The 57671-nt window shown below is 71.6% G+C and carries 46 protein-coding genes and 1 tRNA gene (2 of these 47 running past the window's edge); 30 read left to right on the top strand and 17 right to left on the bottom strand.

Annotated features, from left to right (window positions below):
* The 3 genes in view from OHA30_RS06515 to OHA30_RS06505 are tightly spaced (at most 8 nt apart) and all read left to right on the top strand, a layout consistent with a single transcriptional unit that may run on beyond the window.
* A protein-coding gene (locus OHA30_RS06515) for a branched-chain amino acid ABC transporter permease (protein ID WP_328912834.1) crosses the window boundary here: on the top strand, nt 1–1460 show its 3' portion. 421 nt of this gene lie to the left of the window's left edge; 1460 of the gene's 1881 nt are visible here — the last part of the coding sequence; the start codon falls outside the window, past its left edge; it ends in the stop codon at nt 1458–1460.
* Nucleotides 1461–1468: 8 nt separating this feature from the next.
* Entirely contained in the window at nt 1469–2407 is a 939-nt protein-coding gene (locus tag OHA30_RS06510) for an ABC transporter ATP-binding protein (protein ID WP_328912833.1), read from the top strand.
* Nucleotides 2404–3120: an ABC transporter ATP-binding protein gene (locus tag OHA30_RS06505; RefSeq protein ID WP_328912832.1), complete on the top strand. Its 717-nt coding sequence runs from the start codon at nt 2404–2406 to the stop codon at nt 3118–3120. Before OHA30_RS06510 ends, OHA30_RS06505 begins: the two co-directional genes overlap by 4 nt.
* 109 nt (nt 3121–3229) lie before the next feature.
* On the opposite strand, the gene OHA30_RS06500 is transcribed toward OHA30_RS06505, so the two are convergent.
* Nucleotides 3230–3859: an ANTAR domain-containing response regulator gene (locus tag OHA30_RS06500; protein WP_328912831.1), complete on the bottom strand. Its 630-nt coding sequence runs from the start codon at nt 3857–3859 to the stop codon at nt 3230–3232.
* 100 nt (nt 3860–3959) lie between these two features.
* Between OHA30_RS06500 and OHA30_RS06495 the strand changes: the two genes are divergently transcribed.
* Nucleotides 3960–4032 (top strand) — tRNA-Leu (locus tag OHA30_RS06495).
* Nucleotides 4033–4117: 85 nt separating this feature from the next.
* On the opposite strand, the gene OHA30_RS06490 is transcribed toward OHA30_RS06495, so the two are convergent.
* Nucleotides 4118–4594 (bottom strand): PaaI family thioesterase, encoded by a 477-nt coding sequence (locus tag OHA30_RS06490; RefSeq protein ID WP_328912830.1) that lies wholly within the window; start codon nt 4592–4594, stop codon nt 4118–4120.
* Between the two features lie 52 nt (nt 4595–4646).
* The gene (locus OHA30_RS06485; protein WP_328912829.1) at nt 4647–6932 is read right to left on the bottom strand and encodes an FdhF/YdeP family oxidoreductase; all 2286 of its coding nucleotides are present in this window, start codon (nt 6930–6932) and stop codon (nt 4647–4649) included.
* A 327-nt stretch (nt 6933–7259) separates the two neighbouring features.
* Between OHA30_RS06485 and polA the strand changes: the two genes are divergently transcribed.
* A complete protein-coding gene (gene polA, locus OHA30_RS06480; RefSeq protein ID WP_328912828.1) occupies nt 7260–9971 on the top strand; it encodes a DNA polymerase I in 2712 nt (903 codons plus the stop codon).
* 312 nt (nt 9972–10283) lie between these two features.
* Nucleotides 10284–11567, top strand: coding sequence for a lytic transglycosylase domain-containing protein (locus OHA30_RS06475; protein ID WP_328912827.1), 1284 nt, complete (start codon nt 10284–10286; stop codon nt 11565–11567).
* Nucleotides 11568–12102: 535 nt separating this feature from the next.
* Here the strand turns inward: OHA30_RS06475 and OHA30_RS06470 are convergent.
* Complete coding sequence (locus OHA30_RS06470) at nt 12103–14685, bottom strand: ATP-dependent RNA helicase (RefSeq protein ID WP_328917761.1); 2583 nt, start codon at nt 14683–14685, stop codon at nt 12103–12105.
* 613 nt (nt 14686–15298) lie between these two features.
* Nucleotides 15299–16117, bottom strand: a complete 819-nt coding sequence (locus OHA30_RS06465) for a class I SAM-dependent methyltransferase (RefSeq protein WP_328912826.1) — start codon at nt 16115–16117, stop codon at nt 15299–15301.
* Nucleotides 16118–16399: 282 nt separating this feature from the next.
* On the opposite strand from OHA30_RS06465, the gene rpsA reads away from it, so the two are divergent.
* Nucleotides 16400–17902, top strand: a complete 1503-nt coding sequence (rpsA, locus tag OHA30_RS06460) for a 30S ribosomal protein S1 (protein ID WP_328912825.1) — start codon at nt 16400–16402, stop codon at nt 17900–17902.
* 159 nt (nt 17903–18061) lie between these two features.
* Here the strand turns inward: rpsA and OHA30_RS06455 are convergent, their stop codons facing one another.
* Nucleotides 18062–19036 (bottom strand): right-handed parallel beta-helix repeat-containing protein, encoded by a 975-nt coding sequence (locus tag OHA30_RS06455; protein ID WP_328912824.1) that lies wholly within the window; start codon nt 19034–19036, stop codon nt 18062–18064.
* 182 nt (nt 19037–19218) lie between these two features.
* Here OHA30_RS06455 and OHA30_RS06450 point away from each other — a divergent pair, with 182 nt between their 5' ends.
* Nucleotides 19219–20154 carry a proteasome assembly chaperone family protein gene (locus OHA30_RS06450; protein WP_328912823.1) on the top strand — a complete coding sequence of 312 codons (936 nt, stop codon included), beginning with the start codon at nt 19219–19221 and terminating at the stop codon, nt 20152–20154.
* Nucleotides 20155–20764: 610 nt separating this feature from the next.
* On the opposite strand, the gene coaE is transcribed toward OHA30_RS06450, so the two are convergent.
* Nucleotides 20765–21358 (bottom strand): dephospho-CoA kinase, encoded by a 594-nt coding sequence (gene coaE / locus OHA30_RS06445; RefSeq protein ID WP_328912822.1) that lies wholly within the window; start codon nt 21356–21358, stop codon nt 20765–20767.
* Nucleotides 21359–21514: 156 nt separating this feature from the next.
* On the opposite strand from coaE, the gene OHA30_RS06440 reads away from it, so the two are divergent.
* A complete protein-coding gene (locus tag OHA30_RS06440) occupies nt 21515–21880 on the top strand; it encodes a tetratricopeptide repeat protein (protein ID WP_328912821.1) in 366 nt (121 codons plus the stop codon).
* Nucleotides 21881–21995: 115 nt separating this feature from the next.
* Complete coding sequence (locus tag OHA30_RS06435; protein ID WP_328912820.1) at nt 21996–22919, top strand: slipin family protein; 924 nt, start codon at nt 21996–21998, stop codon at nt 22917–22919.
* A gap of 103 nt (nt 22920–23022) precedes the next feature.
* On the opposite strand, the gene OHA30_RS06430 is transcribed toward OHA30_RS06435, so the two are convergent.
* Nucleotides 23023–23553, bottom strand: coding sequence for a methylated-DNA--[protein]-cysteine S-methyltransferase (locus OHA30_RS06430; RefSeq protein ID WP_328912819.1), 531 nt, complete (start codon nt 23551–23553; stop codon nt 23023–23025).
* Between the two features lie 117 nt (nt 23554–23670).
* Between OHA30_RS06430 and uvrB the strand changes: the two genes are divergently transcribed.
* The 6 genes from uvrB to OHA30_RS06400 all read left to right on the top strand — a co-directional run bounded on the left by uvrB (nt 23671) and on the right by OHA30_RS06400 (nt 32196).
* Nucleotides 23671–25767 (top strand): excinuclease ABC subunit UvrB, encoded by a 2097-nt coding sequence (gene uvrB, locus OHA30_RS06425; RefSeq protein WP_328912818.1) that lies wholly within the window; start codon nt 23671–23673, stop codon nt 25765–25767.
* Nucleotides 25768–25919: 152 nt separating this feature from the next.
* Nucleotides 25920–26498 carry a TerD family protein gene (locus OHA30_RS06420; protein WP_328912817.1) on the top strand — a complete coding sequence of 193 codons (579 nt, stop codon included), beginning with the start codon at nt 25920–25922 and terminating at the stop codon, nt 26496–26498.
* 57 nt (nt 26499–26555) lie between these two features.
* Nucleotides 26556–28607, top strand: a complete 2052-nt coding sequence (locus tag OHA30_RS06415) for a TerD family protein (protein ID WP_328912816.1) — start codon at nt 26556–26558, stop codon at nt 28605–28607.
* An 885-nt stretch (nt 28608–29492) separates the two neighbouring features.
* Nucleotides 29493–30473: a TerC family protein gene (locus tag OHA30_RS06410; protein WP_328912815.1), complete on the top strand. Its 981-nt coding sequence runs from the start codon at nt 29493–29495 to the stop codon at nt 30471–30473.
* An 87-nt stretch (nt 30474–30560) separates the two neighbouring features.
* A complete protein-coding gene (locus OHA30_RS06405) occupies nt 30561–31580 on the top strand; it encodes a cytochrome c oxidase assembly protein (protein WP_328912814.1) in 1020 nt (339 codons plus the stop codon).
* Between the two features lie 190 nt (nt 31581–31770).
* The gene (locus OHA30_RS06400; RefSeq protein WP_328912813.1) at nt 31771–32196 is read left to right on the top strand and encodes a PASTA domain-containing protein; all 426 of its coding nucleotides are present in this window, start codon (nt 31771–31773) and stop codon (nt 32194–32196) included.
* Between the two features lie 59 nt (nt 32197–32255).
* Here the strand turns inward: OHA30_RS06400 and OHA30_RS06395 are convergent, their stop codons facing one another.
* The 3 genes from OHA30_RS06395 to OHA30_RS06385 form a co-directional block, all read right to left on the bottom strand.
* Nucleotides 32256–32753 (bottom strand): N-acetyltransferase, encoded by a 498-nt coding sequence (locus OHA30_RS06395; RefSeq protein ID WP_328912812.1) that lies wholly within the window; start codon nt 32751–32753, stop codon nt 32256–32258.
* A gap of 262 nt (nt 32754–33015) precedes the next feature.
* Entirely contained in the window at nt 33016–33672 is a 657-nt protein-coding gene (locus tag OHA30_RS06390; RefSeq protein ID WP_328912811.1) for an MBL fold metallo-hydrolase, read from the bottom strand.
* Between the two features lie 4 nt (nt 33673–33676).
* Nucleotides 33677–34408: a maleylpyruvate isomerase family mycothiol-dependent enzyme gene (locus OHA30_RS06385; RefSeq protein ID WP_328912810.1), complete on the bottom strand. Its 732-nt coding sequence runs from the start codon at nt 34406–34408 to the stop codon at nt 33677–33679.
* Between the two features lie 362 nt (nt 34409–34770).
* Here OHA30_RS06385 and uvrA point away from each other — a divergent pair, with 362 nt between their 5' ends.
* The 11 genes from uvrA to OHA30_RS06330 all read left to right on the top strand — a co-directional run bounded on the left by uvrA (nt 34771) and on the right by OHA30_RS06330 (nt 47882).
* Nucleotides 34771–37728, top strand: coding sequence for an excinuclease ABC subunit UvrA (gene uvrA, locus OHA30_RS06380; protein ID WP_328912809.1), 2958 nt, complete (start codon nt 34771–34773; stop codon nt 37726–37728).
* Nucleotides 37729–37856: 128 nt separating this feature from the next.
* On the top strand, nt 37857–38279 hold the full coding sequence (locus OHA30_RS06375) for a Rieske (2Fe-2S) protein (RefSeq protein ID WP_328912808.1): 423 nt from the start codon (nt 37857–37859) through the stop codon (nt 38277–38279).
* Between the two features lie 151 nt (nt 38280–38430).
* Nucleotides 38431–40536 carry an excinuclease ABC subunit UvrC gene (uvrC, locus tag OHA30_RS06370; RefSeq protein WP_328912807.1) on the top strand — a complete coding sequence of 702 codons (2106 nt, stop codon included), beginning with the start codon at nt 38431–38433 and terminating at the stop codon, nt 40534–40536.
* A complete protein-coding gene (gene rapZ, locus OHA30_RS06365) occupies nt 40533–41459 on the top strand; it encodes an RNase adapter RapZ (RefSeq protein WP_328912806.1) in 927 nt (308 codons plus the stop codon). Before uvrC ends, rapZ begins: the two co-directional genes overlap by 4 nt.
* A complete protein-coding gene (locus OHA30_RS06360) occupies nt 41459–42478 on the top strand; it encodes a gluconeogenesis factor YvcK family protein (RefSeq protein WP_405786142.1) in 1020 nt (339 codons plus the stop codon). The genes rapZ and OHA30_RS06360 overlap by 1 nt, the downstream gene beginning before the upstream one ends.
* A complete protein-coding gene (whiA, locus tag OHA30_RS06355; RefSeq protein WP_327291665.1) occupies nt 42469–43446 on the top strand; it encodes a DNA-binding protein WhiA in 978 nt (325 codons plus the stop codon). The genes OHA30_RS06360 and whiA overlap by 10 nt, the downstream gene beginning before the upstream one ends.
* A gap of 361 nt (nt 43447–43807) precedes the next feature.
* On the top strand, nt 43808–44812 hold the full coding sequence (gap, locus tag OHA30_RS06350) for a type I glyceraldehyde-3-phosphate dehydrogenase (protein ID WP_328912805.1): 1005 nt from the start codon (nt 43808–43810) through the stop codon (nt 44810–44812).
* 194 nt (nt 44813–45006) lie between these two features.
* Nucleotides 45007–46221 carry a phosphoglycerate kinase gene (locus OHA30_RS06345; protein WP_328912804.1) on the top strand — a complete coding sequence of 405 codons (1215 nt, stop codon included), beginning with the start codon at nt 45007–45009 and terminating at the stop codon, nt 46219–46221.
* 5 nt (nt 46222–46226) lie between these two features.
* A complete protein-coding gene (gene tpiA, locus OHA30_RS06340) occupies nt 46227–47012 on the top strand; it encodes a triose-phosphate isomerase (protein ID WP_328912803.1) in 786 nt (261 codons plus the stop codon).
* 120 nt (nt 47013–47132) lie between these two features.
* Nucleotides 47133–47369: a preprotein translocase subunit SecG gene (secG, locus tag OHA30_RS06335; protein WP_328912802.1), complete on the top strand. Its 237-nt coding sequence runs from the start codon at nt 47133–47135 to the stop codon at nt 47367–47369.
* Between the two features lie 177 nt (nt 47370–47546).
* Entirely contained in the window at nt 47547–47882 is a 336-nt protein-coding gene (locus tag OHA30_RS06330) for an RNA polymerase-binding protein RbpA (RefSeq protein WP_073497103.1), read from the top strand.
* On the opposite strand, the gene OHA30_RS06325 is transcribed toward OHA30_RS06330, so the two are convergent.
* Entirely contained in the window at nt 47879–48751 is an 873-nt protein-coding gene (locus OHA30_RS06325; RefSeq protein ID WP_328912801.1) for a MurR/RpiR family transcriptional regulator, read from the bottom strand. The two genes, OHA30_RS06330 and OHA30_RS06325, sit on opposite strands and share 4 nt — an antisense overlap.
* A gap of 60 nt (nt 48752–48811) precedes the next feature.
* On the opposite strand from OHA30_RS06325, the gene OHA30_RS06320 reads away from it, so the two are divergent.
* From OHA30_RS06320 to pgi, 3 genes are all read left to right on the top strand, one after another.
* The gene (locus OHA30_RS06320) at nt 48812–49831 is read left to right on the top strand and encodes an N-acetylglucosamine kinase (RefSeq protein WP_328912800.1); all 1020 of its coding nucleotides are present in this window, start codon (nt 48812–48814) and stop codon (nt 49829–49831) included.
* Nucleotides 49832–49974: 143 nt separating this feature from the next.
* Nucleotides 49975–50739: an SIS domain-containing protein gene (locus OHA30_RS06315; protein WP_328912799.1), complete on the top strand. Its 765-nt coding sequence runs from the start codon at nt 49975–49977 to the stop codon at nt 50737–50739.
* Nucleotides 50740–50820: 81 nt separating this feature from the next.
* A complete protein-coding gene (gene pgi, locus OHA30_RS06310) occupies nt 50821–52479 on the top strand; it encodes a glucose-6-phosphate isomerase (RefSeq protein WP_328912798.1) in 1659 nt (552 codons plus the stop codon).
* Between the two features lie 81 nt (nt 52480–52560).
* Here the strand turns inward: pgi and pgl are convergent, their stop codons facing one another.
* The 5 genes in view from pgl to tkt are tightly spaced (at most 34 nt apart) and all read right to left on the bottom strand, a layout consistent with a single transcriptional unit that may run on beyond the window.
* On the bottom strand, nt 52561–53340 hold the full coding sequence (gene pgl / locus OHA30_RS06305) for a 6-phosphogluconolactonase (protein WP_328912797.1): 780 nt from the start codon (nt 53338–53340) through the stop codon (nt 52561–52563).
* Nucleotides 53337–54410, bottom strand: a complete 1074-nt coding sequence (opcA, locus tag OHA30_RS06300) for a glucose-6-phosphate dehydrogenase assembly protein OpcA (protein WP_328912796.1) — start codon at nt 54408–54410, stop codon at nt 53337–53339. Before opcA ends, pgl begins: the two co-directional genes overlap by 4 nt.
* A complete protein-coding gene (zwf, locus tag OHA30_RS06295; protein ID WP_328912795.1) occupies nt 54407–55954 on the bottom strand; it encodes a glucose-6-phosphate dehydrogenase in 1548 nt (515 codons plus the stop codon). The genes opcA and zwf overlap by 4 nt, the downstream gene beginning before the upstream one ends.
* Nucleotide 55955: 1 nt before the next feature.
* Nucleotides 55956–57074, bottom strand: a complete 1119-nt coding sequence (gene tal, locus OHA30_RS06290) for a transaldolase (protein ID WP_328912794.1) — start codon at nt 57072–57074, stop codon at nt 55956–55958.
* Nucleotides 57075–57108: 34 nt separating this feature from the next.
* Nucleotides 57109–57671, bottom strand: partial view of a transketolase gene (gene tkt / locus OHA30_RS06285; protein WP_328912793.1) — the 3' portion only. It continues 1525 nt past the right edge of the window; 563 of the gene's 2088 nt are visible here — the last part of the coding sequence; its start codon lies beyond the right edge, outside the window — the gene reads right to left on this strand; it ends in the stop codon at nt 57109–57111.

Here is a 57671-nt window from a genome sequence, read left to right as displayed (position 1 = left end):
CCGCCGTCGGCAGCCTCGTCCTGCTCATCGGCGCCCTCGCCCTGCCCATCCACCGGCACCCGGCCGAGGACCCCGACGCCGAGTTCTACGAACTCGGCCGCCTCTCCCAGAACAACGCCGCACGCAGCGCCTACCGGTGGCTCCGCGAAGCCCGCCTCCAGCACAGCGACCTGCCCGTCGCCGACCCCACCCGGCTGCCCGGCTGGATCCAGCGGCTGATCATCACCGTCGTCGCCGCCCTCGGCCTCAAGGTCCTCACCTACGGACTGGCCACCGGCTACACCGAGATCTTCATCGGCTATCTGATCCTGGTCGCCTTCACCCTCTGGGCGCTGAGCGCCACCGGGCTCACCCGCCAGTTCTCCGGCATGACCACCGCCCACCGGCCGTTCGCCATCTCCATGGGACTGCTCGCGGCCATCGCCTACCCGTTCGCCCAGAACAACGAGCACTGGGCCAACCTCGGCGTCAACATCCTCATCTTCGGCACCGTCGCCCTCGGCCTCAACATCGTCGTCGGCCTCACCGGCCTGCTCGACCTCGGCTACGTCGCCTTCCTCGGCGTCGGCGCCTACGCGGCCGCGCTGGTCTCCGGCTCCCAGTACTCGATCTGGTCCGGCGTCCAGTTCCCGTTCTGGGGCGCCGCCCTCACCGGCATGGCCGCCAGCCTCGTCTTCGGCGTCCTCATCGGCGCACCCACCCTCCGGCTGCGCGGCGACTACCTCGCCATCGTCACCCTCGGCTTCGGAGAGATCTTCCGGCTCGCCGTCAACAGCCTCGACGGCGTATCGGGCCCGAAGGTCACCAACGGACCCAACGGCATCGCCCAGATCCCCGACCTGTCCGTCTTCGGCTACAACCTCGGCAACGCCCACCAGATCGGCTCGTTCACGCTCGGCAGGTTCGCCAACTACTACCTGCTGATGCTGCTGATCACCGTCATCGTCGTCCTCATCTTCACCCGCGCCGCCGACTCCCGTATCGGCCGCTCCTGGGTCGCCATCCGCGAGGACGAGACCGCCGCCACCGCCATGGGCATCAACGGCTTCCGCGTCAAGCTCATCGCCTTCGCGCTGGGCGCCTCGCTGGCCGGCCTCGCCGGAACCGTCAGCGCCCACGTCACCTACAACGTCGTGCCCAGCCCCTACCAGTTCTCCGGCGCCGCGCCGCCCAACTCCGCCTTCCTGCTCGCCGCCGTCGTCCTCGGCGGCATGGGTACGGTCAGCGGTCCCATCCTCGGCGCGGCCCTGCTCTACCTCATCCCGGAGAAGCTGGGCTTCCTCCAGCGGTACGAACTCTTCGCCTTCGGCCTCGCCCTCATCCTGATCATGCGCTTCCGCCCCGAGGGCATCATCGCCAACCGGCGCCGCCGACTGGAGTTCCACGACGACGACACCCTGATCCCGGCCCAGCGCCCCATGGGCGACGACACCCTCCCCGTCAACACGGCAGGGGCGTGAAAGACACCATGACCACCACGACCGACACCCAGCCCACCCCCGCGCGGACGCCCGACCGCACCCCTCTGCTCGAAGCCCGCGGCGTCATCATGCGCTTCGGCGGACTCACCGCCGTCCGCGATGTCGACCTCACCGTCAACACCGGCGAGATCGTCGGCCTCATCGGGCCCAACGGCGCCGGCAAGACCACCTTCTTCAACTGTCTGACCGGCCTGTACGTCCCCACCGAGGGCACCGTCAGCTACCGGGGGACCGTACTGCCCCCCAAGCCGCACCTCGTCACCCAGGCCGGAATAGCCCGGACCTTCCAGAACATCCGGCTGTTCGCCAACATGACCGTGCTGGAGAACGTCCTGGTCGGCCGCCACACCCGCACCAAGGAAGGACTTCTGTCCGCGCTCATCCGCGGCCCCCGCTACCACCGGGCCGAAGCGCGGTCGCGTGAACGCGCCATGGAACTCCTCGCGTTCACCGGCCTCGCCGACAAGGCCGACCACCTCTCCCGCAACCTCCCCTACGGCGAGCAGCGCAAGCTGGAGATCGCCCGCGCGCTCGCCAGCGAACCCGGACTCCTCCTCCTCGACGAGCCCACCGCCGGCATGAACCCGCAGGAGACCCGCGCCACCGAGGAACTGGTCTTCGCCATCCGCGACCAGGGCATCGCCGTCCTCGTCATCGAGCACGACATGCGGTTCATCTTCAACCTCTGCGACCGCGTCGCCGTCCTCGTCCAGGGCGAGAAGCTCATCGAGGGCACCTCCGAAGTCGTCCAGAACGACGAACGCGTCATCGCCGCCTACCTCGGCGAGCCCTTCGAGGGAGCGCCCGAGGACGAGGGGGACGGCCCGGAGGCGGGCGCGGGCGCGGGTACGGAGGCGGGTTCCGGCGCCGGAGCCGAGGGCGACCAGGGCGGCAAGGGCACGAGCGAGCAGGAGAACGACCGATGACCGCACTGCTCGAAGTCGAGGACCTCCGCGTCTCCTACGGCAAGATCGAAGCTGTCAAGGGCATCAGCTTCTCCGTCGAGGCCGGCCAGATCGTCACCCTCATCGGCACCAACGGCGCCGGCAAGACCACCACACTCCGCACCCTCAGCGGACTGCTCAAGCCCACCGGCGGCAAGGTCCGCTTCGACGGGAAGAGCCTCACCCGGGTCCCCGCGCACAAGATCGTCGCCCTCGGGCTCGCGCACTCCCCGGAAGGCCGGCACATCTTCCCCCGGCTCACCATCGAACAGAACCTCCAACTCGGCGCGTTCCTCCGCAAGGACGCCCCCGGAATCGCCAAGGACATCCAGCGCGCCTACGACCTCTTCCCCATCCTCGGCGAACGCCGCAAGCAGGCCGCGGGCACCCTCTCCGGCGGCGAACAGCAGATGCTCGCCATGGGCCGCGCCCTGATGTCCCAGCCGAAACTCCTCATGCTCGACGAACCCTCCATGGGCCTGTCGCCGATCATGATGCAGAAGATCATGACGACGATCATCGAGCTGAAGGCACAGGGCACCACGATCCTGCTGGTCGAGCAGAACGCGCAGGCCGCGCTCTCGCTCGCCGACCAGGCCCACGTGATGGAAATCGGCACGATCAAGCTCTCCGGCACCGGCCAGGACCTGCTGCACGACGACGGGGTCCGCAAGACGTACCTCGGCGAGGACTGATCCCCCGGCCGTACGTGCCGTTCACGCCGTACCGGCGAAAGGGCCCGCGCCCGGTGACCACACCCGGCGCGGGCCCTTCCCCATGTCGTACGTCGTGCGGTGCGGACCGCTAGTCCGTGACCTCCTCGATCACGGCCTGCGCCACCGCCTGCATCGACATCCGCCGGTCCATCGACGTCTTCTGGATCCACCGGAAGGCGGCCGGCTCCGACAGCCCGTACTTCGTCTGGAGCGCGCTCTTCGCCCGGTCGACCAGCTTGCGCGTCTCCAGCCGCAGCGACAGGTCCGCGATCTCCGACTCCAGCGCCCGCAGCTCCTGGAACCGGCTCACCGCCATCTCGATCGACGGCACGAGGTCGCTCTTGGTGAACGGCTTCACCAGGTACGCCATCGCGCCCGCGTCCCTGGCCCGCTCCACCAGCTCCCGCTGCGAGAACGCCGTCAGCATCAGCACGGGCGCGATCTTGTTCTCGGCGATCCGCTCGGCGGCGGAGATCCCGTCCAGGACCGGCATCTTGACATCGAGGATCACCAGGTCGGGCCGCAGTTCCTCCGTGAGCTTCACCGCGGTTTCGCCGTCCCCGGCCTCACCGACGACGGAGTAACCCTCCTCCTCCAGCATCTCCTTGAGATCGAGCCGAATCAGCGCCTCGTCCTCCGCGATCACGACGCGAGTCGTCAGCGGCGGCACATGCGATTGCGCATCCTGCGGGGTAGCGGACTCTTCGGGGGCGCTCACGGTGCTCCTCGTTCTGGGCCTGGACCTGCCCCTAGAGCGTACCCAGCTCCTGTATCGTTAGGGCACGGAGGACTCGTCGAGCCCTTTGAATCTTATGCAGGCCCCGGTAGCCCAGCGGCAGAGGCACGGTGCTCAAACCACCGACAGCGTGGGTTCAAATCCCACCCGGGGCACATCACCTTTGATTCCAAGGTATCCGTATATCTCGCCAGGCGTACGTGCCGGACTCTGTCCGGGCGACGGCCCGGTACCGGCGGGTCAGCCCGTGGGCGGGGTCGCCAGCGACGCGGGCCGGAGCATGCAGGTGAGCCGGGCGGTGCAGACGCGGCGGCCCGCCTCGTCCGTGATGACGATCTCGTACGTCGCCGAGGAGCGCCCCCGGTGGACGGGCGTCGCCGTTCCCGTCACCGTGCCGCTGCGCAGACCGCGGTGGTGCGTGGCGTTGAGGTCGACCCCGACGGCGATCTTGCCCGGGCCGCCGTGCAGCATCGCGCCGACGGAGCCGAGGGTTTCGGCGAGTACGGCCGAGGCGCCGCCGTGCAGCAGTCCGTAGGGCTGGGTGTTGCCTTCGACGGGCATGGTGCCGACCACTTCCTCGGGCGCGGCGCGCAGGATCTCGATCCCCATGCGGTCGCCGAGATGCCCCGCGGAGAACAGGGCGTGCAGATCGACGCCGAGGTCGGCGTACTGCTCCAGGATCTCCGGGGGGAAGTGGGTGGTGGTCTGCTCGCCCATGCGGGTCGGCTCCGTTCTGCGTTCCGGGTGCTTCGGTGGGTGGGTTCAGGGTTCAGGACTGTGCGGGGATCGTGGGTTCCAGGCGGATCACGATCGACTTGGACGCCGGGGTGTTGCTGGTGTCGGCGGTGTGGTCGAGGGGGACGAGGACGTTGGTCTCGGGGTAGTAGGCGGCGGCGCAGCCGCGGGGCGTGGCGTAGTGGACGACGCGGAAGCCGTCGGCGCGGCGCTCGGCGCCGTCGGTCCACTCGCCGACGAGATCGGTGAAGTCGCCGTCGCGCAGGCCGTGTTCGGCGGCGTCGTCGGGGTGGAGGAGGACGACGCGGCGGCCGCCCTTGATGCCCCGGTAACGGTCGTCGAGCCCGTAGATGGTGGTGTTGTACTGGTCGTGCGAGCGGATGGTCTGGAGCAGCAGCCGGCCGGCGGGCACCCGGGGGTAAGTGACGGGCGCGGCCGTGAAGTTGGCCTTGCCGGTGGCCGTGGGGAAGGTGCGGGAGTCGCGCGGGCCGTGGGGGAGGGTGAAGCCGCCGGGGCGCCGTACCCGGGTGTTGAAGTCGTCGAAGCCGGGGATGACGCGGGCGATCCGGTCGCGGACGAGGTCGTAGTCGTCGGCGAAGCCGGCCCAGGGGATGGTGCTTCGGGGGCCGAGGACGGCCTGGGCGAGCCGGGCGACGATCGCGGGTTCGGAGAGCAGGTGCGGCGAGGCGGGGGCGAGGGTGCCTCGGGAGGCGTGGACCATGCCCATGGAGTCCTCGACGGTGACGAACTGGTCGCCGCCGGCCTGGTGGTCCCTCTCGGTGCGGCCGAGGGTGGGGAGGATGAGGGCGCGGGCGCCGGTGACCACGTGGGACCGGTTGAGCTTGGTCGACACATGGACGGTGAGCCGGGCCCGGCGCATGGCCGCCTCGGTGACGTCGGTGTCGGGGCTGGCGGAGACGAAGTTGCCGCCCATGGCGAGGAAGACCTTGGCGGCGCCGTCGCGCAGCGCCCTTATGGCGCGGACGACGTCGAGGCCGTGGTGACGCGGGGGTGCGAAGCCGAATTCGCGCCCTAGGGCGTCGAGGAAGGCGGCGGCGGGACGTTCGTAGATGCCCATCGTGCGGTCGCCCTGGACATTGGAGTGGCCGCGTACGGGACAGACGCCCGCGCCGGGCCGGCCGATGTTGCCGCCGAGCAGGAGGAAGTTGACGACTTCGCGGATCGTGGGGACGGAGTGCTTGTGCTGGGTGAGGCCCATGGCCCAGCAGACGACGATGCTCCTGGCGCCGCGGACGAGGGCGTACAGGCGCCGGATGTCGTCGTCGGCGAGCCCGGTGGCGGTGCGGATCTCGTCCCGGTCGGTGGCGAGCGCGGCGGCGCGGTACTCGTCGTATCCGTGGGTGTGGGCGGCGATGAAGTCGTGGTCGAGGGCGCCGTCCTCGATCAGGAGGCGGCCGAGGGCGCGGAAGAGCGCCTGGTCGCCGCCGAGCCGGATCGGCAGGTGGAGATCGGTGAGGCGGGTACCGGGGCCGGCCAGTCCGGCCGCGGTCTGGGGGTTCTTGAAGCGTTCGAGGCCGGCCTCGGGGAGCGGGTTGACGCTGACGATCATGGCGCCGCCGCGCTTGGCCTTTTCGAGGGCGGAGAGCATGCGCGGGTGGTTGGTGCCGGGATTCTGTCCGGCGACGATGATCAGTTCGGCCCGGTGGAGGTCGTCGAGCAGGACGCTGCCCTTGCCGACGCCCAGGGTCTCGGTGAGCGCGGAGCCGGACGACTCGTGGCACATGTTGGAGCAGTCGGGCAGGTTGTTGGTGCCGTAGGCGCGGGCGAAGAGCTGGTAGAGGAACGCGGCTTCGTTGCTGGTTCGGCCCGAGGTGTAGAAGACGGCCTCGTCGGGGGAGTCGAGGTCGCGGAGTTCACCGGCGATGAGGTCGAAGGCGCGGTCCCAGGCGATGGGTTCGTAGTGGGTGGCGCCTTCGGGCAGGTACATCGGCTCGGTGAGGCGGCCCTGCTGGCCGAGCCAGTAGCCGCTGCGGCGGGCGAGTTCGGCGACGGGGTGGGCGGCGAAGAAGTCAGGGGTGACACGGCGGAGGGTGGCCTCTTCGGCGACGGCCTTGGCGCCGTTCTCGCAGAACTCGAAGGTGTGGCGGTGATCGCCCTCGGGCCAGGCGCAGCCGGGGCAGTCGAAGCCCTTCTTCTGGTTGACCCTGAGCAGGGTGAGTGCGGTGCGGCGGGCGCCCATCTGGGCTTCGGCGTTTCTCATGCTGTGGACGACGGCGGGCAGCCCGGCCGCGGCGTGCGGGGGCGCCGTGACGTGCGGGGCGTCCTGTACGGGGTCACCTATGGGCGGCTTCTTTGCCATGTCCCCGATCCTGCCATTTTTCTCCCGCCCTTCGCCTCCGGCCGCTTGAACCCGATGTCGACGGTCCTCTTCGACAGTCGCTCACTCCTCGTTCCTCGTCCTTCGCTCCTTGCTCATCGTCTCTTTCGACACCGGCGCGGCCTTTGGCTCAGCGCTGCACGGGTGAGCGCTGTGGACACCCCAGCGGGGGCGGGCACGCGCGGGTCCGATCCGCGCATGCGGCCGCGCCCGGGGGACCGCACGCCGGGGTCCATGCCCGGGGTCCGCGCCGGAGGCGGACTGCGGCGTGCGGCGGGACTGTCAGTGGTACGTGGGAGGATCGGGAACGTGGCAGAGAAAGCATCGAAGACGACGACCGACCGCCCGCGGCTGATGCTGCTGGACGGGCACTCGCTGGCGTACCGGGCGTTCTACGCGCTGCCCGTGGAGAATTTCAATACGGCCACGGGCCAGCCGACGAACGCCATTTACGGCTTCGCGTCCATGCTGGCGAACACGCTGCGTGACGAGAAGCCGACGCATCTGGCGGTCGCGTTCGACGTGTCCCGCAAGACATGGCGGTTCGACGAGTACCCGGAGTACAAGGCGACGCGTTCCAAGACGCCCGACGAGTTCCGCAGCCAGGTCGAGCTGATCGGCGAGCTGCTGGACGCGATGGCGGTGAGCCGCTTCGCGGTGGAGGGGTACGAGGCGGACGACATCATCGCGACGCTGGCGACCCAGGCCGAGGCGCTGGGGTACGAGGTGCTGATCGTCACCGGCGACCGGGACGCGTTCCAACTGGTCAGCGACCATGTCACGGTGCTGTATCCGACCAAGGGCGTCTCGGAGCTGACCCGGTTCACACCGGAGAAGGTCGAGGAGAAGTATGGGCTGTCGCCGCGCCAGTACCCGGACTTCGCGGCGCTGCGCGGCGACCCGTCGGACAATCTGCCGGGCATCCCGGGGGTGGGGGAGAAGACCGCCGCGAAGTGGATCATCCAGTTCGGGTCGTTCGCGGAGCTGTGCGAGCGCGCGGACGAGGTGAAGGGGAAGGCGGGCGAAAACCTCCGGGCGCATCTGGACGCGGTCAAGCTGAACCGCCGCCTGACGGAGATGGTCCGTGATGTGACGCTGCCGGCGGCCCCCGAGCAGTTGGAGCGGGGAGCGTACGACCGTACGGCGCTGGGCACGGTGCTGGACGCGCTGGAGTTCCGCAACCCGAACTTCCGCGAGCGGCTGTTCGCGGCGGACCCGGGCGCGGAGCAGGAGGAGGCGGCGGTCGCGGAGGGCGTGGCCGTGGACGGCCGGGTGCTGGCGGCGGGGGAGCTGCCGGACTGGCTGGAGGCGCACGCGGGCGAGGCGCTGGGGCTGGCGAGCGTGGACACCTGGGCGCTGGGCAGCGGCGGTGTGACGCAGGTGGCGCTGGCCGCCGCGGAGGACGCGGCGTGGTTCGACCCGGCGGTGCTGGACGGGGCCGACGAGAAGGCGTTCGCCGCGTGGCTGGCGGACCCGGACCGGCCGAAGGTGCTGCACAACGCGAAGAACGCGGCCCGGGTGTTCGCCGAGCACGGCTGGCAGGTGGCGGGCGTCTCGATGGACACGGCGCTGGCGGCGTATCTGATCAAGCCGGGCCGCCGTTCGTTCGCGCTGGACGTGCTGTCGGTGGAGTACCTGGGCCGGGAGCTGGCGCCGGCCGACTCCGGGAGCGGACAGCTGGCCTTCGGCGAGGAGGAGGACGGCGAGGCGGCCGCCGCCGAGGCGCTGATGGTCCAGGCGCGCACGGTGCTGGACCTCGGCACGGTGTTCGGCGAGCGGCTGCCGGAGGTGGGCGCGGTCGATCTGCTGCACGACGTGGAGCTGCCCACGTCGGCGCTGCTGGCGCGGATGGAGCGGGCCGGGATCGCGGCGGACCGGGCCCATCTGGAGGGCCTGGAGCAGCAGTTCGCGGCTGCGGTGCAGCACGCGGTGACGGAGGCGCACGCCTCGGTGGGCCACGAGTTCAATCTGGGCTCGCCCAAGCAGCTGCAGGAAGTGCTCTTCGGTGAGCTGGGTCTGCCGAAGACGAAGAAGACGAAGACGGGTTACACCACGGACGCCGACGCGTTGGCGTGGCTGGCGGCCCAGACCGAGCACGACCTGCCGGTGATCATGCTGCGGCACCGGGAACAGGCCAAGCTGCGGGTGACGGTGGAGGGTCTGGTCAAGACGATCGCGCCGGACGGGCGGATCCACACCTCGTTCAGCCAGACGGTGGCGGCGACGGGCCGGCTGTCGTCCACGGACCCGAACTTGCAGAACGTGCCGGTGCGTACCGACGAGGGCCGGGCGATCCGGCGCGGCTTCGTGGTCGGCGCGGGGTACGAGTCGCTGCTGACGGCGGACTACAGCCAGATCGAGCTACGGGTGATGGCCCACCTGTCGGAGGACGAGGGGCTGATCGCGGCGTTCACCTCGGGCGAGGACCTGCACACCACCGTGGGTTCGCAGGTGTTCTCGGTGCCCCGGGACGCGGTGGACGCGGAGATGCGCCGGAAGATCAAGGCGATGTCGTACGGATTGGCGTACGGGCTGTCGGCGTTCGGGCTGTCCCAGCAGCTGGGGATCGAGGCCGCCGAGGCGCGGGCGCTGATGGAGACGTACTTCGAGCGGTTCGGCGGCGTGCGGGACTATCTGCACCGGGTGGTGGAGGAGGCCCGCGGTACGGGATACACCTCGACGCTGCTCGGCCGGCGCCGTTACCTGCCGGATCTGAACAGCGACAACCGGCAGCGGCGGGAGATGGCCGAGCGGATGGCGCTCAACGCGCCGATCCAGGGCTCGGCCGCGGACATCGTGAAGATCGCGATGCTGCGGGTGGACCGGGCGCTGACCGAGGAGAAGCTGACCTCGCGGATGCTGCTCCAGGTGCACGACGAAATCGTGCTCGAAGTCGCCCCCGGGGAGCGGGAGAAGGTCGAGGAGCTGCTGCGCCGCGAGATGGCGGGGGCGTATCCGCTGCGGGCGCCGCTGGATGTGTCGGTGGGCGTCGGTACGGACTGGGAGTCGGCCGCGCACTGATGGAGGGGAGCGGCCCGCGCTGACAGGAGTGGGCCGAGTGGCGGGTGGGGTGTTCGGGGCGTGCGGCCGTCCCGTGTGAAGGGGAGGCGTCCCCTTGGTGAATGCTTTGCCGAGGGGCGCCGCGCCGTACCGGATTGCGCCGGTTCGAACCCTGTGGATACGAGGAAGACTGTGGTCGCGGCCTTGAAGTTGCCGTAGGGTCATCGGCGTTGTGGCGCCGATTCGGCACGCGACTCGCACCAGGGGAGGGACCGCGATATGGCTGCGCGGCGATATGGCCGGAGGCTACGCAGGGGAGCGGCGGGAACGGCGGTGGCCGCTGCGGCGATGGCCGCGCTGAGCGCGTCGCAGGCACCGGGCTTTCTGCCGGTGGCCCACGCGTCCACGCACGGGTCGCAGTCGGTGGTGACGCCGCCGCCGGGGCCGGAGATCGACGGTGGTTCGCCGCTGTACGTCACCGCGCTGCCCCCGCTGAACACCCCCACCGCGCCCGCTGATCCGACGGCCGGTGCCCCGGGCGGCGACCCGGTGATCTCCGTGCCGGCCGGTGGCGCGAGTCTGCCCGCGACGGTGTTCGACGCCTATCAGCGGGCGCAGCAGGCCGTCGCCGAGACCAATCCCGGCTGCCATCTGCCGTGGGAACTGCTCGCCGCGATCGGCCAGGTCGAGTCGGGCCAGGCCCGCGGCGGCGCGGTCGACGCGAACGGTACGACGTACTCGCCGATCCTGGGCCCGGTGCTCAACGGAAACGGTTTTGCCGACATCAGCGACACCGACAGCGGCGCCTACGACGGGGACCCGGTGCACGACCGGGCGGTCGGGCCCATGCAGTTCATCCCCTCGACCTGGGCGACGTGGGGCGCGGACGGCAACGGTGACGGGGTGCGCAACCCCAACAACATCTACGACGCCGCGCTGGCCGCCGCCCACTACCTGTGCGCCGACGGCCGTGACCTGGCCGTGCCGAGCGACATGGACCGCGCGATCCTCGGCTACAACCACTCGCAGGCGTATCTGGACCTGGTGAAGTCCTGGTACGAGCACTTCCGGCAGGGCGGCGCGGTCGCGGTGCCCGACCGCGCGGGCACACCCGGTCCCGGTGTGTCGGCCTCGCCGTCCGCGCCGAACCCGTCGACCAGCCCGTCGCCGTCGACGAGCCCTTCGCCGTCGACCAGCCCGCGGCCGACGGCCACCGCGACCGGTACGGTCAAGCCGACGCAGGGCTCGACGCCGAAGCCCACGACCAGCCCCACGGGTGTGCCGGTCACCGAGCCCACCACCGGCGCGCCGACGGGCCCGGCCACCACGGACCCGACGACGGGGACGCCCACGGACCCGACGACCACGCCGGGCTGCCCGACGGACCCGACGCCCACGCAGACGCCGACCGACAGCGGCGAGGTCATCCAGCCGCCGACGGTCACCGAGCCGCCGGCCGACGACACGGCGGACGCCGACGCCCAGGACCCGAAGGCGCAGGACCCGACACCGGACCCGTGCGGCACGGACACGGATGCCGCGGACCCGTCCGGGACGCCGAGCCCGACGGACACCGCGGGCGCGGCGGCCGGCCCCGCGATCACCAACGAGCCCTGAGGCCCGGTTCCGCCTGCGGCGCGCCCGGGGGACGGCGCAGTCAGCCGCGGTGCGGCTGCGCCGGGCCGCTCGCCGGGCCGCTCGCGGCGGTTTTCGGCCCACCGGGTGGTGGCGGGTTGCTCGCGCAGTTCCTCCCCCGGGCTTCGCCCGGGGGTACCCCCCAGCGCCCTTGGCGGGGCGCTCCCCGCGTGGGCGCGGAACGCGTTGTGACTGCTCGCGTTTGTTAGAGGGTGTCACGTATGTGAGGGCTGCCGTCCGCGGGCTGGGTGTGGCCCGCTCGCGTTTGTGAGGGGGTCTCACGGACGTGAGAGGCGCCGCTGGTGTGCGCGTTGTGAGCCTTCGCGTTTGTTAGAGGCTGTCACGGACGTAAGGGCCGCCGTCGGCGCCGGGCGTCGCCCATTCACGTTCGTGAGAGGGTCTTACGAACCTGAGCCCCGGACCGGCTCGGTCGGCGGCGGACCGAACCTGAGCCCCGGCCCCGGCCCCGGCCCCGGCCCCGGCCCCGGCCCCGGCCCGGTCCCCGGCCCGGAGGGCGTCAGCGGCCGCGGGCCTTGACGTGGCGGGTCGGGGCCGCCGTCGAGGGGTCCTCGGGCCACGGGTGCCGGGGGTAGCGGCCGCGCAGTTCGGCCCGCACCGCCCGATACCCCTCGCGCCAGAAGGACGCCAGGTCCGCCGTCACGGCCGCGGGCCGCCCCGCGGGCGACAGCAGATGGACGAGCACCGGTACGCCCGCCACCCGCGGGGTCTCCCGAAGCCCGAACAACTCCTGGAGTTTCACGGCCAGTACGGGCTGCTCGCCGCTGTAGTCGACCCGGACCCGCGAGCCGCTGGGCACCTCGATCCGCTCCGGCGCCAACTCCCCGAACCGCCCGGCCGCGCCGCTCGCCCACGGGAGCAGCCGGTTCAACGCGGCCCCGGCGTCGATCCGTTCCAGGTCCGCCCGGCGCCGCGCCGACGCCAGTTCGCCGCCGAGCCACTGTTCGGCCCGCGCGAGCAGTGCCTCCTCCGACACGTCCGGCCACGGATCGCCGAGCACCCGCCGGACGAACTCCATCCGCAGCCGCAGGTCCCGGGCCTCGCGCGACCACCGCAGCCGCCCCGTACCCTCCGCGCGCAGGCCCTCGACCAGGGCGGCCCGTACGAGTTCCGGGTCGGCCCGGCGCAGTGGGGCCGAGGCCAGCTCGATCGCCCCCAGCCGTTCCACCCGGCGGGCCACCACGTCGCCCTGGGCCCACCGCACCTCCTCGTACGACTCCAGCAGGCCGGCGGCGGCCTGCCGCGCGGTCCGCTCGTCGATGACGGCCGCCACCCGTACCCGGGCCGCCGCCTTCCCCACCCCTCGGTCGGCGACCGCCACCGCGATCCACTCGGCGTCCCCGAACCCCGGCCCGACCTCGGCGGCGGTCCCGCCCGCCATCAGATACACCCCGGCCCCGCGCCGCCGCGCCACCCGCTCCGGAAACGCCAACGCCACGACGAGCCCCGCGGCAGCGTCGTCACCGAGCCCCCGGCCGGCGCCCGCGCCGCCCCCGGTCCGTCCGGCCCCTGCCGTGTCGCCGGGCCGCCCCGACCCCGGCCCGCCTTCACCGGGTGAGTCGGATCCCCGCAGGTTCTTGGGGCGCGAGGAGGACTCCAGGCGGCGGGTCTCGGCGCGCCAGCGCGTCGCGTAGGGGTCGTCGGCGCGGCGGGCCGTACGCCACGCGGCGGTCAGATCGGGGCCGTACGACGCGGGCAGCTCCTCGCTGAGCAGCGCGGTCAGCTCGGCGGCGCGGGTCGGGCCGACCGCGTCGGCCGCGTCCAGCAGCGCCCGGGCCAGCCGCGGGTGCACCCCGATCCGGGCCAGCCGCCGCCCCCGGTCCAGCGCGCGGCCGGACGCGTCGACCGCGCCGAGGCCGAGCAGCGTGGCGCGGGCGGCGGCCATCGCACCGGGCGGCGGCGGGTCGAGCAGGCCCAGGCCCGAGGCGTCCGGGTCGCCCCAGCACGCGGCCTGCAACGCGAAGGAGGTCAGATCGGCGAGCGCGATCTCGGGCGCGGGCCTGCGCGGCAGCCGGGCCTGCTCGGCCTCGGTCCAGCAGCGGTAGACCGTACCGGGCGCCTCCCGCCCGGCCCGTCCGGCGCGCTGATCGGCGGCGGCCCGCGAGACCCGTACGGTGGTCAGCGCGCCCAGGCCGCGCGCGTGGTCGGTACGCGGCTCCCGGGCCAGCCCGCTGTCCACCACGACCCGCACCCCGGGCACGGTCAGGCTGGACTCGGCCACCGACGTCGCCAGCAGTACGCGCCGCCGCTCGCCGGGCGCGAGCGCCGCGTCCTGTACGGCGGCCGGCGCCCGCCCGTGCAGTTGCAGCACGTCCGCGCCGAGCCCGGACCCGAGCAGCCCGGCCACCCGGGCGATCTCCCCGGTCCCGGGCAGAAAGCACAGCACGTCCCCGTCGTGCTCGCGCAGCGCCCGCCGTACGGTCGCCGCCACGTGGTCGAGCAGCGCGGGGTCGACGCGCATGCCGTGCGGCGGGCGGACCGGCCGGTCCGGCGGCGCCCACCGTACGGCGACCGGGTGCAGTACGTCCGCGGCCTCGACCACCGGGCCGCCGACCAGCGCCGCCCAGGCCGCCGTGTCGGTCGTGGCAGAAGCGGCGACGAGCCGCAGTTCCGGCCGCAGGGCGGCCCGTACGTCCAGCAGGAAGGCCATCGCGGTGTCGGCGTCGAGATGGCGTTCGTGGCACTCGTCGAGCATCACCGTGCCGACGCCGGCCAGTTCGGGGTCGCGCTGGAGCCGCTGGAGCAGTACGCCGGTGGTGACGACCTCCACGGCCGTACGGTCCGAGACCCGCCGCTCGCCGCGCACGGTGAAGCCGACCGTGCCGCCGACCGGCTCGCCCAGCAGCCACGCCATCCGCCGGGCGGCGGCCCGCGCGGCCATCCGGCGCGGCTCGGCGACCACCACCCGTCCGATGCCGTCGGCGGCATCGGCCAGTAGGAGCGGTACGAGGGTGGTCTTGCCGGTGCCGGTCGGCGCCGCCAGCACGGCGGCGCCGTGGGAGTCGAGCGCGGCCAGCAGGTCGGGTACGACGGACGCGACCGGCAGCCGCCGCCCCTCGGCCCGCAGCGCCGCCCCGATCACCCCACCCACGCCGGGCCGCCCGCTCACCCCGCCCACGCGACCCCGCCGACACCGGGCGCAGCCAAGCCGTGCGCGCCGCCCGGTCCCGCACCGCCCGAGCGGGGTCGACTCACGCCGCCGGGGGCGGGCAGGCCGGTACCGCCTGCGGTGAGCCTGGCCCCGACGCGCGCGGGCCGATTCGCGTCGGCTGACGCGGAGCCCGTATCGGCCGTGCCGGAGTTCGCACCGCCCGCGCCGGGTCGGCTCACGCCGCCGGAGACGCGTTTGCGGAGGCATCTGGGGCCGGGCAGGCCGGTACGGCCTGTGGTGAGTCCGGCCCTGCCGCGCGCGGGCCGATTCGCGTCGGCTGACGCGGAGTCCGTACCGGCCGCGGCGGTGTCCGTACCGCCCGGGTCGGGTCGGCTCACGCCGCCGGGGACGGGTCCGCCGAGGCCGCCGGGGCCAGACAACAGGCCCGTACCGCCTGTGGTGAGCCCGTCCCCGCCGCCCGCGAGCCGATTCGCGTCGGCTGACGCAGAGCCCGTACCGCCCGCGGCGGTGTCCGTACCGCCCGGGTCGGGTCGGCTCACGCCGCCCGCGCTGCGACTGATCGGGCCGCCCGCCGAGGGCGCTCTCACGGCGCGGCGCAGACGAAGATCGCCGTGCCCGGCAGCAGGGCGCCGCGCAGGGGGGACCAGCCGCCCCACTCCTGCTCGTTCCAGGACGGCCACTCGGGCTCGACCAGGTCGACCAGCCGCAGGCCCGCCGCGGCGATCTCGCGGACCCGGTCGCCCAGCGTGCGGTGGTGCTCGACGTAGACGGCGAGGCCCCGGTCGTCCTGCTCGACGTAGGGCGTGCGGTCGAAGTAGGAGGTGGCGGCGGTCAGCCCCTCGGGGCCCGGCTCGTCGGGGAACGCCCAGCGGATCGGGTGGGTGACCGAGAAGACCCAGCGCCCGCCGGGCCGCAGCACCCGCCGTACCTCGCGGTGCACCCGGGCGGTGTCCGCGACGAAGGGCAGCGCGCCGTACGCGGAACAGGCCAGGTCGAAGGAGGCGTCGGCGAACGGCAGCGTCCCGGCGTCGGCCTGCACCAGGGGGACGACGGTGCCGGGCTGCTCCTCGGCGAGCCGCCGGGCGTGCTGGAGCTGGCGGTGCGAGAGGTCGAGGGCGACCGGACGCGCACCCTGGGCGGCCAGCCAGCGCGAGCACTGGGCGGCGCCGGCGCCGATCTCCAGCACGGACAGGTCCTTGAGGCTCCCCGCGGGCCCGAGCAGCCCGGCGTCCGCCTCGTCCAGGCCCTCGGGGCCCCAGACGAAACGGTCGTCGCCCAGGAAGTCGCCGTGCTCGCGCTGGTACTCGTCGGCGTTCCGGTCCCACCAGCGGCGATTGGCCGTGCTGCTCTCGGTCGCTCCGGCCGCACGCCGGGTCGCTTCGGGTTCGGGTCCTTGGATCATCGCGGCAGTCGTCGTACTCTCTGATGAGACCTGCGGTCGGGTGACTTGCGCCGGTTTGGTTCGTTACGCGCCCGGTGTGCTCTTCGTGCATTGACCGTGCCCGGCTGCCCCCGTATGCTACAAGTTGCGCTGCGAGCCTGCGCGCCTCAGACGGAGCAGGCTGTGCTCGATACTGTTGCAGACCCTTCGGCCTAGCGGCTGTCAGGAATTCGGCAGGAGCGAAAAGGGTTCCCGGCGTAGCAGTACCTACGACTTACTGTCCGTACCGGAGTCCTTTCCCTAATGACGAGCAGCACCGAGGCCCCTCGTACCACCCCGCAGGTGGCGGTCAACGACATCGGCAACGAGGAAGCCTTCCTCGCCGCGATCGACGAGACGATCAAGTACTTCAACGACGGCGACATCGTCGACGGCGTCATCGTGAAGGTCGACCGGGACGAGGTCCTGCTCGACATCGGTTACAAGACCGAAGGTGTCATCCCCTCCCGCGAACTCTCCATCAAGCACGACGTCGACCCCAACGAGGTCGTCGCCGTGGGCGATGAGATCGAGGCCCTGGTTCTCCAGAAGGAGGACAAGGAAGGCCGCCTGATCCTCTCGAAGAAGCGTGCGCAGTACGAGCGCGCGTGGGGCACGATCGAGAAGATCAAGGAAGAGGACGGCATCGTCACCGGTACCGTCATCGAGGTCGTCAAGGGTGGTCTCATCCTCGACATCGGCCTCCGTGGCTTCCTGCCCGCCTCGCTCGTCGAGATGCGCCGCGTGCGCGACCTCCAGCCCTACGTGGGCAAGGAGCTCGAGGCGAAGATCATCGAGCTGGACAAGAACCGCAACAATGTGGTCCTGTCCCGCCGTGCCTGGCTGGAGCAGACCCAGAGCGAGGTCCGTCAGACCTTCCTCACCACCCTGCAGAAGGGTCAGGTGCGCTCCGGCGTCGTCTCCTCCATCGTCAACTTCGGCGCGTTCGTGGACCTCGGCGGTGTCGACGGTCTGGTGCACGTCTCGGAGCTGTCCTGGAAGCACATCGACCACCCGTCCGAGGTTGTCGAGGTCGGCCAGGAGGTCACGGTCGAGGTTCTGGACGTCGACATGGACCGCGAGCGTGTCTCCCTGTCGCTGAAGGCGACCCAGGAAGACCCGTGGCAGCAGTTCGCCCGGACCCACCAGATCGGGCAGGTCGTCCCCGGCAAGGTCACCAAGCTCGTCCCGTTCGGCGCGTTCGTGCGTGTCGACGAGGGCATCGAGGGCCTGGTGCACATCTCCGAGCTGGCCGAGCGCCACGTGGAGATCCCGGAGCAGGTCGTCCAGGTCAACGACGAGATCTTCGTCAAGGTCATCGACATCGACCTGGAGCGCCGCCGTATCTCGCTGTCGCTCAAGCAGGCCAACGAGTCGTTCGGCTCGGACCCGGCCTCGGTCGAGTTCGACCCGACCCTGTACGGCATGGCCGCGTCGTACGACGACCAGGGGAACTACATCTACCCCGAGGGCTTCGACCCCGAGACCAACGACTGGCTCGAGGGGTACGAGAAGCAGCGCGAGGAGTGGGAAGGCCAGTACGCCACGGCCCAGACCCGCTTCGAGCAGCACCAGGCGCAGGTCATCAAGTCCCGCGAGGCGGACGAGCAGGCGGCGGCCGAGGCCGGCTCCGCGACTCCGTCGGCCGGTGCGGGTGCGGGCGGTGGCGGTTCGTACTCCTCGGAGTCGGACGACACCTCCGGTGCCCTGGCCTCCGACGAGGCCCTGGCGGCCCTGCGCGAGAAGCTGGCCGGCGGCCAGAGCTGATCGCGCGCCGCTGAGGCACGCTGTGTGACCGCGGGCCCGCTTCCCCTTCGGGGGAGGCGGGCCCGCGGTGCGTTCGGGTTGACCTGCGGTGTGTTCGGGTGGTCCTTGCCGTGCGTTCCGGCGGTCGGCAGGCTGTCAGGTCATCGGCTCGTCAGGTCCTCAGGGGGTGACGGCGATATTGGTCAGACCGTGGCCGCCGGTCACCGTGTTGGAGCTGTAGACCGTGGTGGGGCAGCCGCTGCTGTAGTTGGTGACGTAGACGCCGTACTGGGTCGCGCCCGTGGCGCCGGTCAGGTCCGAGACGTTGTCCCGGAAGACCGTGCCGCAGCCCCAGCCGGGCTGCTGGGTGTGCGTCTGGTAGCCGTCGTTGAGCGTGTGGGTGCCGTGGTTGCCGGTGATCGTGTAGTTGTTGCCCTTCACGTCCACCCATGAGTCGTCGAAGTTGGTCATGCTCAGCCCGCTGCCGTCGAAGGTGTTGCCGGAGACCAGCCCGCCCGTGGTGCCTTCCTTGAGGTCGATGTTCTCGGCGCCGACGTTGGGCCCGATGACGTTGTTCAGGATCTGCGCCCGGTCGCTGTTGTCGGAGAGCGTGTTGGCGGTGCCGACGTAGACGCCCTCGCCGTAGCCGGGCCGCTCCAGCCCGGTGTCGTAGATCCATGAGTTCTCGATCACGGCGTCGGTGCTGGAGTTGCGGAAGTGCACCCCCTCCATCTGGAGGCCGTGCACGGTCACCGAGTCGATCACCACATGGGCGGCGGTGTCGGTGACGATCCCCTTCTGGCCGCCGGTGACGGTCAGACCGTGGACCGTCCAGTAGCTCGCGCCGTTCAGATAGAGTCCGTAGCCGCCGGAGGAGGTGAGGATCGCCTGCGACGAGCCGGTGAGCGTGATCCGGGAGGACGCTGTACCGGAGACGGTCACCTTGAAGTTGCCGGTGTAGGTGCCGTCGGCGAGGTGGATGGTCTGGCCGGGGGCCGCGTCGGTCAGCGCGGCCTTGAGCTCTTTGGCCGTGGTGACCTCGACGGTGCCCGCGGCGCCGGTGCCCGCGGCGCCGGCGGGCGCGGCGTAGGCCACCAGGCCGGCGGCGAGGAGTGCGGCTGCTGCGGGCAGGGTCAGAAGCGCGTGGGGTCGCATCCGAAGCCTTTCAGCTATATGAATGGTGGACGCCGATCTGAACGGCCGGCGGCGTTGCGAGAACGTAGGGCCGAGCCGACGACCCGTCAAGTGTGGAGGGGAAACGGTTCGGATGCCACGGGTGGGAATGGCGGGCCGTTTCCGTTCGTTGAGGGTGACACAGAGCGAGGAGGACGATCACCGTGCTGGATCCGCAAGGACTGTACGAGTACGTGCCGGGCGGGGCCGAGGCCGTCGACGAGGCCGTGGGTGAAGCCGGGCCCGTGCTGCTGTATCAATTCGAGGGGTTCATGGATGCCGGTGAGACCGGTGAACAGATCGCCCAGCAGCTGCTCGACCGGCTCGACAACCGGCTGATCGCGCGGTTCGACGCGGACCGCCTGGTCGACTACCGGGCCCGTCGGCCCCTGATGACCTTCGAGCGCGACCACTGGTCGGCGTACGAGGCCCCGGAGATCGACCTCTATCTGGTCCGTGACACCACCGGCACGCCCTTTCTGCTGCTCACCGGCTCAGAGCCCGATGTGGAGTGGGAGCGCTTCGCCACGGCCGTCCTCCAGGTCGTCGAGCGGCTGGGCGTCCGCCTGGCGATGAACTTCCACGGCATTCCGATGGGCGTCCCGCACACCCGCCCGGTCGGCCTGACCCCGCACGGCAACCGGGTGGACCTGATGCCCGGCCACCGCGCGTGGTTCGAGGAGGCCCAGGTGCCGGGGAGCGCCGCCGCGCTGATCGAGCTGCGGCTCGCCGAGGCCGGGCGCGATGTGCTCGGCATCGCCGCGCATGTGCCGCACTATCTGGCCCGCTCCCCGTACCCGGACGCCGCGCTCGCCGTGCTGGAGACGATCACCTCCACGACCGGTCTGGTGCTGCCCGAGGTCGCCCACGCGCTGCGCAACGAGGCACACACCGTCCGGGTCGAGATCGACCGCCAGGTCGCCGAGGGGGACGGCGAACTCGTCTCGGTGGTCAAGGGACTTGAGAACCAGTACGACGCGGTGGCCGGGGCGCACCGCCGTGAGAGCCTCATCGCCGAGCCCGTCGACCTGCCCTCGGCCGACGACCTCGCGGCGGAGTTCGAACGCTTTCTCGCGGACCGGGAGGACGACGGCCGCTAGCCCCCTGCGGGGGAGGCACCCCACGACCAACGCCCGTTGACCCCTTGTCGGGGCCGGGGCTGGAGTTGGGGGTGCTTCGGGCCGCGTCCGAAGGCCGGGCCCCGACGCGCGGCGCGAGGGGGGTGCACCGCTGCGGCGAGCTTGTGGGCGGCGCCAGTCGGCTGGCCCCTTGCCGGGGCCGGGGCTGGAGCTGCGGGTGCTTCGGGCCGCGTCCGAAGGCCGGGCCCCCGACGCGCGGTGCGAGGGGTGTGCATTGCTGCGGCGAGCTTGTGGGCCGCGCCAGTCGGCTGGCCCCTTGCCGGGGCCGAGGTTGGAGTTGGGGGTGCTCCGGGCCGCGCCCGAACGCCGGGCCCCTGACGCGCGGCGCGGGGGGTGTGCATTGCTGCGGCGCGCTTGTGGGCCGCGCCCAAGGGCTCGGGGCCGGTGCCGGCCTCGCGCCCGGGAGCTGCGGGGCACCCCTGCGGGGCCGGGCCGTCGGGCCGCACCCGGGACATGGGGTCTGCGCGATCTTGCGACACCTCACGTCCGGGGCGGCGGGTTCCCCCGGGCGCGGGGGCGGTCCGGCCTCGGGTGGCGGACGTTCTGGCGTCGCGGAGCGCGGGGACGCGGGCTACGCCGAGGCGGTCAGGGTGTCCCAGGCGGCGCGGACCTGGGGTTCCAGCGCGTGCAGCGGGCCGTCGTTGTCGATCACGACGTCCGCCACGGCAAGCCGCTCCTCGCGGGTGGCCTGCGCGGCCATCCGCGCCCGCGCCTCCTCCTCGGTCATCCCGCGCAGCCGGACCAGCCGGTCGAGCTGCGTGGCCGGCGAGGCATCCACCACGATCACCACGTCGTAACGCGGCGCGAGCCCGTTCTCGGCCAGCAGCGGCACATCGTGGACGACGACCGCGTCCTCGCCCGCGGCCTGCTGCAACAACGCCGACCTGCGGGCGACCAGCGGATGGACAATCGCGTTGAGCGCCTTGCGCCGCTCCTCGTCGGTAAAGACGATCGCGCCGAGCTTCGGCCGGTCCAGAGCCCCGTCCGGCGTCAGCACATCCGTACCGAACTCGGCCACCACCGCGGCCAGCCCCTCCGTACCGGGCGCCACGACCTCGCGGGCGATCAGATCGGCGTCGACCAGCACGGCCCCGTAGGACACCAGCAGCCGCGCCACCTCGCTCTTGCCGGCCCCGATGCCGCCGGTCAGCCCCACTGTCAGCATGGGCGACAGCCTAGGCCGTGCCGGGGATGCCAGGTGTACCGAGCACGCTACGACGTACCCCGGCCCCGCCGAGGAATGCGGTTGCCGCCGCGGGCGTTGGGTATGACGAACCGAAGACGATCTGTCGTCACCCGTACCCCCTTCAGGGAGGCGGCCTTGCCCGACCGGACCCCAGAGACGCATGTCATCGACTTCCGCGCCGCCGAGCAGCTGCTGGCCGCGCGTGACCCGCGTGGTGCCGTCAAGCTGCTCGACTCCGTGATCACCGCCCACCCGGAGAACACCGCGGCCCGGCTGCTGCGCGCCCGCGCGTTCTTCGCCGCGGCCCAACTGCGCCCGGCCGAGCTGGAGTTCCAGATCGTGCTGGAGCGCGAGCCGGACAACGCCTTCGCCCACTTCGCCCTGGCCCGCACCCTGGAGCGCGCCAACCGCGCGACCGAGGCCCAGCGCCACTTCCGGCTCGCCGCCGCCCTCGACCCGCGCCCCGACTATCTGGCCGCGGCCCGCTTCGACACGACCTGACCGGTCCCCCGTCCGCGGGAATCCCACCCGCGAGACCCTTGTCCCCGAGCGGGCACCGCGCCCACTGTGGTGTGCACGGGTGCACGCTCTTGCCGTTGAAGGGGGAAGCCGGGCCATGGGAACCCTTGTTGTCGTACTGATCGTCGCCGCAGTGCTCGGACTGATCGTGGTGCCGCGGACCGTGCGGATCGTCAAGCAGTACGAACGCGGGGTGATCTACCGTTTCGGCCGGGTCAACCGGCTGCCCAAGGAACCGGGCCCGCGCTTCCTCGTCCCCTTCGTCGACAAGATGACGAAGGTCAATATGCAGATCGTCACCATGCCCGTGCCCGCCCAGGACGGCATCACCCGGGACAACGTGTCGGTCCGGGTGGACGCCGTGCTGTACTTCCGGGTCGTGGACCCGATACGCGCCTCCGTGGACGTGCAGAACTACGAGTTCGCGATGCTCCAGGTCGCCCAGACCTCGCTGCGGTCGATCATCGGCAAGAGTGACCTGGACGATCTGCTGTCGGGGCGCGAGCACCTGCACGAGGGCCTGGAGCTGATGCTGTCCACCCCGGCCGCGGGCTGGGGTGTGCACATCGACCGGGTCGAGATCAAGGACGTGGCCCTGCCGGAGTCCATGAAGCGGTCGATGGCCCGGCAGGCCGAGGCAGACCGTGAGCGCCGGGCCCGGATCATCACGGCCGACGGTGAGCTCCAGGCGTCGCACAAGCTGTCCCAGGCCGCGAAGGCCATGGACGCCAACCCCTCCGCGCTCCAACTGCGGCTGCTCCAGACCGTGGTGGAGGTCGCCGCCGAGAAGAACTCGACGCTCGTCATGCCCTTCCCCGTGGAGATGCTGAGGTTCTTCGACCGGGCGGGGCAGAGCGGGGGCGACAGCGCGGGGCAGCCCCCGGCCACCGCGACGGCCGCGGCGGACCCGCAGTCGGAGCCGGCCGATGCGCCGCCGGAGATCGAGGCCGACACCCGGGCGGAGCTGCCGAAGGCCGACCAGCAGCCGCAGATCCCCGACCCGCGCAGCTCCGAGGAGTAGCCGCAACCCGTACGGACGCCCGCCCGAGCCGTACCGCGGTGACGGACGCGCCCTGCCCGTACGGACGCCCCCCGTACGGACGCCTGCCCGGACCCCGCCCGCGTCAGAACAGAGGCGCGGGCAGCACCCCCTCCAGCGCCAGCAGCGCCCGCTTGATCTCCAGCCCGCCCCCGAAACCGCCGATCCCCCCGTCGCTCTCCACCACCCGGTGGCAGGGCACCACCAGCGGCAGTGGATTCGCCCCCATCGCCGCGCCCACCGCCCGCGCCGCCCCCGGCTCGCCCACCCGGTCGGCCAGGTCCTGATAGCCGACCACCGTGCCGTACGGGACACCCGACTCCAGCTCGCGCAGCACCCGCCGGGCGAAGCCGGTGATCAGCGACCAGTCCAGCGGCAGGCTGAATTCCCGCAGCTCGCCCGCGAAGTACGCGTCGAACTGCGCGGCGGCCGGCGCCATCCGGGCCGCGTCCTCGACGGCTGTGCGGCCCAGCCGCCGGCTCATCGACTCCAGGGCGCGCGCGGTCACCGCCTCGTCGGCCCGGAAACCGACCAGCGCGAGCCCTTCCTCGGTCCCCGCCACCAGCAGCGGGCCGATCGGTGTGTCCAGGACAGTCCAGGCAGCGGCGTTCGTCACGTCACCAAGCGTAGGCGGGGGGTACGACAGCGGTCCGCGGAACCGGCCCGCAAGCCCCGCCGCGGGCCGGATCGCGGTGCGCGGCCGATTGTCAGTGGCGGGTCGTACGGTGGACTCATGCGGCCCGTATCAGATATCGAACGCACGGTGGCGCCCTTCGAGGTCGTCAGTCCCTACCAGCCCAGCGGTGACCAGCCCACCGCGATCAACGACCTCGAACGCCGGGTGCGCGCCGGTGAGCAGGGCGTGGTCCTGCTCGGCGCGACCGGCACCGGCAAGTCCGCCACCACCGCGTGGATGATCGAGCGCCTTCAGCGTCCCACCCTGGTGATGGCGCCGAACAAGACGCTGGCCGCCCAGCTCGCCAACGAGTTCCGCGAGCTGCTGCCGAACAACGCGGTCGAGTACTTCGTCTCGTACTACGACTACTACCAGCCCGAGGCGTACGTCCCGCAGACGGACACCTACATCGAGAAGGACTCGTCCATCAACGAGGAGGTCGAGCGGCTGCGGCACTCGGCCACCAACTCGCTGCTGACCAGGCGCGATGTCGTCGTGGTCGCCTCCGTCTCCTGCATCTACGGCCTGGGCACCCCACAGGAGTACATCGACCGCATGGTCCGGCTCAATGTCGGGGACGTCATCGACCGCGACCAGCTGCTCCGCCGTTTCGTCGACATCCAGTACACGCGCAACGACATGGCGTTCACCCGCGGCACCTTCCGGGTCCGCGGCGACACCATCGAGATCTTCCCGGTCTACGAGCAGCTGGCCGTCCGGATCGAGATGTTCGGCGACGAGATCGAGGCGCTGTACACCCTCCACCCGCTCACCGGCGAGGTCATCACCGAGGACCGCCAGATCTATGTCTTCCCCGCCACCCACTACGTGGCGGGACCGGAGCGGATGGAGCGGGCCATCGCCGGCATCGAGAAGGAGCTCGAAGGCCAGCTCGCGCTGATGGAGAAGCAGGGCAAGCTGCTGGAGGCCCAGCGGCTGCGGATGCGCACCACGTACGACATCGAGATGATGCGGCAGATCGGCTCCTGCTCCGGCATCGAGAACTACTCACGGCACATCGACGGCCGTGAGCAGGGCTCCGCGCCCGACACCCTCATCGACTACTTCCCCGAGGACTTCCTGCTGGTCATCGACGAGTCGCATGTCACCGTGCCGCAGATCGGCGCGATGTACGAGGGCGACGCGTCCCGCAAGCGCACCCTGGTCGACCACGGCTTCCGGCTGCCGTCCGCGCTGGACAACCGCCCGCTGAAGTGGGAGGAGTTCCTCGGCCGGGTCGGCCAGACCGTCTATCTGTCCGCGACCCCGGGGCCGTACGAGCTGTCGCGCGGCGACGGCGTGGTCGAGCAGATCATCCGGCCGACCGGCCTGATCGACCCCGAGGTCGTCGTCAAGCCCACCGAGGGCCAGATCGACGACCTGGTGCACGAGATCCGGCTGCGCACCGAGAAGGACGAAAGGGTGCTGGTCACCACCCTCACCAAGAAGATGTCCGAGGACCTCACCGACTACCTGCTGGAGCTCGGCATCCAGGTGCGCTATCTGCACAGCGACATCGACACCCTGCGCAGGGTCGAGCTGCTGCACGAGCTGCGCGCGGGTGAGTACGACGTCCTGGTCGGCATCAACCTGCTCCGTGAGGGCCTGGACCTGCCCGAGGTGTCGCTGGTCGCCATCCTGGACGCGGACAAGGAGGGCTTCCTGCGCTCGGGCACCTCGCTGATCCAGACCATCGGCCGCGCCGCCCGTAACGTGTCCGGCCAGGTCCACATGTACGCGGACCGGATCACCCCGGCGATGGAGAAGGCCATCGACGAGACCAACCGCCGCCGTGAGAAGCAGATCGCGTACAACACCGAGCGCGGTATCGACCCGCAGCCGCTGCGCAAGAAGATCTCGGGCATCCTGGACTCCTTCGCCCGCGAGGACGCCGACACCGAGGAGCTGCTGGGCTCCGGGCGGCAGCGCTCGCGCGGCAAGGCGCCCGTGCCGGGGCTGTCGGCCAAGCCCGGTGGGAAGCGGACCTCGGCGGCCCTGCCCGCGGAGGAGCTGGCCGACCTGATCGGCCAGCTCACCGACCAGATGCACACCGCCGCCGCGGAGCTCCAGTTCGAGGTCGCGGCCCGGATCAGGGACGAGCTGGGCGAGCTCAAGAAGGAGCTGCGGCAGATGCGTGAGGCCGGGATGGCATAGCGGGAGGGCGGGGGCGCGGGGGAGCGCACCTCGGGAATCGGCCATGAAACGGCGGAAATCTCCTGGCGACGAACCGGGATGCCGTCCGGCGGCGTCTTGTTAGGGTGCGGGACAACCGCACACACAGGTGACGGTGGAGAGAGGGGCAGCGCGTGACGGTCAACATGACCAAGGGCCAGAAGATCAGCCTGAGCAAGTCCGACGGAGGGACGCTGACGGCGGTTCGGATGGGGCTCGGCTGGCAGGCCGCCCCGCGCCGGGGGCTGTTCGGCACCCGGACCCGCGAGATCGACCTGGACGCCTCCGCTGTGCTCTTCGCCGACAAGCAGCCGGTCGACGTGGTGTTCTTCCGTCACCTGACCAGCGACGACGGCTCGGTGCGGCACACCGGTGACAATCTGGTCGGCGGCGCGGGGCAGGGCGGTGACGACGAGTCGATCCTGGTCGACCTCGCCCGGGTCCCGGTCCATGTCGACCAGATCGTCTTCACGGTGAACTCCTTCACCGGGCAGACCTTCGCCGAGGTGCAGAACGCGTTCTGCCGGCTGGTGGACGAGACCAACGGCCAGGAGCTGGCCCGCTACACCCTCACCGGCGGCGGCCAGTACACCGCGCAGATCATGGCCAAGGTGCAGCGCGGCGCGGGCGGCTGGTCGATGACGGCCATCGGCACGCCCGCCAACGGCCGTACCTTCCAGGACCTGATTCCGGCCATCCTGCCCGCCCTGTAACGGGCCCGGGCACAGCACACGCACACACGAAGAAGAAGTGAAACGGGGGCGGCTGCGATGACGGCCGAACTGGTCCGGGGGCAGAACCATCCGCTGCCCGGCAACCGGCTGGAGATCCGGGTGTCGGCCGGCACCCCCGTGGTGGCCGCGGTCACCCTCGGGGACGAACAGGGCCGGGTCGTCGGCGACCAGGGGTGGCTGGCCCACCCCGGCGCGCCGCAGCTGCCCGGTATCGAGGTGCCCAGGCAGGCCGCCGCCGAGCACCGTCTCGCGGTGGACCTCGGCGCGATGCCCGAGCCGGTGCACCGGGTGCATGTGCTGCTCGCGCTGCCGCCGTGCCGTCCGGGCGCGCCCGCGGACTTCGGCGCCGCGCCCGCCCCGCGTCTGGCCGTCACCACGACCCCGGAGGGCGCCGGGATCGCCGGGTTCACCATCACCGGCCTCGGCGCGGAGACGGCCCTGCTCGCCGTCGAGCTGTACCGGCGGCAGGGCGTGTGGAAGGTCCGCGCGGTCGGCCAGGGGTACGAGGGCGGACTGCCCGCGCTGCTGCTCGACCAGGGGGTTCCGGAGCCGGGCGCGGTCGCCGGGCGTATCCACGAGGCGGTGGGCCGCGAGCAGTCCCGCTCGGTGGCGCTCCCGGGTGGGACGGCGAGCCGCCCGGCGGCTTCCGGGGCGGGTACGACGGAGGGTGCGGCTACGGCGGCGGGGTCCGTCGCTGCGTCCGCGCCTGCCGCCACCGCGCCTGCCGCACCGGCTGCGTCGGCCACCACGCCTGCCATACCGGCTGCGTCGGCCACCACGCCTGCCATACCGGCTGCGTCGGCCACCACGCCTGCCATACCGGCTGCGTCGGCCCCGGCCGACGGTCCCGTGGACTACCGGCACCCGCGCCGGGGGCCCGCCCAGGCACCCGCCGGGCCCGTGCCCGGCCGGGCCGGCTCGCCGTACAGCGCCCCTGCCCCCGCGCCCACTCCCGCCGCGGCCGGTCAGACGCCGCCCGCCGACCGCCCGCCCACCCCCGTCGCGGGCGACGCCAGCGGCTGGACGATGGAGGAGCGGCTGCACAACCAGGTGTGGGGCATGTTCGAGGACCTGGCCCGTACGGTCGCCGCCTACCGCAGCGCCGAGGACTTCGCGCAGTCCCGTCACGAGCAGGAGCTGGACCGGCTGCTCGCCGACCCCCTCACCCGCGGCGGCCCGGCCGCCGAGGCCGCCCGCGACGAGGCGCTCAACAAGCAGATCGCGCTGGTCGACCAGGCCAGGGCCGTGCTCGACCGGGACCTCGCGCAGCTCACCGCCGAGGCCGAGGTGGTCGAGCCCGCGCTGCCGCCGGCCTTCGCGGGCTGGGAGAACCCGGTGTGGCACGGCTACCGGGTGCCCTCGGAGCCGCCGATGGCCGTCCGTCTCGGTAACCTGTCCCTGCCCGAGGCACCCGAGCTGCGCATCCCGCTGCTCGCCCGGCTGCCGCTGGAGCGCGGGCTGTGGATCGACAGCGAGGACGACCGGCGGCTGGCCATGGAGACGGCGGTCTCGATCGCGGCCCGGCTGCTCGCCTCGTACCCGGTCGGCGGGTTCGCCGTGCACGCGCTGGACCCGGCGGGTTCCGGCGCGGGGGCGCTGGCCCCGCTCTACGCGGGCGGCGCCCTGGTGCTGCCGCCGCCCGCCGCAGGGGCCGCCGGGGTCAGCGACGTGCTGGGCCGGCTCACCGAGCGGGTCGATCTGCTCCAGATGGCGATGCGCGGGGGAGCGGCCGACGCGCTGCCGCCCGGCTTCGACACGGCCGAACAGCTGCTGATCGTCAACGAGTTCCCGTACGGCTTCGACGACCGGGCCGTCAACCAGTTGCGGTATCTCGCCGACGAGGGGCCCGCGGCGGGCGTCCATCTGCTGCTGGTGGCCGACCGCGAGGACGCCGCCGCGTACGGCCCGGTGCTCGATCCCCTGTGGCGCTCGATGCTGCGGCTCACTCCGGAGCCCAGCGAGCACTTGGCCGACCCGTGGGTCGGCCACGCGTGGACCTACGAACCGGCGCTCGTCCCGCCGGGCAGCCAGATCCTCACCCAGGTCCTCCGCCAACTGGCCGCCGCCCGCCCCGCCTACGGCCCCTGACCGGCCGACACGAGCGCGCGCACGCGCCCCTGACCACCAGCCGCCCGGCGTCCCCGTGGCACCGGCCGCACCCGGCGCGGGCCCGCGATTGCGCCAGTTGGCTGTCGGCAGGTGTGGCGGGTGGCGGGCGCTGCGTGCGGCTGCGTGGCGCCTGACGGTAGGGCGTCGGCTGCGGCCCGCAGTTGCGCTCGTTGGCTGCTGGCAGGAGTGGCGGGTGGCGGGCGCTGCGTGCGGCTGCGTGGCGTCTGACGTCAGGGTGTCGGCTGAGGCCCGCAGTTGCGCGCGTTGGCGGCCGCAGGCAGGAGCGGTAGTCAGCGGGTGGGCGTGGGGCGCGCAACTGCACGGTGCCTGACGGCTGCGCGCGGCGCGGGCCCGCGATTGCGCCAGTTGGCTGTCGGCAGGTGTGGCGATTGGCGGGTGGGGCGTGCGGCTGCGTGGCGCCTGACGGTAGGGCGTCGGCTGCGGCTCGCGGTTGGGCACGTCGGCGGCCGCCGGCGGGCGGCCGCTCCCGTGGCTGTCGACGGGCGCGGCGCGCCAGGGCGTGGGGCTGCGCGGGTATCTGACCGCGTGACACCAGTGCGTGCTTGCGTACGCGTAGCGCTTCCGGCCCTGCCGCGCGGACTCCCGGGGGACGGCCGGGGGTGAGGCGCGGGAGCGTGGGGCGTAAAGTGCCTGGCGGTGGCGCTTGTGCAGGCGCCGGCACCCGGCGCGCGACCGCGTACGCGTACGTGTCTTCCGGGACCGCTGCGCGCAGCGCGTGAGCGTTCGGGCCGGGCGCGAACCGGGGGCGCTTCCCTGCGGAAAACGGGCCGCTTGGCCTGTCTTTTACTCTCCCTTGGGGATTCGTGTACCGTTTGTGGTCCGACGACTCCCTCGGAGGAGCCTGTGGACGTCTCCCTCGCCCTGTGGACACTGACCATCGCGGGACTGTGCGCCCTCATCGCCGCCGACTTCGTGATCGGGCGCACCCCGCACGACGTGTCCCTCCGCGAGGCCGGCACCTGGACGGCCGTCTGGATCGTGCTCGCCGGACTCTTCGCCCTCGGCCTGCTGATCTTCGGCGGCGCCCAACCCGCGGGCGAGTTCGTCGCCGGTTACCTCACCGAGAAGTCCCTCAGCGTCGACAATCTCTTCGTCTTCGTCCTGATCATGGCGAAGTTCGCGGTGCCGTCCGCGTACCAGCAGCGCGTGCTGTTCGTCGGCGTGCTGATCGCCCTCGTGCTGCGCGCCGTCTTCATCGCCGCGGGCGCCACGCTGATCGCCAGCTTCTCGTGGGTGTTCTACATCTTCGGCGCCTTCCTCGTCTGGACCGCGTGGAAGCTGCTCCGGGAGGCGCGCTCGGGCGCCGACCAGGAGGAGGCCGAGTTCGAGGAGAACCGGCTGCTCAAGGCGGTCGAGCGACGCGTACCGAGCACCGGCCGCTACCACGGCACCCGGCTGCTCGTCACCCAGGACGGCAAGCGGCTGATGACCCCGCTGCTCGTCGTGATGCTCGCGATCGGCACCACCGACGTGCTCTTCGCGCTCGACTCGATCCCGGCCATCTTCGGCCTCACCCAGGACCCGTACATCGTCTTCACCGCCAACGCCTTCGCGCTGATGGGCCTGCGCCAGCTGTACTTCCTGATCGGCGGCCTGCTCAAGAAGCTGGTCCACCTCTCCTACGGTCTGTCGATCGTCCTCGGCTTCATCGGCGTCAAGCTGGTGCTGCACGCGCTCCACGAATCGGGGGTCCATGTGCCGGAGATCTCGATCCCGGTCTCCCTGGGCGTGATCGTCGGCGTGCTCGCCGTCACCACCGTGACCAGCCTGTTCGCCACCCGCCGAGCCGCCCGGGAGCGCGCCGCGGACCGTATCGACGCGTGACGCGTACGTCCCCCCGCACGCGGAGGACCGCCGCAGAGGGTCTACCGTGGCCCCCGTAGCGGACGGTTTACGCGGAAAGGCACGGATGTGGCGAGCGCTCTGGCCCTGCCCGAGCTGACCGGATCACGGTTCCTCGACGTCTGGCAGCTCGATGGCCCCGCCCTCGCCGTCGTCGTGCTGCTCGGCGCGGCCTACGCCTACGGGGTGCGGCGCAGAAGGCGCGCGGGGGAGCGGTGGCCGCTGTGGCGGACGCTGGCGTTCTTCGTCCTGGGCCTGGGCACGATCGTGTTCGCGACGATGTCCTCGCTCGCGGTGTACGACCAGGTGCTGTTCTGGCCCGCGGCCGTGCAGAACATCCTGCTCGACCTCTTCGCGCCGCTCGGCCTGGCCCTCGGCGACCCCCTCGCGCTGGCCGACCCCAAGGGCCGGCTGCGCCGCGCCTTCACCTCGCGTCCGGTCCGCGCGCTGACGTACCCCCTGGTCAGCTCGGTGCTGGTGCTGGCCTCCGAGCTGACCATCTACTTCACGCCGTACTTCGCCACCGCGCTCGCCCACCAGCCGGTACGTCAGCTGATGCATCTGCAACTGCTGCTCACCGGCTGTCTGTTCGTGCTGCCGATGCTCAGCCGCCAGGAACTGCTGCCGCGTTGGTGCAGCCATCCCGTACGGGCGCTGCTGGTCTTCGCCGACGGGCTCTTCGACTCGGTTCCCGGCATCGTCGTGATGACCAGCGGCACGCTCGTGGCCGGGCACTGGTACACCGACCATCCGCGCACCTGGGGGCCCAGCGTCCGGCACGACCAACTCCTCGGCGGCGGCCTGATGCTGACCCTCGCCGAACTCGTCGGCCTGCCCTTCCTGTTGCTGGTCTTCATGGAGTGGTGGCGCGCGGAACGCGTGAAGACCGCGGAGCTGGACGCCCGGCTCGACCGCGAGGCCCTGGCGACCGCCGTCCCGCAGCCCGCCGCGTCGGCCGCGCCCGCTCCGGGTACGTCTGCGGCGGTCGCGTCCACCTCAAGCACTGCCGTGGCACCGCCCGAACTGACCCGCCCGTGGTGGGAGACCGACGAGGGCGAGGTCGGCACCCGTATGCGCCACCGCCGCTGAGCCCCCGGCGGACGCCCCCGCCGTACGGCCGTCGCCCGGGTCAACCGGACGTCTGCGTACGGGTATTGGCCGCGGAGGTCACCGGCCCGTCATGGGCGTTCCGCAGTGCTGTCACGGTGTCGGCAGACCTGGGGACGCGGTGCCCGAACGGCTGCCATGCTCGTGCCTCCACACGACTCCAGGGGGAATCATGCGTTACGGCCGTACGTCCGTGGCGGGCATAGCCGCCGTCACCGCCGCCACTCTCGCGCTGACCGGGTGCGGCGGGCACAAGAAGACCGGCGTCACACGGGCGCTGCCCACGCTGACCGGGCTGACGTTGACCACCGCGCGCGGCGCCGCGACAACCGCGGGGTTCAAGAACGTCGAGACCCATGACGCGACCGGCGGGGGACGGAAGACCGACGGCACCTGGAAGGTCTGCTTCCAGACGCCGAACGCGGGCGGCTCCGCCGACACCGGCACGACCGTACAACTGGGGCTGGCGCGCCCCACCGAAAGCTGCCCCGGCACGGACCAGGGCAAGCCGTCCCCGGCGCACACCACCCACAAGACGTCGACACACCGGTCGACCATCCACCACAGCACTCACCGCTCCAGCAGGCGCCACCACTGACCCGGGCCGGACCGGACCGGGCTGGCGCGATCGGTCGGTAGCGGGTCGGAGTGGGGGAGTCAGCCGGCGTCGGGGAGGGCCGTCCAGTCGGCCCAGGACAGATCGCGCCCCACGTAGCGGGGGCGGGCGAAGGGCCAACTCTCGGCCATCCAGCGGGGGACGAACGCGTCGAGCGTCTGCTGAAGTCCGGTAGCGGCGTGTTCGTCCACCAGCCACCAGGAGATCTCGGCGTCGGCCCCGGTCTTCTGCGGCGGATCGATGTAGACGCAGCCGAGCAGGGCGGACTCGGCTGCGTCGAAGAGCGCGTAGTTGAACGATTCGTGGGCCACCATCTCGGCTTCGTGCCGTTTGAGGTCGGCGAGATCCGCCTCGTACGTCATGGTGGCCGGCGGCCATCCCCAGGCCTCGCCGTAGATCGACCACAGCCGCTCACGGGAGCCCATGACCGCCGGGTAGTCCAGGTCGGTGTCGCTCCCGGCGATCGGCCGCAGGTGGTGGCCGCCGCCGGGAAGCGGGACGTGCGTCGGGTGGACGAAGCTGTCGGGAAGCCAGTTCATGACAACGAAGCTAGCCCCGCCCGCCACCCCCGCGCACCTCAATAAACCCGCCCCCACAGGCCCGCGGCCGCCGTTTTCCCGGTCGGGCGGTGGCCTGTCCGGCCGCCCGCACGGAGGTCGCGGCCGACGACGGTCGGCAGCTCGACGCCCCGGCCCCGAGGCACGGGAGCATACGGGTCACGGCCTGAACCGGCTCCGGGCCCGGCGGACGGCCGGGGCCGGGATCAGAGGTGCCGGCCGGTACGGGGGAAGGGCGCCGTGGTCACCAGCCGCGTTCGCGCCATTCGGGGAGGTGGGGGCGCTCGGCGCCCAGCGACGTGTCGTTGCCGTGACCGGGGTAGACCCAGGTCTCGTCCGGGAGGGCGTCGAAGAGCTTGGTCTCGACATCGTTCAGCAGCGAGGTGAAGGCCGCCGCGTCGTCGTGCGTGTTGCCGACGCCGCCCGGGAAGAGGCAGTCGCCCGTGAAGACGTGCGGATGGCCGTGCGGGTCGTCGTAGACGAGGGCGACGCTGCCGGGCGTGTGGCCGACGAGGTGGCGGGCGGTCAGCCGCACCCGGCCGAAGGAGACCGTGTCGCCGTCGTCCAGCAGGACGTCCGTGGCGACGGGGATGCCCTCCGCGTCGGCCCGCCCGGCGTAGGTGCGGGCGCCGGTCGCGTCCACGACCGCGCGCAGGGCCTGCCAGTGGTCGCCGTGCTGGTGGGTCGTGACGACCGAGCCGAGCCGGTCGGAGCCGACCACGTCGAGCAGGGTCTCCGCGTCGTTGGCCGCGTCGATCAGCAGCTGCTCGTCGGTGGCCCGGCAGCGCAGCAGATACGCGTTGTTGTTCATGGGGCCGACCGCGACCTTGGTGATGATCAGGTCTTCCAGTTCGTGCACGTCGGGCGTGCCGCCGACCGTGACCTCTCCCGTATACGCCATGGGCTCAGCCTAGCGGCGGCAGGACCGGAAGCGGGCCCTCGGGCGCCACGGCCAGGTCGTCGCCGCTGCCGCGTCCGCTGACCCAGGTGAGCAGGGCGCTGGTGGAGCCGCTGACCGCGAGGTCGGGTTCGGCCGCGGCGCCGATCGTCCAGCGCGAGCCGTCGCCGGTGTCCTCCAGCCGTACGGCGGCGATCCCCTCGTGGCCGGTGAGCCCGTCGGCGAGCAGCGCCAGCTCGCGGGCGGCGAACCCGGCGGGCAGGTCGGCGCAGCCGTAGCCGATGTCCAGGTCGACGTGGTGCAGCAGCACCTCGACCAGCCGCCGGTAGGGGATCTCGGCGGCGGCGATGACCCTGCCGGTGCGCAGGGCGACCTGCGCGGCCCAGGCGGCGGGCGGAACCTCGGCGGTGGCCTCGGCCAGCCGCCGCGCGGAGGCCCGCAGGTCGTCCAGGTGCTCGGCGAGCGGGCGCCCGGCGTCCCGCTCGATCTCCTGGTCCCTGGCCTCGGCGCTGTCGTACATCGGCGTCTCGGTGCCGGTACGCGCCCAGGTGAGCAGATTGCGCAGGCCGTCGGCGTTGCGGGCGAGGTGGGCCAGCACATGGCCGCGGGTCCAGCCGGGCAGCAGCGACGGCTCGGCGAGGGCGGGCTCCGGCAGCGCGGCGACGGCGTCGAGCAGCCGCTCGGTGGCTTCCGCCACGGCGGTGGTGTCCGTCACCGGATCGGGTCGTTGAAGAGTCACCAGGTCCTCCCGGAGTGCGCCGACGCTACGGCCCGACGGTACCCGCGCACGGCCCGTACGGCTGGGGAGACCGGGCCGGGGCTGTGGACAAGTCGGGCTCCGACGGGGTGCCCGTGGCGTTCTCCCACGTCACAGCCGTACCGCCGCCGATCCGGATCACACGATCGGGTGAAGCCGTGTGCGGAAGTCCTTAAATCGAATGCGCGTGCTATAAGGTCGTAGACGTCGCCACCACAGGGGCGACAGACGGCAGGACGACCGGCGCGGAAGAAATGCCGCGTGCACCCCGTTTACGCTTCTCTGGGGGGTGCTGTGCCGACTGGGCTGACTCTCCTCCCCCTCTTCTATGAAAGGCGCACCGCGTGGCCGATCGACTCATCGTCCGTGGCGCTCGCGAGCACAATCTGAAGAACGTCTCGCTTGAACTGCCCCGGGATTCCCTCATCGTCTTCACCGGTCTGTCCGGTTCAGGGAAGTCCTCCCTCGCCTTCGACACGATCTTCGCCGAGGGCCAGCGCCGTTACGTCGAGTCGCTCTCCTCCTACGCGCGGCAGTTCCTGGGCCAGATGGACAAGCCCGACGTGGACTTCATCGAGGGCCTGTCACCGGCCGTCTCGATCGACCAGAAGTCCACCTCGCGCAACCCCCGCTCCACGGTGGGCACGATCACGGAGGTCTACGACTACCTCCGGCTGCTCTTCGCCCGGATCGGCAAGCCGCACTGCCCCGAGTGCCGCCGCCCGATCTCCCGGCAGTCGCCGCAGGCCATCGTGGACCGCGTGCTGGAGCTGGAGGAGGGCAGCCGCTTCCAGGTGCTCTCGCCGCTCGTGCGCGAGCGCAAGGGCGAGTTCGTGGACCTCTTCGCCGACCTCCAGACCAAGGGATACAGCCGCGCCCGGGTCGACGGCGCCACGATCCAGCTCAGCGACCCGCCGAAGCTGAAGAAGCAGGAGAAGCACACCATCGAGGTGGTCATCGACCGTCTCACGGTGAAGGACTCCGCCAAGCGCCGGCTCACCGACTCCGTGGAGACCGCGCTCGGCCTGTCCGGCGGCATGGTCATCCTGGACTTCGTCGACCTGCCCGAGGACGACCCGCAGCGCGAGCGGATGTTCTCCGAGCATCTGTACTGCCCGTACGACGATCTGTCCTTCGAGGAGCTGGAGCCGCGCTCCTTCTCCTTCAACTCGCCCTTCGGCGCCTGCCCGGACTGCACCGGCATCGGCTCGCGGATGGAGGTCGACCCCGAGCTGATCGTCCCCGACGAGGAGAAGTCCCTCCAGGAAGGCGCCATCGCCCCCTGGAACGGCGGCATGTCCAAGGGCTACTTCGAGCGCCTGGTCGAGGGCCTGGCGACCGAGCTGGGCTTCCGCACCGACATCCCCTTCGCCGGGCTGCCCGCCCGCGCCAAGAAGGCGCTGCTCTACGGCCACAAGGCCGAGGTCCGGGTCGCGTACCGGAACAGGTACGGGCGCGAGCGGGCGTACAACGCGCAGTTCGAGGGCGCGGTGCCGTTCGTCAAGCGCCGCCACCAGGACTCCGAGAGCGACTCCAGCCGGGAGCGCTTCGAGGGGTACATGCGCGAGGTGCCCTGCCCGACCTGTCACGGCAGCAGGCTCAAGCCGATCGTGCTGGCCGTCACCGTGCAGGACCGGTCGATCGCCGACGTCTCCGGGATGTCGATCAGCGACTGCGCCGAGTTCCTGGGCGGGATGAAGCTGGACGCCCGTGACCGCAAGATCGCCGAGCGCGTCCTCAAGGAGGTCAACGAGCGGCTGAAGTTCCTGGTCGACGTCGGCCTGGACTACCTCTCGCTCAACCGAGCGGCGGGCACCCTGTCCGGCGGCGAGGCCCAGCGCATCCGGCTGGCCACCCAGATCGGCTCCGGCCTGGTCGGTGTGCTCTACGTGCTGGACGAGCCGTCCATCGGTCTGCACCAGCGGGACAACCACCGGCTGATCGAGACCCTGGTCCGGCTGCGCGACCTGGGCAACACCCTGATCGTCGTGGAGCACGACGAGGACACCATCAAGACCGCCGACTGGGTGGTCGACATCGGCCCCGGCGCGGGTGAGCACGGCGGCCATGTGGTGCACTCCGGCTCGCTCAAGGAGCTGCTGGTCAATGACGAGTCGCTGACCGGCCAGTATCTGTCCGGCAAGCGGTTCATCCCGACGCCGCCGGTACGCCGGCCGATCGACCCCAAGCGCCGGCTGACCGTGCACGGCGCCCGCGAGCACAACCTCCAGGACATCGACGTGTCCTTCCCGCTCGGTGTGCTCACCGCGGTCACGGGTGTGTCAGGCTCCGGGAAGTCCACGCTGGTCAACGACATCCTCTACACCCACCTGGCCCGTGAGCTGAACGGCGCCCGTACGGTGCCCGGACGCCACACCCGGGTCGCGGGCGACGACCTGGTGGACAAGGTCGTGCATGTCGACCAGTCGCCGATCGGCCGCACCCCGCGGTCCAACCCGGCCACGTACACCGGTGTCTTCGACCACGTCCGCAGGCTCTTCGCCGAGACGATGGAGGCCAAGGTCCGCGGCTATCTGCCCGGCCGCTTCTCCTTCAACGTCAAGGGCGGCCGCTGCGAGAACTGCTCGGGCGACGGCACGATCAAGATCGAGATGAACTTCCTGCCGGACGTCTACGTCCCGTGCGAGGTCTGCCACGGCGCCCGGTACAACCGGGAGACGCTGGAGGTGCACTACAAGGGCAAGTCCATCGCCGAGGTGCTGGACATGCCGATCGAGGAGGCGCTCGACTTCTTCGAGGCGGTGCCCACCATCGCCCGCCATCTGCGCACGCTGAACGAGGTCGGCCTGGGGTACGTACGCCTCGGGCAGTCCGCGCCGACCCTGTCCGGTGGCGAGGCGCAGCGCGTCAAGCTCGCCTCCGAGCTCCAGAAGCGCTCCACCGGGCGGACCGTCTACGTGCTGGACGAGCCGACCACCGGGCTGCACTTCGAGGACATCAGCAAGCTGATCAAGGTGCTGTCCGGGCTGGTCGACAAGGGCAACACGGTGATCGTCATCGAGCACAACCTCGATGTCATCAAGACGTCCGACTGGGTGATCGACATGGGCCCCGAGGGCGGCAACGGCGGCGGTCTGGTCGTCGCCGAGGGCACCCCCGAGCAGATCGCGGGCATCCCGGCCAGCCACACCGGCAAGTTCCTGCGGGACATCCTCAGCCCGGAGGCGGTCAGCGACGCGGCGGTGCCGGCGCCCAGGAAGCGGGTCGCCTCCGGCGCGGGCACGGCCAAGAAGGCGGCCGCGAAGAAGGCCGCCCCCAGGAAGCGGACGGCCAAGGCCTGAGCGGTGGGCGCACGGCCGGGCCCGGCGGCGACGATCCGCCCGGCCCGGCCGTCCGCAGGAAGGGCACCCAGGTTCGGGACGTAGGGTACGGATCGCACCACCCGCCACGTCCCGTACCAGGAGCGCCCATGTCCACCGAACTGCCCGCCTGCCGCCGTACCGTCCTGCGAGGCGCGGCGCTCGCGGGAGCCGCCGGAATCGGTCTGACCGCCTGCGGCACCACGAAGCACGGCTCGGCGTCGGGTCCGACCAGGACGGTGGACCTCGGCCCGGCCACCGATGTGCCGGTGGGCGGCGCGAAGCTCTACCGCGAGGACAGGGTCGTGGTCTCGCAGCCGGTCAAGGGCACCTTCAAGGCGTTCAGCGCGGTCTGCACCCACCAGGGCTGCGTGGTCGACGCGGTGAAGGGCACCACGGTGTCCTGCCCGTGCCACGGAAGCGAGTTCGACGCGGAGACCGGCGCCGTCGTCCAGGGCCCGGCGACCGTCCCGCTCCCGGCCGTTCAGGTGAAAGAGGCGGGCGGCACATTGACGGCGGGCCCGGCCGCCTGACCCGGCCCAGAGCCTGACCGGCCCGGCCCCGCCACCCGACCGACGCGATCCCACCGCCGGGCCGGCCGCGAGTACGCCCGCCGCGCCCGGCGGCGACCGTATCCGCCGTGCCCGCAGGGACTTGTCATATCCCGCAAGTAGGGTGGGAAGCATGGCAGACCCCAGCAGCTACCGACCGAAGCCGGGCCAGATCCCCGACTCCCCAGGGGTCTACAAATTCCGCGACGAGCACCGCAGGGTGATCTACGTCGGCAAGGCCAAGAGCCTGCGCCAGCGCCTGTCGTCGTACTTCCAGGACATCACCCACCTCCACCAGCGCACCGCCACGATGGTCACCACGGCCGCCTCCGTGGAGTGGACGGTCGTCTCCACCGAGGTCGAGGCGCTCCAGCTCGAATACTCCTGGATCAAGGAGTTCGACCCGCGGTTCAACGTCAAGTACCGCGACGACAAGAGCTATCCCTCGCTCGCCGTGACCATGAACGAGGAATTCCCACGCGTCCAGGTCATGCGCGGCCCCAAGCGCAAGGGCGTGCGCTACTTCGGGCCGTACGCGCACGCGTGGGCGATCCGCGAGACCGTCGACCTGCTGCTGCGCGTCTTCCCCGTACGCACCTGCTCCGCCGGGGTGTTCAAGCGCTCGAACCAGATCGGCCGGCCCTGTCTGCTCGGCTACATCGGCAAGTGCTCCGCGCCCTGCGTCGGCCGGATCAGCCCCGAGGGCCACCGCGAACTGGCCGAGGAATTCAGCGACTTCATGGCCGGACACACCGGCACCTATCTGCGCCGGCTGGAGCAGGCCATGAAGGACGCCGCCGGGAAGATGGAGTACGAGCAGGCCGCCCGGCTCCGGGACGACCTGGAGGCGCTGCGCCGCGCCATGGAGAAGAACGCGGTGGTGCTCGCCGACGCCACCGACGCCGACCTGATCGCCGTCGCCGAGGACGAACTCGAAGCCGCCGTGCAGATCTTCCACGTCCGCGGCGGCCGGGTGCGCGGCCAGCGCGGCTGGGTCACCGACAAGGTCGAGGCCGTGGAGACCGCCGACCTGGTCGAGCACGCCCTCCAGCAGCTCTACGGCGAGGAGAGCGGCGACGCCGAGCAGTCCGGCGGCAGCGGCGGAGTGCCCAAGGAAGTGCTGGTCCCGGCGCTGCCCGAGCCCGCCGAGCCGGTCGCCCAGTGGCTCTCACAGCGCCGCGGCTCCCATGTCAGCCTGCGCATTCCGCAGCGCGGCGACAAGAAGGACCTGATGGCCACCGTGGCGCGCAATGCGCAGCAGGCGCTGGCCCTGCACAAGACCAAGCGCGCCTCGGACCTGACCACCCGCTCCCGCGCCCTGGAGGAGATCGCCGCCGCCCTCGACCTCGACACCGCGCCGCTGCGGATCGAGTGCTACGACATCAGCCACCTCCAGGGCGACGACGTGGTCGCGTCCATGGTGGTCTTCGAGGACGGCCTGGCCCGCAAGAGCGAGTACCGCCGCTTCCAGATCAAGTCGTTCGCGGGGCAGGACGACGTCCGCTCCATGCACGAGGTGATCTCCCGGCGGTTCCGCCGCTACCTCCAGGAGAAGCAGCGCACCAGCGAGTGGGAGGAGACCGTCGGCGACGGGGCCGCCCACGCCGCGGCCGAGAGCGGCGAGGTGCCCGCCGAGCCGGTCGCCGGGCCCATCGACCCCGACACCGGCCGGCCCCGCAAGTTCGCCTATCCGCCGCAGCTCGTGGTGGTCGACGGCGGGCAGCCGCAGGTCGCCGCGGCCCGCCGCGCCCTCAGCGAGCTGGGCATAGACGACGTCGCCGTCTGCGGCCTGGCCAAGCGGCTCGAAGAGGTGTGGCTGCCCGGGGACGACGACCCGGTGATCCTGCCGCGGACCAGCGAGGGGCTGTATCTGCTCCAGCGGGTCCGCGACGAGGCGCACCGCTTCGCCATCGCCTACCAGCGCAGCAAGCGCTCCAAGTCGATGAAGGCCGGCGTGCTGGACGCGGTGCCGGGGCTCGGCGCGACCCGCAGGCAGGCCCTGCTCAAGCACTTCGGCTCGCTGAAGCGGCTGCGCTCGGCGAGTGTGGAGGAGATCTGCCAGGTCCCGGGGATCGGCCGCCACACGGCGGAGACGGTCGTGGCGACCCTGGCGTCCGCGGCCCCGGCCGCACCCGCGGTGAACACCGCGACCGGAGAGATCATGGAAGAGGACGACGGTACGCCGACCGGCCCGGGACCGGACAGCGGCCCGTCCGACCATCGGGGGATCAGCACATGAGCGAGCAGGACGAACGGGACGGTACGCACGTGACCAGCGGTGGAGCGGGTGAGGCCCTGGAGGCCATCCCCGAACTGGTGATCATCTCCGGCATGTCCGGAGCGGGCCGCAGCACAGCGGCGAAATGCCTGGAGGACCTCGGCTGGTTCGTCGTGGACAACCTGCCGCCGGCCCTCATCCCGACCATGGTCGACCTCGGCGCCCGCTCCCAGGGCAATGTCGCGCGGATCGCCGTGGTCGTGGACGTACGCGGTCGGCAGTTCTTCGACAATCTGCGCGAGTCGCTGGCCGACCTGGCCACCAAGAGCGTCAAGCGCCGCGTCATCTTCCTGGAGGCCTCGGACGACGTGCTGGTGCGCCGCTTCGAGTCCGTACGCCGCCCGCACCCGCTCCAGGGCTCGGGCCGGATCGTCGACGGCATCGCGGCCGAGCGCGATCTGCTGCGCGAGCTGCGCGGCGACGCCGACCTGGTCGTCGACACCTCCAGCCTCAACGTGCACGAACTGCGGGCCAAACTCGACGCCCAGTTCGCCGGGGACGAGGAGCAGGAACTCCGGGCCACCGTCATGTCGTTCGGATTCAAGTACGGGCTTCCCGTCGACGCCGACCTGGTGGTGGACTGCCGCTTCCTGCCCAACCCGCACTGGGTGCCGGAGCTGCGCCCCTTCACCGGGCTCAACGACGAGGTGGCCACGTATGTGTTCAACCAGCCCGGCGCCAAGGAGTTCCTCGACCGGTACGCCGAGCTGCTGCACATCATCGCGGCGGGCTACCGGCGCGAGGGCAAGCGGTACGTGACCATCGCCGTCGGCTGCACCGGCGGCAAACACCGCAGCGTGGCGATGTCGGAACGGCTCGCGGCGCGGCTGGCGTCGGACGGAGTGGAGACGGTGACGGTGCACAGGGACATGGGGCGCGAGTGATCAGGACGGGTCGGCGCCGCCGGGCCGGCCGTCTGACGGCCGCCGGTCGTCGTACCGGGGTGCCGCCGAAGGTGGTCGCCCTCGGCGGAGGCCACGGCCTGTCCGCCTCCCTGGCCGCGCTGCGCCGGATCACCGGGGATCTGACCGCCGTGGTCACCGTCGCCGACGACGGCGGCTCCAGCGGCCGGCTGCGCACCGAGATGGGGGTGCTGCCGCCCGGCGACCTGCGCAAGGCGCTGGCCGCGCTGTGCGGCGACGACGAGTGGGGCCAGACCTGGTCCCGGGTGCTCCAGCACCGCTTCGTCAGCGGCGGCGATCTGCACGGCCACGCGGTCGGCAATCTGCTGATCGTCGCCCTGTGGGAGCAGCTCAACGACGAGGTGGCCGCCCTGGAGTGGGTGGGCCGGCTGCTCGGCGCGCACGGCCGGGTGCTGCCGATGTCGGCGGTCCCGCTCGATCTGCACGCCGTCGTCCGCGGCCACGACCCGGCCGACCCCGCGGCGATCTCGACCGTACGCGGCCAGGCCAATGTGGCGCTGACCCCCGGCGACGTGCAGGAGGTCCAGCTGGTGCCCGCCGACCCGCCGGCCGTCCCCGAGGCCGTACGGGCGGTGCTCGACGCGGACTGGGTGGTGCTCGGCCCCGGGTCCTGGTTCTCCTCGGTCATCCCGCATCTGCTGGTGCCGGAGCTGGCCGACGCGTTGATGACCACCAGAGCCCGCCGGGTGCTCACCTTGAACCTCGCGCCGCAACCGGGAGAAACCGAAGGATTTTCTCCGCAGCGTCACTTGGAGGTTTTGGGGCGACACGCCCCTAAACTCACCATCGACGTGGTTCTCGCCGACGAGGCCGCCGTACCCGACCGTGACAGCCTCATCGAGGCGGCCGAACGCCTGGGGGGTACGGTCGAGCTGGCCCCGGTCGCCGCCCCCGACGGGCCGCGGCACGACCCGGAGCTGTTGGCCGCCGCGTATGACCGGATTTTTCGTATGCGTGGAAGGATCGGCCCATGGCGATGACGGCAGCGGTGAAGGATGAAATCTCCCGGCTCCCCGTCACCCGGACCTGCTGCCGGAAGGCGGAGGTCTCGTCGATCCTGCGGTTCGCGGGCGGTCTGCACCTGGTGAGCGGGCGGATCGTGATCGAGGCGGAGCTGGACACCGGGATCGCGGCGCGCCGGCTGCGCAAGGACATCCTGGAGATCTTCGGCCACTCCTCCGATCTGGTGGTGATGGCCCCGGGCGGACTGCGCCGCGGCAGCCGCTATGTCGTACGGGTGGTGGCCGGCGGTGATCAGCTCGCCCGGCAGACCGGTCTGGTCGACGGCCGCGGCCGGCCAATCCGAGGGCTGCCGCCGCAGGTCGTCTCCGGCGCCACCTGTGACGCCGAGGCGGCCTGGCGCGGGGCGTTCCTCGCCCACGGCTCGCTCACCGAGCCCGGCCGCTCCTCCTCCCTGGAGGTGACCTGCCCGGGCCCGGAGGCGGCATTGGCCCTGGTCGGCGCGGCCCGCAGACTGCAGATCCCGGCGAAGGCGCGCGAGGTGCGCAATGTGGACCGGGTGGTCGTACGGGACGGTGACGCGATCGGCGCGCTGTTGACGCGGCTCGGGGCGCACGACTCGGTGCTGGCCTGGGAGGAGCGCCGGATGCGGCGCGAGGTGCGGGCCACGGCGAACCGGCTCGCGAACTTCGACGACGCGAACCTGCGCAGGTCGGCTCGCGCCGCGGTCGCCGCGGGGGCGCGCGTGCAGCGCGCGCTGGAGATTCTCGGGGACGAGGTGCCCGAGCACCTGGCCGCCGCCGGACGGCTGCGGATGGACCACAAGCAGGCGTCGCTGGAGGAGTTGGGGTCGCTCGCCGAGCCGCCGCTGACGAAGGACGCGGTGGCGGGGCGGATCAGGCGGCTGCTGGCGATGGCCGACAAGCGGGCGTCGGATCTCGGGTTGCCCGGCACGGAGGCGAACCTCACCGACGAGATGGTCGGCTGAACGTTCAGCCGCTCTTACGATTCCTCTGCGGACAGCGTTGCCCCAAAGGGGCGCTGGGGGTACCCCCGGGCGAAGCCTGGGGGAGGAACTGCGTGACCAGCCATCCACTGGCCGGTGGTCCGGATACCCGCCGCGGGGGCTGGGCCTGCGGGCCCTGCGCGCCACCGTGCCGGCTGAGCGCGCAGTTCCTCGCGCCCCTTTGGGGCGCCCAGCGCCCAGGTCGGGCGCTGCGCGTCCTACGCGCTCGTGGCTGGCCGATGTCACTGCGGCCACCTGGGCGCGGTAGGGTCGGTGGTGGTCGGGGACATCCCATATTTCGCAGCCGGAGAGGATACCGGCGAATGAGCGAGGAGATCGGTTCGTGACGATCCGGGTAGGCATCAACGGCTTTGGCCGCATCGGTCGTAACTTCTTCCGCGCCGCCCTGGAGCAGGGCGCGGACATCGAGATCGTGGCTGTCAACGACCTGGGTGACACCGCGACCACGGCGCACCTGCTGAAGTACGACACCATCCTGGGCCGCCTCAACGCCGAGGTCACCCACACCGCCGATTCCATCACGGTGAACGGCAAGACCATCAAGGTCCTCGCCGAGCGCGACCCCGCCGCCATCAAGTGGGGCGAGCTGGGCGTCGACATCGTGATCGAGTCGACCGGCATCTTCACCAAGGCCGCCGACGCGGGCAAGCACATCGCGGGCGGTGCCAAGAAGGTCATCATCTCGGCGCCCGCCACCGACGAGGACATCACCATCGTGATGGGCGTCAACCAGGACAAGTACGACGCCGCCGAGCACAACATCATCTCCAACGCCTCGTGCACCACGAACTGTGTGGCGCCCATGGCGAAGGTGCTGCTGGAGAACTTCGGCATCGTCAAGGGTCTGATGACGACGGTCCACGCGTACACCAACGACCAGCGCATCCTGGACTTCCCGCACAAGGACCTGCGTCGCGCCCGCGCCGCCGCGGAGAACATCATCCCGACCACCACGGGCGCCGCCAAGGCCACCGCGCTGGTCATCCCGGAGCTGCGGGGCAAGCTGGACGGCATCGCGATGCGCGTGCCGGTCCCCACCGGTTCGGTCACCGACCTGGTCGTGGACCTGGAGCGCGAGGTCACCAAGGACGAGGTCAACGCGGCCTTCCAGAAGGCCGCCGAGGGTCAGCTCAAGGGCCTGCTGGAGTACACCGAGGACCCGATCGTCTCCTCGGACATCGTCAACTGGCCGGCGTCGTGCACCTTCGACTCCTCCCTGACGATGGTTCAGGGCAAGACCGTCAAGGTCATCGGCTGGTACGACAACGAGTGGGGCTACTCCAACCGCCTCGTGGACCTCACGGTCTACGTCGGCGGCCGGCTCTGACCGAGTACCGCGCGAAGCACAGCAGCCGACACCGCACAGCGATGTGAGGCACAGGGTCCGGACGGGCGCGATGGCGCGCCCTCCGGGCCCTTTTCCTTGAGCTTTCCGGGTTCGGCGGGCTCCCGGGCCGTACGGTCCCCGGGTCCGCCCGGGCCCCGCGTCATTCTTCCGTCCACGCACAGGAGATCCCACAGATGAAGACCATCGACGACCTGGTCGCCGAGGGACAGGTCGAGGGCCGGCGGGTGTTCGTCCGCGCCGACCTCAATGTCCCGCTCGCGGGTGAGACGATCACCGACGACGGCCGGATCCGCGCCGCCGTACCGACCATCACCAGGCTCGTCCAGGCCGGTGCCAAGGTGATCGTCGCCTCGCACCTGGGCCGCCCCAAGGGCGCGCCCGACCCCAAGTTCTCGCTCGCCCCGGTCGCCGCGCGGCTCGGTGAACTCCTCGGCCAGGACGTGGTGTTCGCCACCGACACGGTCGGCGACAGTGCCCGGGCGGCCGTCGCCTCCCTGGCCCCCGGCCAGGTCGCGCTGCTGGAGAACCTGCGCTTCAACGCGGGCGAGACCAGCAAGGACGACGCCGAACGCGGCGCGTTCGCCGACCTGTTGGCGGAGCTGGCCGACACCTACGTCGGCGACGGCTTCGGCGCGGTGCACCGCAAGCACGCCTCCGTGTACGACCTGCCGGCCCGGCTCCCGCACGCCGCCGGCGGTCTGATCGCCACCGAGGTCGGTGTGCTCAAGAAGCTCACCGAGGACGTCTCGCGCCCCTACGCGGTGGTGCTCGGCGGCTCCAAGGTCTCCGACAAGCTCGGCGTGATCGACCATCTGCTGGAGAAGGCCGACCGCATCCTCGTCGGCGGCGGCATGGTCTTCACCTTCCTCAAGGCCCAGGGCCACGAGGTCGGCAAGAGCCTGCTCCAGGAGGACCAGATCCCGGTCGTCCGCGAGTACCTGGCGCGCGCCGAGGCCAAGGGCGTGGAGTTCGTACTGCCGGTGGACATCACCGGCGCCACCGAGTTCCCCGACCTCGCCACCAAGGCCCCGGCCTCGCCGGTCGTCTCCGGGGTGGACGCCATCCCCGCCGACGTACTCGGCCTGGACATCGGCCCGGAGTCCCGCAAGCTCTTCGCCGACAAGCTCGCCGACGCGGCCACCATCTTCTGGAACGGCCCGATGGGTGTCTTCGAGCACCCCGACTTCGCCGACGGCACCCGCGCGGTCGCCCAGGCGCTCGTGGACGGTTCCGCGTTCAGCGTGGTCGGTGGCGGGGATTCGGCCGCCGCTGTCCGTATTCTGGGCTTCGACGAGAACGCTTTCGGCCATATTTCCACCGGCGGCGGCGCCAGCCTGGAATACCTCGAAGGAAAAACGCTGCCCGGCCTCGCGGCCTTGGAGGGCTGATCATCATGACTGAGCAGAGCACCCGTACCCCGCTCATGGCGGGCAACTGGAAGATGAACCTCAACCACCTTGAGGCCATCGCCCACGTCCAGAAGCTCGCCTTCGGACTCACCGACAAGGACTTCGCGGGCGTCGAGGTCGCGGTCCTGCCGCCCTTCACCGACCTGCGGTCCGTACAGACCCTCGTCGACGGCGACAAGCTGAAGATCAAGTACGGCGCCCAGGACGTGTCCGCGCACGACTCCGGCGCCTACACCGGCGAGATCTCCGGCCCCATGCTCGCCAAGCTCAAGTGCACCTACGTCGCGATCGGCCACTCCGAGCGCCGCCAGTACCACGGCGAGGACGAGGAGATCACCAACGCCAAGGTCAAGGCCGCCTACCGGCACGGTCTCACCCCGATCCTGTGCGTCGGCGAGGGCCTGGACGTCCGCAAGGCCGGTCAGCAGGTCCCGCACACCCTCGCCCAGCTCGACGGCGGCCTCAAGGACGTCCCGGCCGAGCACGCCGCCTCGATCGTGATCGCCTACGAGCCGGTCTGGGCGATCGGCACCGGCGAGGTCGCGACCCCCGAGGACGCCCAGGAGGTCTGCGGGGCGATCCGCGCCCGCCTGGCCGAGCTGTACGACCAGGAGCTCGCCGACGGCGTGCGCATCCAGTACGGCGGCTCGGTCAAGGCCGGGAATGTGGCCGCGATCATGGCCAAGCCGGACGTGGACGGCGCCCTGGTGGGCGGCGCCGCACTGGACGCCGACGAGTTCGTCAAGATCGTCCGCTTCCGCGACCAGTGAACTCTGCTCGACGGTGAAGTACCCTGACGGGGCTGTGGCGGTGCGGTGGGACTGTGCAGGTCCCGCCGCACCCCTCGCACCCCGTGCCGTAGTCATGTAGTCGAGAGAGTTGGTCCAGCCGTGGTCATCGGGTTCTCCATCGCCCTCATTATTTTCAGCCTGCTGCTTCTGCTGCTCGTGCTGATGCACAAGGGCAAGGGCGGCGGCCTTTCCGACATGTTCGGCGGCGGTATGCAGTCCTCCGTCGGCGGTTCTTCGGTGGCCGAGCGCAACCTCGACCGGATCACCGTCGTGATCGGTCTGCTGTGGTTCGCCTGCATCGTCGTGCTGGGCCTGGTGATGAAGCTCCAGAAGTAACGGCCTGCGCGTGGCGTCCGATTCCGGCCCTTTGGGGGAGAACTGACGCCTCGTCGCCGACGCGACTTATCATGGAACCTCGTCTTGGGATACCGTGCCCTTTCCCGCCAGGCGCGGGGGCGAACCGGTCTCCGTGAAGGGCGACCTCGCAGCACCATCACGCAGGGAGTTACGACCGTGGCAAGTGGCAACGCGATCCGTGGAAGTCGGGTCGGAGCGGGGCCGATGGGAGAGGCCGAGCGCGGCGAGTCCGCGCCCCGCCTTCGCATCTCCTTCTGGTGCTCGAACGGGCACGAGACCCAGCCGAGCTTCGCCAGCGACGCGCAGATCCCCGAGACCTGGGACTGCCCCCGCTGCGGCTTCCCGGCCGGGCAGGACGAGGAGAATCCGCCGGCCCCGCCGCGGACCGAGCCGTACAAGACGCACCTGGCGTATGTGCGCGAGCGGCGCTCGGCCGCCGACGGCGAGGCGATCCTGGCGGAGGCCCTGGCCAAGCTGCGCGGCGAGATCTAGATCCCGCGGCGGCGCGGCCGGGCCGTGTGGCCGTCCGCGATGTGGGAGGTCAGCGCGATGGAGGCAGTGGCCCGCTCGTAGGTGAGCTGGGCGACTCGCGCGTACAGACAGTCCACGATCAGCAGCACCGAGTGGCGGGTGCCGAAGTTGCCGCGCCGGAAGCTGGTCTCGCCCGAGAAGGACGTCAGCCGCACGTCGGCCGCCTGCGCGACGGGCGAGCGCGGATCGCCGGTGACGGCCACGGTGACCGCGCCGCGCTCCGCGGCCAGCCGCAGCGGCTCCAGCACCTCCCGGGTCGTGCCCGAGTGCGAGACGGCCACCACCGCGTCCGAGGGCGTCAGCAGGGCCGCCGAGGTCTCCGCGGCGTGCACCTCGGTCCAGGCGTGGGCCGCGCAGCCGATCCCGAAGAGCCGGGCCTGTGTCTCGTGAGCGACGATCCCCGAGCCGCCGACGCCGTACACATCGATCCTGCGGGCGCCCGCGAGGGCCTGTGCGGCCCTTTCCAGCGCCTCGCGGTCCAGGAGGTCGGCGGTGTGCCGCAAGGCCCGCAGATCGGCCTCTGCGACCACCGCGATCACCTTCTCCAGATCGTCGTCGGGGCCGATCCTCGGCCCCAGCGCGGCGGTCCTGGGCTCGGCCTCGCTGCGCCCCTGCTCCTGCGCCAGCTCGATCAGCAGATGCTGATACGAGTCCAGGCCCAGCGCCCGGCAGAAGCGGGTCACGGTGGCCTGGGAGGTCCCGGTGCGGCGGCCCAGCTCGGCCGCCGAGCCGTGGGTGGCCGCGACCGGGTCGGCCAGGACCAGTTCGCCCACCTTGCGCAGGGAGCCGGACATCCGGGGGAGTTCCGAGCGGATCAGTGCGGTGATCATTGACGACTCGTCTCGTCAGGGCTTGTGCGCCGGTGAATCCATCAACCACCATGCGTGTCGATGAATGAAATCTACAGCCAACCGTGGGTGATCGGTATCGACGCGGGCGGCACACGTACCAGGGCCCTGCTGATGGCGACCGGCGGCGGTGACGGCGACAGCGACAGTGAGGCGGCCGCCGTGCTCGGCCGCGGCGCCGGTGGGCCCGGCAACGCGCTGAGCGTGGGCCGCGCCGACCTGACCGCGCATCTGACCGACGCGGTGGGACAGGCGCTGCGGGCGGTGCCGGAGGGCGTACGGGGGCGGGTGGCGGCGGCGTACGGCGGCTTCGCCGGTGCCGCGCCCGGCCTGGGCGACGAGCGCGGCCACGGCCTGGCGCTGTCCTGCGTGCGCGACGCCCTGGCCGCCCACGGGATCACCGGAGCGGCCGTGGGCGTCGGCGGCGACACCGAGATCGCGCTGGCGTCCGCGCCCGGCGCCCCCGTGGACGGGCTGGTGCTCATCGCCGGCACCGGCGCCATCGCCACCCGGCTCACCGGCCGCCGCCGCGCGGCCGCGGTCGACGGCCACGGCTGGCTGCTGGGCGACGAGGGCAGCGGCTTCTGGCTCGGCAACCGCGCGGTCAGGGCCGCCCTGGAGGCCCTGGACCGGCGCGGGCCCTGGACCGGCCTGGTCGACAAGGTCGCGGCGCACTATCTGGGCGCCGGCGCCCCCGCCGTCGGGCCGCTCTCGGACGCGGGCACCCGCGCCGACCTCGCCGAAACCGTGGTGGCCCACGCCTACACCCAACTGCCGGTACGGCTCGCCCTGATCAGCCCGCTGGTCGTCACGGCGGCCGGGGAGGGCGACGAGGTGGCCCTGCGGCTGCTCGACGAGGCCGCCGGGCTGCTCGCCGATTCCGTACGGGCGCTGCGGCCGCACCCCGGCGAGCCGCTGGTGGCCACCGGCGGGCTGCTCGGCCCCGGCGGGCCGCTGCTCGCCCGTGTCACCGACCGGCTCGCCGCCCTGGAGCTGCGGATCTTCCCGGTGCCGGACGGCGCCGCGGGCGCGGCCGCCATCGCCCGCCGACTGCTGCTGTGAGCCCTCCCGCACCCGCCGCCGGGCCTCTTGACGACGTGGGTCGGTTCAATGTTTCATCGAAGTGCCATGAGGTCGGTTGAATCAACCGAAGATCTTCGCCGAAGATCGTCACTGTCGCAGCACTGCCGCAAAGGGGCCCGGTCATGACCGAAACACAGCTCAGCGCCGCCCGGTTCGCCGGGGAGGCACGGGCCGCAGTCGACCGGGCCGTCGAGGCCAACCAGGAGTCGGTGGCCGCCGCCGCCCGGCTCTTCGCGGACTGCGTGGCCGCCGACGGGGTGATCCACGGCTTCGGCACCGGCCACTCCCAGGCCACCGTGCTGGAGATCGTCGGCCGGGCCGGCGGTCTGATTCCCACCAACCGGATCGGGCTGGCCGATCTGGTGCTGCGCGGCGGCGAGGACCGCTCGGTGCTCGACGACCCGCTGCTGGAGCGCTCCCCTGGCCTGGCCCGGCGGCTGTACGACCTGGCCAAGCCCCGCCCCCAGGACCTGTTCGTCATCGTCTCCAACTCCGGCGTCAACAACTCCGTGGTCGACATGGCCCTGCACGTCAAGGCGGCCGGGCACCCGCTGATCGCCCTGACCTCGCTCACCCACACCCACGCCGTGCCCGCGCTGCACCCCAGCGGCAAGCGGCTGGCCGACCTCGCCGACGCCGTACTCGACAACTGCGCCCCGGCCGGCGACGCGCTGCTCCCGCTGCCCGACGGCGGCGCCCTGTGCGGGGTCTCCACCCTCACTTCGGCGCTGCTGGTCCAGATGGTCGTCGCCGAGTCCGTCGGCCTGCTCACCGCCGAGGGCGAGAAGGCGCCGGTCTACATCTCCGCCAACCTCCCCGGCGGCTTCGAGCGCAACGCAGTCCTGGAGGAGCACTACGCCGGGCGGCTGCACCGCGGGGGCTTCTGAGCAACCGGCGGGCCATGAGATCTCGTTCTGCCGCGCCATCAATTAGTTTGGTGTCGCACTAGGACGAGGAGATGTGGACTGATGTCCGAAACGAACGCGCAGAGCTCCACCCGGCTCGACCAGCGTCCCGAGTGGCACGCGCTCGCCAAGCACCGGGCGGAGCTGGCGGACGTCGGCCTGCGGGAGCTGTTCGACCGCGACCCCGGACGGGCCGGCCGCTACACCTTCCAGGTCGGTGACCTCCACCTGGACTACTCCAAGCAGCTCGTCACCGACGAGACGCTGCGGCTGCTCCGCGAACTGGCTGCGGCCACCGGGGTGTTCGAGCTGCGGGACGCGATGTTCCGCGGTGCGCGGATCAACGTCACCGAGGACCGCGCGGTGCTGCACACCGCGCTGCGCGCTCCCCGGTCGGCGACGATCACCCTGGACGGGCAGGACGTCGTACCGGCCGTGCACGCGGTGCTCGCCAAGATGGCGGTCTTCACCGACCGGGTCCGCTCCGGCGAGTGGACCGGGCACACCGGCAAGCGCATCCGCAATGTCGTCAACATCGGCATCGGCGGCTCCGACCTCGGCCCCGCGATGGCCTACGACGTGCTGCGCGCGTACACCGACCGCGGGCTGACGGTCCGTTTCGTCTCCAACGTGGACGGCGCGGACCTGCACGAGGCGGTACGCGACCTGGACGCGGCCGAGACGCTCTTCATCATCGCGTCCAAGACCTTCACCACGATCGAGACGATCACCAACGCCACGGCCGCGCGGCGCTGGCTGCTGGGCCAACTCGGCGCCGGGGACGAGGCGGTGGCCAAGCACTTCGTCGCGCTGTCCACGAACGCGGAGAAGGTCGCCGACTTCGGCATCGACACGCAGAACATGTTCGAGTTCTGGGACTGGGTCGGCGGGCGCTACTCGTACGACTCCGCGATCGGCCTCTCGCTGATGATCGCGATCGGGCCGGAGCGGTTCCGGGAGATGCTCGCCGGATTCCACTTGGTGGACGAGCACTTCAGGACGGCGCCGCCCGAGGAGAACGTGCCGCTGCTGCTCGGTCTGCTCGGCATCTGGTACGGCGGCTTCCACGACGCGCAGTCGCACGCGGTGCTGCCCTACAGCCACTATCTGAGCCGGTTCACGGCGTACTTGCAGCAGCTGGACATGGAGTCCAACGGCAAGTCCGTGGACCGCGAGGGCAATCCGGTGCACTGGCAGACCGGGCCGGTGGTGTGGGGGACGCCCGGGACCAACGGGCAGCACGCGTACTACCAGTTGCTCCACCAGGGGACGAAGGTCGTCCCGGCGGACTTCATCGGGTTCGCCCGGCCGATCGCCGAACTCGGGCCGCTGGCCGGGCAGCACGACCTGCTGATGGCGAACTTCTTCGCGCAGACGCAGGCGTTGGCCTTCGGCAAGACGCCGGACGAGGTACGGGCGGAGGGGGTTCCGGAGGAACTGGTCCCGCACAAGACGTTCCGGGGGAACCACCCGACGACCACGATCCTCGCGTCCGAGCTGACGCCGTCCGTGCTGGGGCAGTTGGTGGCGCTGTACGAGCACAAGGTGTTCGTACAGGGGGCTGTGTGGAACATCGACTCGTTCGACCAGTGGGGGGTCGAACTCGGGAAGGTGCTCGCGAAGCGGATCGAGCCCGCGCTCAGCGAAGGGGCGGACGTGCCGGGGCTCGACGCGTCCACGCGAGCCCTGGTCGCGAAGTACCGCGCCCTCCGCGGCGCGTAGCCCCCGCGGGGGCCTCACCCATGAGGGGGCCGGGGGACAAAGTCCCCCGGCCCCCTCAACGCTCCCCGGGCCCGGTGGGGCCTAGGACGAGGACGGGGGGTAGAGCTGTGGGGGGAGGTGGGCGGCGGCCGCCGCGTCGAGGAGCCAGAGTGTACGGGCCCGCCCGTACGCCCCGGACGCCGGCGCCTGCAACTCACCCGGCGCCGACAGCGCGAGCGCCACCGCCCCGGCCTTGTCCGCGCCCGCCGCGAGCAGCCACACTTCCCGCGCCGCCCGAATCGCCGGCAGCGTCAGCGACACCCGTGTGGGCGGCGGCTTCGGCGACCCGTGGACGCCCACCACCGTCCGTACGGACTCCCGCACCCCGGGATACTCGGGGAAGAGCGAGGCCACATGCGCGTCCGGCCCCACCCCCAGCAGCAGCACGTCGAACGTCGGCACCGGCCCGTGGTCCTCGGGCCCGGCCGCGGCCGCCAGCTCCGCCGCGTACGCCTCGGCCGCCGCGTCGGCGGACACGTATTCCCCGCCGGACGCCCCCATCACATGGACCCGCGCCGGATCGACCGGCACCGAGTCCAGCAGCGCCTCCCGGGCCTGCGTGACGTTGCGCTCGGGGTCCCCCTCCGGGAGGAACCTCTCGTCGCCCCACCACAGATCCAGCCGGCTCCAGTCCACCGCGTCCCGCGCGGGCGCCTCGGCGAGGGCCGCGAGCAGCCCGTTGCCGTTGCGCCCACCGGTCAGCACGACCGAGGCGGAGCCCCGGGCGGCCTGGGCGTCCACGATCTTCGTGATCAGCCTGGCCGCCGCGGCGCGCGCCATCAGTTCCTTGTCCCGGTGGACGACCACCTGCGGCGTACTCACTTGTCCGCGGCCTTCTTCGCCGGGGCAGCCGGGGCCTTCTTCGCCGTGGCCGGAGACGCCTTCTTGGCCGCCGCCGAGGGCACCGGCTCCCCGGAACCGTCACCGGTGTTGCCCCCGGTGTGCTGCCCGGTCGCCTGACCCGTGCTGTCCACCAGGTGCTTGACCCCGAACTGCACCGTCGACCGGTAGATGTCGTCCGGGTCGAGCCGCCGCAGCTCCTCCGCGATCAGCTCGGAGGTCTCCCGCCGCTTGAGCGCGACATGCCGGTCCGGCTGCCCCGGCATCGCCAGCTCGGCCAGCGCGCCGTTCGGCCGGTCCAGGCAGATGTCGCCGTCCGCGGTGTACAGCCGCGCCCCGGTGATCCCGGGCCCGCCGGAGACCTTGCGCTCCACCGGCACCCCCAGCCGGTCCGCCAGCCACAGGGCCAGCAGCTCCGTGCTCGGGTTGTACGCCTCGCCCTCGACCGAAGCGCTCGTGATGGACGAGTGCTTCTGGTCGAGCGCGGCCGCCAGCATCGAGCGCCACGGGGTGATCCGGGTCCAGGCCAGGTCCGTGTCGCCGGGCGCGTACGTGGCCGCCCGCTGCCCGAGCGCGCCGACCGGGTCCTCCGAGGCCGAGGCGTCGGTGATCCGGCGCTGCCCGAGGCTGCCCAGCGGGTCGAGCGAGGGGTTCTCCGGGCCGTCCTCCGGCCACCAGACGACCACGGGGGCGTCCGGCAGCAGCAGCGGCAGCACCACGGACTCGGCGTGGTTGGCCAGCTCGCCGTGCATGCGCAGCACGACCGTCTCGCCGGTGCCCGCCTCCGCTCCGACCAGCACCTCGGCGTCGAGCCGGGCCAGCGCCTTGTCCCGCGGCGAGCGGCCGGGCCGCTTGATGACCACGAGGATCCGCGAGGGGTGCTCGCGCGACGCCTCGCCGGCCGCCTTCAGCGCGTCGTAGGCGCTGCCCTCGTCGGTGACGATGACCAGGGTGAGCACCATCCCGACGGCCGGGGTGCCGGTGGCCCGCCGGGCGTGGATCAGCCCGGCGTTGATACGCGATGACGTGGTGTCCGTCAGATCGATCTTCATGGCCGGCGCCAGCTCCTGCCGTCTCGTGCGAGCATCTCGTCCGCCTCGGCCGGTCCCCAGGTGCCGGACGCGTACTGCGCGGGCTTGCCGTGCTTGTCCCAGTACCGCTCGACGGGGTCGAGGATGGTCCAGGACAGCTCGACCTCCTGGTGGCGCGGGAAGAGGTTGGCGTCGCCGAGCAGCACATCGAGGATGAGCCGTTCGTACGCCTCCGGGCTGGATTCGGTGAAGGACTCGCCGTACGCGAAGTCCATCGTGACGTCCCGTACCTCCATCGAGGAGGTGCCGGGCACCTTCGAACCGAAGCGCACCGTGACGCCCTCGTCCGGCTGCACCCGGATGACCAGGGCGTTCTCGCCCAGCTCATCGGTGGCGCCGGACTCGAAGGGCAGATACGGGGCCCGCTTGAAGACCACCGCGATCTCGGTGACCCGGCGGCCGAGCCGCTTGCCGGTCCGCAGATAGAACGGCACGCCCGCCCAGCGGCGGTTGTTGATCTCCAGCTTCACCGCCGCGTAGGTGTCGGTCTTGGAGTTGGGGTTGATCCCGTCCTCCTCCAGGTAGCCGAGCACCTCCTCGCCGCCCTGCCAGGCGTGCGCGTACTGCCCGCGCACGGTGTGGGCGCCCAGGTCCTCGGGGAGCACGACGGCGCCCAGGACCTTGAGCTTCTCGGCGGTGAGCGCCTTGGGGTGGAAGGAGCCGGGCTCCTCCATCGCGGTCAGCGCCAGCAGCTGGATCAGGTGGTTCTGGATGACGTCACGGGCCGCGCCGATGCCGTCGTAGTACCCGGCCCGGCCGCCGATGCCGATGTCCTCGGCCATGGTGATCTGCACATGGTCGACGTACGACCGGTTCCAGATCGGCTCGAACATCGTGTTGGCGAAGCGCAGCGCCAGGATGTTCTGCACCGTCTCCTTGCCCAGGTAGTGGTCGATCCGGAAGACCTCGTTGGGCGGGAAGACGTCGTGCACCAGCTGGTTGAGCTGCTGGGCGCTGGCCAGGTCGTGGCCGAACGGCTTCTCGATGACCGCGCGCCGCCAGGAGTCCCCGTTGCCCTGCGACAGCCCGTGCTTCTTGAGCTGCTGCACCACGTTGGGGAAGAACTTCGGCGGTACGGACAGGTAGAAGGCGAAGTTGCCGCCGGTGCCGCGGACCTTGTCCAGATCCTGGATGGTCTCCTTGAGCGTTTCGAACGCGGCGTCGTCGTCGAAGTTGCCCGGCACGAAGCGGCAGCCCTCGGCGAGCTGCTGCCACACCTCCTCGCGGAAGGGGGTGCGCGCGTGCTCCTTGACGGAGTCGTGCACCTCCTGCGCGAAGTCCTCGTCCTCCCACTGGCGGCGGGCGAAGCCGACCAGCGCGAAGCCCGGCGGCAGCAGACCGCGGTTGGCCAGGTCGTAGACCGCGGGCATGAGCTTCTTGCGGGACAGGTCACCCGTCACGCCGAAGATGACCAGGCCCGAGGGCCCCGCGATCCGCGGCAGCCGCCGGTCGAGCGGGTCGCGCAGCGGGTTCTCGGCGACGTTGGCCGGATTCTCGGTGGTCACCTCACGCCTCCGAGGGGGCGAGCCGTTCGAGTTCCGCCTTGGTGGAGTCCAGCAGCTCGTTCCAGGCCGCCTCGAACTTCTCGACGCCCTCGTCCTCCAGCACCTGCACCACGTCGTCGTACGAGATGCCGAGCGCCGCCAGCGCGGCCAGCTCGGCCCGGGACTGGTCGTACGTGCCGCGTACGGTGTCGCCGGTGATCTCGCCGTGGTCGGCGGTGGCGTCCAGGGTGGCCTCGGGCATGGTGTTCACCGTGTTCGGCGCGACCAGCTCGGTGACGTACAGGGTGTCCGGGTACGACGGGTCCTTGACGCCGGTCGAGGCCCACAGCGGGCGCTGCTTGTTGGCGCCGGCCCGCTCCAGGGCGGTCCAGCGGTCGGAGGAGAAGACCTCCTCGTACGCCTCGTAGGCCAGCCGCGCGTTGGCGAGCGCGGCCTTGCCCTTGAGGGCCTTGGCCTGCTCGGAGCCGATCTTCTCCAGGCGCTTGTCGATCTCGGTGTCCACGCGGGAGACGAAGAACGAGGCCACGGAGTGGATCTCGGACAGGTCGATCCCGGCCGCCTTGGCCTTCTCCAGGCCGGACAGATAGGCGTCCATCACCCCGCGGTAGCGCTCCAGGGAGAAGATCAGCGTGACATTGACGCTGATGCCCCGGCCGATGACCTCGGTGATCGCGGGCAGACCGGCCTTGGTCGCCGGGATCTTGATCAGGGTGTTGGGGCGGTCCACCAGCCAGGCCAGCTGCTTGGCCTCGGCGACGGTGGCCTTGGTGTTGTGGGCCAGCCGCGGGTCGACCTCGATGGAGACCCGGCCGTCCTGGTGATCGGAGGCGTCGTACACCGGGCGCAGGATGTCGGCGGCGTCGCGGACGTCCGCGGTGGTGATCATCCGCAGCGCCTCCTCGACGGTGAGCCGGCGCGCCGCGAGGTCTTCGAGCTGGCCGTCGTAGCCGTCGCCCTGGGAGATCGCCTTCTGGAAGATCGACGGATTGGTGGTCACACCCACCACGTGCTGCTCGTCGATGAGCTCGGCCAGGTTGCCGGACGTGATGCGCTTGCGCGACAGGTCGTCCAGCCAGATCGCCACGCCTTCATCGGAGAGGCGCTTGAGTGCGTCTGTCATGGGAATTGCATCTCCTGATTGTCGTGTGTCTGCGTCAGCGGTCTGCGGCGGCGAGAGATTCCCGCGCCGCGGCGGCCACCGCTTCCGCGGTGAACCCGAACTCACGGAAGAGCACCTTGGCGTCCGCCGAGGCACCGAAGTGCTCCAGGCTGACGATGCGTCCGGCGTCCCCGACATAGCGGTGCCAGGTCAGGCCGATACCGGCCTCGACGGACACCCGCGCCTTGACCGAGGGGGTCAGCACGCTCTCCCGGTACTCCTGGTCCTGCTGCTCGAACCACTCCACGCACGGCATCGACACCACGCGGGTCGGCACGCCTGCGGCCTGCAGCTGCTCGCGCGCGCCGACGGCCAGCTGCACCTCGGAGCCGGTGCCGATCAGGATCACCTGGGCCGGACCGCCCTCGGCCTCGGCCAGGACATAGCCGCCGCGGGCCGCGTCCTCGTTGCGCGCGTACGTCGGCACACCCTGCCGGCTGAGCGCCAGACCGTGCGGGGCGCCCTTGCCGAACTCCTTGGTCCAGCGGCGCTGGATCTCCTGCCACGCGACGGCGGTCTCGTTGGCGTCGGCCGGGCGCACCACGTTCAGCCCCGGGA

It is taken from the genome of Streptomyces sp. NBC_00223 (assembly GCF_036199905.1).
In the GTDB taxonomy this organism is placed as follows: Bacteria; Actinomycetota; Actinomycetes; order Streptomycetales; family Streptomycetaceae; genus Actinacidiphila.
The sequence above is the reverse complement of the archived record's forward strand: the minus strand, read 5'-3'. Positions and strand labels throughout refer to the sequence as shown.

Coding starts and splice junctions, on each gene's coding strand:
- uvrC (WP_328912807.1), top strand. CDS start 38,431: ATGGCAGACCCCAGCAGCTACCGACCGAAGCCGGGCCAGATCCCCGAC.
- OHA30_RS06375 (WP_328912808.1), top strand. CDS start 37,857: ATGTCCACCGAACTGCCCGCCTGCCGCCGTACCGTCCTGCGAGGCGCG.
- OHA30_RS06315 (WP_328912799.1), top strand. CDS start 49,975: ATGACCGAAACACAGCTCAGCGCCGCCCGGTTCGCCGGGGAGGCACGG.
- pgi (WP_328912798.1), top strand. CDS start 50,821: ATGTCCGAAACGAACGCGCAGAGCTCCACCCGGCTCGACCAGCGTCCC.
- OHA30_RS06390 (WP_328912811.1), bottom strand. CDS start 33,672: ATGGCGTATACGGGAGAGGTCACGGTCGGCGGCACGCCCGACGTGCAC.
- tal (WP_328912794.1), bottom strand. CDS start 57,074: ATGACAGACGCACTCAAGCGCCTCTCCGATGAAGGCGTGGCGATCTGG.
- OHA30_RS06415 (WP_328912816.1), top strand. CDS start 26,556: ATGACGGCCGAACTGGTCCGGGGGCAGAACCATCCGCTGCCCGGCAAC.
- OHA30_RS06505 (WP_328912832.1), top strand. CDS start 2,404: ATGACCGCACTGCTCGAAGTCGAGGACCTCCGCGTCTCCTACGGCAAG.
- OHA30_RS06465 (WP_328912826.1), bottom strand. CDS start 16,117: ATGATCCAAGGACCCGAACCCGAAGCGACCCGGCGTGCGGCCGGAGCG.
- rapZ (WP_328912806.1), top strand. CDS start 40,533: ATGAGCGAGCAGGACGAACGGGACGGTACGCACGTGACCAGCGGTGGA.
- OHA30_RS06485 (WP_328912829.1), bottom strand. CDS start 6,932: ATGGCAAAGAAGCCGCCCATAGGTGACCCCGTACAGGACGCCCCGCAC.
- OHA30_RS06320 (WP_328912800.1), top strand. CDS start 48,812: ATGAATGAAATCTACAGCCAACCGTGGGTGATCGGTATCGACGCGGGC.
- tpiA (WP_328912803.1), top strand. CDS start 46,227: ATGACTGAGCAGAGCACCCGTACCCCGCTCATGGCGGGCAACTGGAAG.
- OHA30_RS06435 (WP_328912820.1), top strand. CDS start 21,996: ATGGGAACCCTTGTTGTCGTACTGATCGTCGCCGCAGTGCTCGGACTG.
- coaE (WP_328912822.1), bottom strand. CDS start 21,358: ATGCTGACAGTGGGGCTGACCGGCGGCATCGGGGCCGGCAAGAGCGAG.
- OHA30_RS06345 (WP_328912804.1), top strand. CDS start 45,007: ATGAAGACCATCGACGACCTGGTCGCCGAGGGACAGGTCGAGGGCCGG.
- OHA30_RS06325 (WP_328912801.1), bottom strand. CDS start 48,751: ATGATCACCGCACTGATCCGCTCGGAACTCCCCCGGATGTCCGGCTCC.
- OHA30_RS06510 (WP_328912833.1), top strand. CDS start 1,469: ATGACCACCACGACCGACACCCAGCCCACCCCCGCGCGGACGCCCGAC.
- rpsA (WP_328912825.1), top strand. CDS start 16,400: ATGACGAGCAGCACCGAGGCCCCTCGTACCACCCCGCAGGTGGCGGTC.
- opcA (WP_328912796.1), bottom strand. CDS start 54,410: ATGAAGATCGATCTGACGGACACCACGTCATCGCGTATCAACGCCGGG.
- OHA30_RS06395 (WP_328912812.1), bottom strand. CDS start 32,753: ATGAACTGGCTTCCCGACAGCTTCGTCCACCCGACGCACGTCCCGCTT.
- uvrB (WP_328912818.1), top strand. CDS start 23,671: ATGCGGCCCGTATCAGATATCGAACGCACGGTGGCGCCCTTCGAGGTC.
- OHA30_RS06455 (WP_328912824.1), bottom strand. CDS start 19,036: ATGCGACCCCACGCGCTTCTGACCCTGCCCGCAGCAGCCGCACTCCTC.
- OHA30_RS06490 (WP_328912830.1), bottom strand. CDS start 4,594: ATGGGCGAGCAGACCACCACCCACTTCCCCCCGGAGATCCTGGAGCAG.
- whiA (WP_327291665.1), top strand. CDS start 42,469: ATGGCGATGACGGCAGCGGTGAAGGATGAAATCTCCCGGCTCCCCGTC.
- OHA30_RS06400 (WP_328912813.1), top strand. CDS start 31,771: ATGCGTTACGGCCGTACGTCCGTGGCGGGCATAGCCGCCGTCACCGCC.